Below are 40991 nucleotides of genomic sequence, written 5' to 3' on the forward strand. Positions count from 1 at the left end.
GGAAAGAGATATCTTTGAATATATTGAACTTTGGTATAATAAAAAGAGAAGGCACTCAACACTCAATTATCTGACAATTAAAGAATTTAATAACTTAAAAATTAATTATAAATATGCTGCTTAACTTATACTGCACTTTTTGTTTGCATGTCCAGATCTTCATATTAAAATCACTAAATTAAAAAAAAATAGCCTATGGAAACTAATAGGGATTAACATTTTACTTATTATAACTATCACTTTTATTGGCTCTATCTGGTATTATTATCAACCTGAATTAGTAACTACTAAGATTGGTATTATATTAACTATTTTAGCAATGATTGTCTTTTTAATATCTTATAACAGACAGTTGCCTTTACTTTCTAAGAATAAGACAGAGCCAAATAGTAAGGAATATCTAAAGCAACTTATAAAATTAAAAGAAATACAAATATTTCAACAAACAACAATGTTAAGTGTCTATTTCATAATTCTTTCTTTAGGAATTGGATTATATATTTTTGAGTCTGTTTCAAAAATGACAATTACTTGGGGAGTAATTACCTATGTAATTACAATACTTTGGTTTGCTATAAATTGGTTTTATTTAAGACCTAAAGCAATTAAAAAACAGAACGCTAAACTTAATAAGCTTTTAGTTAAATTTAAGAAATTAAATAATCAAATGATTAGCGAAGTCGAATAGACGGCTCCTTCTATAAATAGGAACGGAGTACCGCCACCACAGTATAAACGGGGCTTTCCCCGATCAAGGTTGGATCAGGCTGTGTAGCGGTTCACAATCGCTCTTTACACTAGTTGAAACTATTCCAGACTTTATGAACGGGCTACAAATTTTATAGGAATTCGATTACCCAATTCGCTAAATCAATGCTCCCATTGTAATCTCCAGAAGGACTGCGATCAGTCCCTCCCAACTTTTAAGACCTATTTGGTATTCTGCCACTCGTTTTTTATTAGTACTATAACTTTGGCTAACGTCTCTATTATACCAACTCTTGGTTATCCTATACATTAGGTGGCTCGTTCAATAAAATGTGTTCCAGATATTTTTTTGGTTTTAACAACAACTTGCCTTTTCGTCACTTCATCGTTTATTCTTTAGTTTAAATCTCTGGATTTAAAAAAAAAGCTCCGCAATTACTTGCGAAGCTATTAATCAACCAACTCAAAACATTAATATATCTATTTATTATTAATTTAAAAGGTTACTGACTGCAGTAGCGCGCTGGGACACATGTGCGTTCAATTCATTTATTGCTACCTGAAAATCTGAACTAGAATTTAGAAATGAATAGCCTTCAATTTCTGAAGTAGCATAAGGCTCAACTAATACAGAATAGGTTGCATATTGCCCTTGAATAGTACCGACATTAAAAGCACCGTCCACAACGTCTTGAACATAGGCATCATATTTCGCTTTGTAAACAGCATCCGCATATAAATAGGATATTAAAGGCCATTGTGTTGCGTTTACATCGGAAAAATCAAGCGCTGGAGAACCTTCCATATTACCCTCCTGAAGGGCTTCATTATTATCCCAAGGAATCCACGTCAATTTGCTATTTTCAAGGTTGTTATGTAAGAAATAATTATGAGACATTCTTCCATAGGTATCCCAATTTTGAATAACCGTATTTGCGCTAAATATTTTAAAAATACATCAGTATCTAAAACAGATTCTAAGTTAGCTCGCCAAGTGATTGCATCGGTTGTTCTTGATCCATCATGTAAAATATCCAATAGCCCTTCAACATCTGAAAAATCTGCTTCATCTTCGTTGGTTTTCTTTACATATTCATTTTCAGCATAACTACCTGCTGCAAAAGTTGCCGCATCACCATCTGGTTTGTATAAATTCCCATTATCATTCGCAAACTGCTCGTCAATAACAGTATCGTCAACCTCTTCAACTAAAGTGTATAGCCCAAAATAAATTGGTCCATCACCGTGGTCTACAGACAAAGTATAAAAGGCCGTATGAGAAACTGCTAATCCAGCATTCTTGAATACATCAGCTGCAACTTTTTCGCGCAACATAGATTTGTCATTATAATTATTTTTTAGGCTCAATTTTTTAAAACCATAAAAACGTTGATTATCGATTTGTGGGTAATCATCTTCAAATTCGTCAAAATCAAGTTTTAACGATAACTTTAAAATCCCTTCTTGCCAGCTCGATTGTAGGCTTGAGTTACCCTTGAAACGAACACCCACTCTGTACCATTCTTTATCTTGATAAAAAACTTCTGCCGGGACAAAAATCGGATTTTTCAGTAGTAATAGAACCTCCTAGAGTGCCTCCTCCCGGAGGACCACCTTGTCCTGTTGCTCCAAAAGCGCCATAAAGATTTGTCATATTATCTAACATACTTTGCCAGCGCGCTTCGGTAATAACTATATCTAACCTTTTTACGGCATTATCCTCAAATACTTCATCGAAATCGGGGTCTCCCGCTTTGCTATGTGTTTGTGTCGTCCAATCAGTAGCTTCAAAATCGGAATCATCTACAGCGTCTTCTTCAATAATTGAAGTAACTTCGTTGTCGTCACTACACGAAGTGACTATGAGTATTGAAGCATTAAATAATAATGCTAGAAATAATGCCTTAGCATATTGTCTGTTTATTTTCATCTGTTTTTAGTTTTATATTCGTCGTTTCTATTTTTATCTTTTAGAGCCTCTTTTTGGCGTTGGTGCTTTTTTAAATTCTTTTTTCGAAATAAAACCATCTTCATCCGTATCAACCTTGTCTAAGTTTTCCTTTAAAGGCCCTTTTACTTCTGTTTTTGCAAGCTTCCCATCTTCATTTTTATCCATTTGCTTTAATAATTGAGCAAATGTAGGAACCTGTTTTCGGTCATTGTTTCTTTGACCTTGTGCGCTAGACTCAGTGGCGAAACCAAGGCAAAATAGTATTGCTACTACTCCTGTTTTTAAATTTATAATCTTCATGATTTTTGTTTTTATGTTATACTTATAAGACCACAAAGTTGGTAAAAAGTTATACACACATATTGGGTTTTCAGCGAATCACCAATTCTTTTAAGCGAAAAATTGGTTTTGGTATGCGCCCCGAGATTATCGTACACCGGACAGCTCGCGCGCTAAAAAGGTCTGCCAGATATTTTATTTACGCTCCGCCGTCCAACACCTATAAGGTTTCTGCTTGTTGAAGCTAAAAAGAGCAAAACGGAATGCCAAATTATTGGCAAAGAGTTACAAACAAAAAAGTCCGCATAAAATTATGCGGACTTTTTTGTTTGTAACGTCTTAAAGACAATGGTTTTATAAAATTTTCAAAACCCCTTAAGTCTGTTTTTCACACTATCGATTAGCGACAACACACTAGTGAATCTCGCAAGAACCGCCTCCTTTTTTAATTCCTAATTTCTGTAAAATAGTTTCTAATAAGCACCATTTTGTAAAGGCAGATTGAATTAAATTTACACCAATAAATACAGTAAACCACATCCAATTTGCATTTACATAAACCGTTAATACAACACTTAATAATACCATTACACCTACAATAACTCTAAAATATGTATTCAACATAACTTACTTTTTTTATTTATAATTTTTTTTCTCTATCATGTAATATACTAAGGGCACAACCAACAAGGTTAATACGGTAGAAACAATAGTTCCTCCCATTAATGAAATTGCTAATCCTTGAAAAATAGGATCAAACAATATTACAAATGCCCCGATAACAACCGTTCCGGCAGTTAATAATATTGGGGTGGTTCTTACTGCTCCAGCTTCAATAGCGGCTTGTTTTAATGGTACACCTTCAGCTGTTCTTAAATTGATAAAATCAATCAACAATACAGAGTTCCTCACCATTATTCCGGCGAGCGCAATCATTCCAATAAACGACGTTGCCGTAAAAAAGGCTCCCATAATCCAGTGTCCTAAAATAATCCCTATTAATGATAATGGTATGGCAACCATCATAACAATTGGTGCTTTAAAATTCTGAAACCACGCGACTATTAAAATATAAATCAAGATTATCGCCCCTAAGAAAGCAATACCCAAATCTCTAAAGACTTCAAGAGTAATTTGCCATTCTCCATCCCATTTTACGGTATAATTATCTTCAAAATCTGGCTGCCCTAAATACATTTCATTAAGAGTATACCCTTTTGGCAATGGTATTTCCTGCAATTTATCTTCCATTCCTAAAATAGCATACGCCGGACTTTCTAACTCTCCAGCCATATCGGCTAACACATATACCACCCGCTTTTGGTTTTTGCGATAAATGCTTTTTGCGGCAATGGTTTGCTTAATATCTACCAAATCCGCTATAGGCACCATCGTGCCCGTTTCCGATTTTATTTTTAATTGTGAAATATCCGAAACAGTCGATTTTTCTTGCTCATCCAATGCTAAAACTAATCCCACTTGATTTGAAGCATCTTCATCGTATAAGCTGGTAATCGCTCTATTAGACAATGCCATATTCATCGTGTACGCAATTTGCTGCGGCGCTACACCATACAACATCGCTTTCTCTTTATTTATATTAAATTGATACTCGACTTGGTCATCTTCTACCATCCAATCTATATCTACCACATCGTCGGTATTATGTAAAATAGTTTGAATACTATTCGCAATCTTTATTTGCTCATTGTAATCAGGCCCATAAACCTCAGCAACAATGGTAGATAATACTGGAGGCCCTGGTGGCACCTCCACCAATTTTACATTAGCATTGTATTTTGATGCAATTTTCTGAATCTCTGGGCGTAGTAGTTTTGCTATATCGTGACTTTGCGCCGTACGGTCCTTTTTATTAATTAAATTAACCTGAATATCTGCCATATTACTGCCCCCACGTAAATCGTAATGGCGCACCAACCCGTTAAACGTAATAGGTGCCGAAGTCCCCACATAGTTTTGATAATTTACTACTTCTGGTCGTGTCGATAAGTACTGAGCAATCTCTTTTGTAACCACTGCTGTACGCTCTAACGTTGTACCTTCAGGCATATCGATAATCACCTGAAATTCATTCTTATTATCAAAAGGCAACATTTTTACTGCCACCGAATTGGTGAAAAATAAAATCATTGTACTTAATAATACTAAGACTGTTCCCCCTAAAAACAACCAGCGCTTTCTTTTACTCTCTAAAAGAGGTCTTTCTATTTTGTTATAAATCTTATAAATAAAGGTCTCTTCTAACGGTTTTTCTCCTTTTTCTTTGCTTCCTTTTTTATCTTTCTGTTTTAAGAAAATATAACCTAAATAAGGGGTAATTGTTAGTGCTACAAACAGCGATAAAATCATCGCAATCGATGCTCCTATTGGCATTGGCGCCATATAAGGCCCCATTAACCCAGACACAAAAGCCATTGGTAATACAGAAGCAATTACAGTAAAAGTGGCTAAAATAGTGGGATTTCCCACCTCATTAATCGCATAAAGAGCGGCCTCTTTAAATGGCAAGCGCTTCATTTTAAAGTGCCTATGCATATTTTCGGCTATAATAATCGAGTCATCCACGACAATACCGGTTACAAACACTAACGCAAAAAGCGTGATTCGGTTTAAAGTATAATCAAGCATATAGTAACTTAACAGCGTTAAAGCAAACGTAATTGGTACCGATAAAAACACGACCAATCCGCCACGCCACCCCATTGCTAGCATTACTACTAGAGTCACCGCAAAGATAGACCCTACTAAGTGTAATAATAGTTCCGAAACTTTTTGCGATGCCGTTTCTCCATAATTTCGGGTAATTTCTACGTGTACATCGTCTGGTATTAAAGTGGTACGCAAATGCTCTACTTTGTCAATGATCACCTCGGCAATTTTCATTGCATCGGCACCTTTGCGTTTCGCGACAGAAAGAGTCACCGCAGGATATTCAGATTTATAATCTAAAGATTTTTCACTCCCCTTTCCAAACCCTAAACTCACATAGTCTTGTGGCACCTCTGGCCCGTCAAAAACCGTAGCCACTTGCTTTAAATAAATGGGTTGATTTTGTTGCACACCAACCACCAGGTTTTCAACATCGCTAGCAGATTCTAAAAACTGACCTGTAGTCACTAAAAACTCTGTGTCACTTTTATCAAAACTACCAGAACTTAATTGGCTATTATTAGCCTTAATCATTTTAGAAACCGATAAGAAATCCAATCCGCTTGACGCCAGTTTATCTTTATCTAAAACCACACGTAATTGACGATCTCGACCTCCAATTTTATGCGTAATCGCCACATCGTTAACCTTTTTAATTTCAGACTCTAGCTCTTGCGCCATTTGGCTTAATTGGTAGTCGCCGTAATTTTCACTCCACAACGTTAAACCCAACATTGGTACATCGTCAATAGCACGCGTTTTAACCAACGGAAACGTAACACCTTCCGGCATTTGGTCCATATGTTTATTAATTTCGTTGTATAATTTTACAAACGAACGTTCAATATCTTCGCCCACATAAAACTGAACGATTACCATTCCTTGCTCTTTCATAGACGTAGAATACACATATTCCACCCCTTTAATATTCGAAATTAATTGCTCTAAGGGCTTAACAACGCGCGATTCTACCTCGGTAGGGCTGGCCCCAGGATACCCCACAAAAATATCGGCCATTGGCACGATTATTTGCGGCTCTTCTTCTCGCGGAATTAAAAACGAACTGTACACCCCAACCACCATAAACACAATCATTAACAGCACTGTAAGCTTAGATTGCATAAAAACTTTGGCAATTTTTCCTGCGATTCCTTCTTTCATATTATTATAATATTTTTGGCGTTTTAACAGGCTATCCGTTACACTCTTTTTTTGCCATTTATGTCAGCAAAAAAAGGAGTTTCACTTCTATCCTTAACGCAACTTTTTAGTTATTGAATTGAAATTTTAACGCCGTTGTAAAGTTTTCCTTCAGCAGAAACAATATAGGCTTCATCTGCATTTAAACCAGATAAAACTTCAACCTGATCGCCATACGTTCTGCCTAAACGCAACCAACGTAGCAACGCCGTATTAGTTTGGCTTACTGTATAAATGCCAGATAATTGTCCCTTCGTTATAATAACTTCGGTTGGAATTAAAACTAATTCTAATTCTGCTTTTCTTTCCACAGGAAACTGAACCGTTGAAAACATTCCAGATAAAATATTAGCCTCGGTTTTATCTAAATCTATTTTTACCAAATATTGTCCTCCGGTGTTTTTAGAAGAAGTACTTACCTCAGCTACATTTCCTATTAAGGTTTTGCCAATTGCTTTTACTAATACAGCAACAGCGGTTCCTTTTACAATTTCAGAAATTTCGGTTTCAGGCACCATTGCCATCACTTCAAAGTTTCCCGGGGTTTCTATACTTAGTAAAGACACTCCTGGATTTGCCATATTTCCAGTCTCCACGTTTTTACTAGTTACAGTACCACCAAAAGGTGCCGTAATATTACTGTACGCTAACTGTGCGTTGATTTCGTTTTTCATTTGGTTTGCCGATTCTAAACGTGCTTTTGCCATTTCAAAATTAGCCGTCATATCCTCCATTTCTTTTTGCGACGCACTATTGTCTGCATACAAATTTTTAAAACGGTTATACTCCTTTTGCGCCGTATTATACCCAACAGTAGCTTGGGTTATCCCCGCGTTTACTTGAGCTCTTTTAGCTTGTAAATCGGCATTACTTATAGAAACTAATAACTGTCCTTTACGTACTGTATCTCCCACATTAACGTGTACTTCTTTAACATACCCCATCATTCTAGTACTTAACTCCGCTCTATTCGAAGCTTGAATTTTTCCGCTAACACTTAAAAACGGATCGTTACCGTTTGCTTTTACTTGATTTACTTTCACTGCAATTGCTGGCGAATTATCGACAACCGCTTTTTGGTCTTCGTTACCACAGCTAGTAATAAATAACGATGCAGCGGTTAGGGTAAATAGGTATATGTAGTTTTTCATTTTAATTAGTTTTGATTTATAGCCAAGAGCTCAAATAACCACCTGATTATATAGCTTTTAAGGCTCTATTCGCTTCTTTTCTTTGTACTTTTATTTTATCGTTTATTCACTCTAAAGCACCTACTCTTTAGTTAAAAATTGTAAATAGGCTTGCGTATAATTATATTCAAAAATTGTTTGGTAATATTCTAATTGCTTTTGTGCGAATTGTGTTTCGGCTAGCAGTAAATCGGAAGTTTTTTCTAAACCTTCTTTAAATCTGTTAGTACGAATTCTTAAGGATTCTTCAGACTGCTCTAAAGCTAAAGTGGTTAGTTTTAATTTATTTTCAGCATCTAAAAAAGCACGTTTTGCTTTGTTTAAATCTAGATTACTTTGCGAAACATAGTGCTGGTATTCTAATTTAGATTTTTCAAACTGTGCTTTACTTTTTTCAACTTTTCCAAAACGTTTTGCTCCTTGAAAAATATCCCACGTTAGTTGTGCTCCAAACAAATAACCATTGGCATCACCTTGAAATACTTTGTCATCATATAACTCGTAACTTCCAAACGCGTTGAGCCGTGGTAAAAACGCCAATTTATCGGCTTTATTCATAGATTCATAAGCATTTGATGCTAATTGCATCGCTTTAATATCTGAGCGGTTTTCAGAAATTATTTTATTTTCTACTGTAAGCTTTGTAACCGCCAAACTATCTATTGGTGTGTACATAACATACGCATCGTCATTCATTAAAAAAGACAAATAATTCGACGCATTTTGCACATTACTTTTAGCATTGTATAATTGATTTTGAACTTCGGTAACGCGCACCTCAACAGTTAATACATCGGCACGTTGCAAATACCCTTGTTTAAAACTGTTATTTGCTAATTTTAAATTGGCATTGGCAGCATCGCGCGCTTTTGCTAAAACATCTACTGCTTTATAAGCGAGTTGTAACTGCATATAGGCTTTCTCGACTTCGAACACCAAATACTCTTGTGTGCGCGTTGTTTTTAAAGACATAGCTTCCATTTTAGACTTGGCGGCTTTACGGTGGTAAATACCGTCTAAATTGATAAGCGGTTGCACAATTTCAAATTTAGTCGTGTAGTTTTCAATTTGTGACGGATTGTTTAACTGCGCCGGATTGAAATCGCTTGAGGTTAAAATCTCCTGATTGAGTTTAGAGCCAAAAGCCATTAAAGGATTTGTAGTGGCCATTGCGGTATGACTTGCGGTAATATTTGGTAAAAACACAGCATTTGTTTGTCGGTACTCTGCTCTAGCGACATTAAATTCCTGTTCAGAAATCTTAATACTATTGTTATTTTCTGACACTTTAGACAAGACTTCTGTTTTTGTTATGGGCACTAGCTCCTGCGCTTGAGAAGAAAATGTTAGCGCAGCCATTAAAAGTGATATATAAAAATGTTTTTTCATTAAGTGGTTGTTTATGTCTATTACAAAGATAGAATTGTTAAAAACAGTAATCAGTAACATAAGTTACCAACTAAGGTAGCCTTTTATAACAAAGTATAGTCCGTTTTTTGGTGATACATAATGTTCTTTTCCAAAACATTACTAGCTCACTTAAAAAAACAACATTTTAAGCAGCTCTTAATTGAATTGATTGATCCAAATCAATTGGTATGCGGACTGTGAGTGTAAACAAAAGGCATTAAAATAATGACCTTGTTATCATCGACGCAAACTAAGGTCTTTTTGAACTGTTTAAATTTCATGAAAAACACTGAGTACCTTTAAAGAAAGGTGTATTTTAAATAACTCTTAAACTAATTACAGTGTTCATTCCTTCCATTTATAATAGTGTTATACACCCCTGACTTAAAAACTGAGGTCTGTTAGTATTGCCATTGTTTTCTATACTTAAACAAATTTTCTTAAATGATTGCGAGAACCACATTCTAAACTTTCAAAGACAGCGGTTAACGACGTGTTTTCTGTAGTATTTATATACTCTTGTAAATATATAATGTCTGAATTTTCTATGGTTGCACCTATGTTAAAGCATTGGTTTCACTTACTGCTCCGTCAAAATCAAATTGATCATAAAATCTTATAAATCCTGAGTTGCAAACTCACCAAAAGACAAAATAGTATACTCAATGTTATACTGAATTAATAAATTTTCAACGGCATTGATATGCGTTTATTCACTATTTTTAATATTATAAAATTGATTTAAAGGCCACAAATCATTTAAATAGGTATAGATATCTCTTGCTAATTTTTATAAATCCTTTCCCCTAATTTCTTTCGAATCGTTTACGAGTAATCTTTCAAATTTTGAATATCTTGTCAAACTAAAATTAAAGTCTTATGATTATTACTGCAGCTTACACCGATCTCTATCAAATCACAATGGCTCAAGTGTATTTTGAAACAAAACCCAATGGACGCGCAGTATTCGATTATTATTATCGACATAACCCCTACTCTAGTGGCTACTCCATTTTTGCAGGACTTGAAGATGTATTAGATATTCTTGAAAATTTAAAATTTTCATCTACCGACCTAGACTATTTAGAGCAACAGGGATTTGAAAAGAACTTTATTAATTACTTAAAGGATTTTCGATTTCGCGGAAACATACGTTCAAGTAATGAAGGCGATGTGGTATTTCCAAACCGTCCTATTTTACAGGTAGAAGCCAACATTATTGAAGCACAGATTATAGAGACCCTTTTGCTGAATATGCTCAATTTTCAGACACTGATTGCCACAAAGGCTAGCAGAATACGACATAGTGCTAAAGATGGTGTTTTATTAGATATGGGCTTGCGTCGCGCGCATGCCACTGGAGGCCATTATGCGTCTAGAGCTGCTGCTATTGGCGGTTTTAACGCTACAAGTAATGTAAAGGCAGCCGAAGATTATAATATTCCATCTTCAGGCACTATGGCACACTCATTTATACAAAGTTATGAAAACGAATTACAAGCATTTCGTGATTTCGCAAAGGTGCGACCAGAAAATTGTGTGCTCTTATTAGACACCTATAATACGCTGCAAAGCGGACTACCAAATGCCATTACGGTAGCCAAAGAAATGGAACGTAGAGGAGAGCAGTTGTTAGGAGTGCGTTTAGATAGTGGCGATTTAGCATATTTATCTAAAAAAACGCGCGCAATACTAAACGACGCCAATTTGGATTATGTAAAAATTGCCGCTTCGAACCAATTAGACGAGTTTGTAATAAAAAGTCTAAAAGAACAAGGGGCTCCCATTGATATCTTTGGCGTTGGTACAAATCTTGTCACAGGAAAACCAGATGCCGCATTGGGCGGCGTCTATAAATTAGTAGAATATAACGATACACCGAGAATCAAGCTATCTGAAGACCTCATTAAGGTCTCCTTGCCCTATAAAAAGCAAGTGTACAGAATGCTAGACAGCGACGGGAATTTTTATGGTGCAGATGCAGTAGCCCTGTTTACTGAAGACAATATAACGCAAATGGAACATCCTTTTGATGCTACAAAAATTTTAGACCTCAGCTCTTTTAAATATGAGTCTTTGCTTAAAATGGTGATGGAGAATGGCGAAAGAGCAGTACCACCGCGCTCCGTTACCGAAATTGCTGAATATTCCAAATCGAGATTAGAGAAACTTCCTGAAGAGTACAAACGGTTTCAAAATCCGCATATCTACAAAATAGGTCTCAGCAGTCAACTAAAACAAGAACGCGATAAATTAGTTCGAAAACATAAAATTTAAGATCGAAGTAATTAAACCTTCAAGACCAAAACAGTTTCACAAATTATTTCAAAATAAAAAAGGCTCTCTATGAAAACACTACTAATAATTGATGTGCAAAACGACTTTATGCCAAGCGGATCTCTATCGGTTCCTTTTGGAGACACGATTGTGCCTGTAATTAATAGCATACAAACTAAATTTGATTTGATAATCGCTTCGCAAGATTGGCATCCAGCAAATCATATAAGTTTTGCCGCAAATCACAAAGGAAAATCCGACTTTGATAAAATAGAATTACAGGGAAAGACTCAAACCTTATGGCCAGAGCATTGCGTGCAAGGAACAGTGGGTGCTGAATTTCATCCTGATTTAGATTCTAATAAATTTGAAGCTATTTTTAGAAAAGGCACAGATAAAGAGATGGATAGCTACAGTGCATTTTATGACAACGGACATTTAAAATCCACAGGTTTATCAGGTTATTTAAAGGAAAAGGGAACGACAAAACTTTATTTATGCGGTTTAGCCGCAGATATTTGTGTTTACTTCTCGGCTTTTGATGCGTCTAAAGAAGGCTTTACCTGTTTTTTTATTGAGGATGCCTCTAAAGCAATAGATGAGAAAGCATTTATAGAAATTAAGGATAAGATGACCACAATGGGAATCAAAATGGTAACCTCAAAATCTATTTAGAACTCATTTTAAAATTCATTTAGTGTTATTCCAGATTAAAATAAACTGTTAATTAAGAAATTAATCTTATACTAATAAGTATATAACAATAATGAAATAATAAGTGCAGACAAATATTTTAAACGGCTTTTCTGGTGCCACCGTGACCTCCCGCAACAATAAACATTATTTTTATACTTAAATAAATGAATTTAAAAAACTGAATGATGGGATTTGTCATTTTAAATCTCTGATATCCTGATATTCTTTCTGTCATAATATATTTTGTTCAGAAATCAACTTTATATAGATTGATTTCTATTTATGAATTAGCTTTTAATAGCTCCTTATTTTTTTTAAATATTAACTTCTTTAGGATTGGCTCCTATTCAGGAATCAACCACCAAAATGGGCGCATTTTAGCTTTGTAGATAAACGCATAATGTAACGCTAACTTTAACCAGTGTCCTGCAAGACCTATATCTCCGAAGGTTTTGCCTAAGTGTCTACCTTGAGTTTTTGGGTATTTCTCGTAATCTGGCACAATTGGAAACGTAGTAATACTAACGCCACTTCCCTTCATTATACCGAAACCTGCAGAAGCAATACAAGCCGCTCCCATATTTCCCATAGAGCCTTTATTATGTAAAGATTCTTTTCCGTTTTTAATAGAATCTATAATGTTTTCTGCAACCAATTTTGCCGTTATACCAGAAGGCATTCCTGTTCTTGGTGGAGCGGGTGTTATATCTGTTCCATTTTTACTGATTCTTGGTTTTGAAATGGAATGAGGTGGTGCAAAAGCAATTCCAGGAGCAAAAATATTTTTATAATTGGGATTTTGATATGTTTCTGGCCAATCTTTTACAGACCATTCTTCGTAAGGTTTTTGAGTATAATCTGCATCAACAATCATAAAACCTTTAAATAATTTTTCGGTAATATCATTCTCATTTTTATCATAAGCCTTAAAACCGTGACCCGAAAAAGAAGGAATAAGCATTGCAAAATCGTAAGATTCCGTTTTATATTCTCCATCAAGATTCTCGTAATGGGCTATACCCTCTTCAATTTTATTAACTGCTGCTCCTGTTATCCATTTAATACCTCTATCTTCAAATATCATTTCTACGAGCTCATTCGATTTCATTGTCATACTTCCATAACTTAAAAGCATACCATCCATCCCAAAATCGCCTAATTTATATTCGTTTGCAATCCAAGTAATCTCAGCCATATCACGAACATTATGGCGATGTAATTCGTGTTCAACATTTAGAATATACTCGAACGCGGCACCTTGACAGGTAGATTTTGCGTGCCCCGTACCAATTAATATTTTGGCTTTTTTACCTTTTTTCATATCTTGAATTAAGGCGTTTAAAGCTTCCCAAGCGTGGTCTGCGTGTGTATAGGTGCAAACAGAATACGCCTTGTTTTTTCCTGGAATTAAACCTTCCGTTCCTTCAAAATTTAGCTTTGGTCCCGTTGCATTAATTAAATAATCGTAAGTCACTTTTTCTTGTTGCCCTTTCTTATCTCCCACTACAAATTCCGATAACACATACGGTTTGTGTTCGTGTTTATCTCCTTCAGGAAAAAACGAAATTGCTTTTGCTTGTTTAAAGCCAATACCCTTCTTTTTGTACAAAGGTGCTAAAGGAAATAGAATTTTTTCAGATTTCATTCTACCAATTCCTACCCAAATATTAGAGGGTATCCACTGGTAATTACTGTTGGGAGAAACCACGACAACTTTATGGTTTTTAGATAATTTTCTTCTTAAATGTGAAGCGGCAACGTGACCAGAAATTCCGGCTCCCAAAATAACGATTTTAGACATAGTAGTTTATTTTAACTAAATATACTTATAATTAGTGTAATACACAGCTACTTTTGTTACACAAGTACTTAATTCCGTTTATATAGAACTCCAACAACCAAAATATTAAGTATAAAAGCGGCAGAGTGATGGACTAAAACGGCATAACAACGCTAAAAGTATTAATTGTAATTAGTAAACATTCTTTTATATGAATTACTTATCGAAAGTAACATTCCAAAGACCTCTAACTTCATTTACTCCATAACCAATAGCCTTATCATTGGGGTATAGCTCTCTTATTTTTTTTAGTATTGGCGTTTTTATATCATCAGTGGGTTTTCCGTGGCATTGTAAACACATAACGTTTGTAGTAATAGGATAAAACACTTGTATCGAATTTTCAAGCTCGGCAACAATGGGCACCGGTTCTTTATGATTCTTTATATCGTTTTTAAACGCATTTATATACTCTAATTCCTTGCCTCGAGTTCTGTTTTTTTCATTTCTTGGTTTATCAGAGACGCGTTTAATACTCGCATTATATACTACAGACATACTATCGGTTAATGGATAGGCTTGTTCATTGCAAAATGCTAGAGCTTCAATAGTTCCTTTGCGTTGGATAGTTCCCATTAAATTCTTTCCCAAAACCGCTTTGGTCGCTAAAGCATATTTTAAACCTCGTTCTCCATAAGGTAACGTATCAAAATTCTCTTTTAATTTGTGTTTTGAAGGCTTTTGGTCGTTTGCCTGCATTCTTTTCCCTTCTCTATTTCTACCGCCTTCATTTCTTGATTTGTTTCCTTTTTTTTCACCTTTAAAATGCTCTTGAAACCATTCTGGCACATCGATATCAAAATCATACATATACTCTGCTATCTGCTTAATAGTTTCCTCAGGGAATACTTGTTTTGGCATCACGCCAAATCGCTTAACGGCACCGAACATTTTAGCCTCCTTTTCGTTAGGATTTTTAATCCAAGCTTGTAGCGCTTTAGTAAAATCTTCTTTTGTAGTTTCAGGCGATAAATAGTGCCTTTTAATAGCAATCATTGGGGGACCAACTCTATCTTTTTGGCTCGCCGACGGACTATGGCATACGTAGCAATTGGTTTCCATTAACTTTTTACCCGGATGATTTTCGGCTTCCATTTGTTTTTCAAAAACAGTAAGTTCTTCTTTTTTAGAATCTTTACAACCTAAAAATAACGCTATAAAGGCTGTAATAATGATATATTTTTTCATATTATTTCTGTTTGTTATTGAAAATAGAGATTTATCAAATAGCGCGAATAATCTATATTAGATTCAAAAAATTGCCAGTCGCACAACTCACAAACGACTTCGCTTTAGAGCTCAAACTATTATTGTTTTCTATAGATGGATAGCCTAGAATTTTAAGCGTCTCTATTATTACTAAAGCATCTTCGTCTTTTAGGTAATTAAAGAATACTTTACTCTAGTCGATTACAATATCAATATACGAAATCGTTTTAATATCAGACAGTTTTATAGTTATTGTATTCGCTCAACCACCACATTTTAAATTTTATACTAGTAGTGATGTTCTCATTTTTTGCTTTATTTAGTAATTTGTTATTCCTCCTTTAAGATCGTACACTTGGGTAAACCCCATCGCTTCAATTTTTACTGAAGCTTGCTTGCTTCTACTTCCGCTCCTACAATATACGTAAACAGGTGAATCTGTATTAAGTTTAATAAACTCTGCAGAAAATTTTCCGGAAAAGAAATCTATATTTTTAGCGCCTTTTATATGTCCTGATTTAAATTCATTAGGAGTTCTAACATCTATTAATTGAATGTTTTTGTTTTCTGTTTGCGCTCTAAAGTCATAAGAAGAAAGTACCTTAATAACGTCGCTTTCAACTGTTTTGGAACCGAATAGTGTTTTAAAAAATGACATAAACTAAATGTGTTTTTATATAATTATTTATAGATTATAAATTTATACTATTCATTACTTCTAGTTCGTAACCTAAGTTACACTTGGAAAACTACAGGCATTAGAGCTTATAAGTTTTAACAATACTTTAAAGTAGATTGGTTCGCTATGTTGCGAACTAATTATATATTTGTTACTACAAAAACAAATGATAACTATGAAAATAAAATTAATAGTAATAGCAGTCATCGCTTTTACGGCATTTAGCTGTAACTCGACAAAACAGTCTCACGAAAATATGTTGACAGAAAAAGAGAGCACAACGCTCACCGAAACCTCGTGGGAGTTGTCTAAACTAGAAGACAAAATTATAGAGCAATCCCAATTAAACGGGGATAAAATTAGCTTTACTCTAAACGGCACAGACAATACCATTACAGGATATTCTGGTTGTAATTTCTTTAAAGGAACCTATACGGTTACAGATAATGGAATCATTTCATTTTCACCGTTAGCGTCAACCCGTAAGGCGTGTCCCGATGCTATTATTAACGCGTCGCATTTATTTAAAGTTTTCAATTTAGCACATAATTTCACACTTTCTGGAGACACTTTAACGCTTGAAACAACAAAAAAAGCCGTTTTAGCCGTTTTTACATCCTCTAAAATAGTACATAACCCCATAACAGAAAAATACTGGAAACTTAAAACACTACAAGGTAAAGCCGTTGTAATGGCAGAAAATCAAGAACGTGAAATCTATTTTACACTTAAAACAGAAGAACACCGTATTCAAGGTTTTGCCGGTTGCAACACATTCTCAGGAAGCTATACTCTAGAAAAGGGAAACAAAATTAGCTTTAAGCACTTAGCAACAACTCTAAAAATGTGTCAAGACGTCGCCGTTAATGAAACCGACGTATTAAGCGTTTTCAATACCGCAAATAACTATACCATTACTGGCGATACTTTAATCTTAAATAGCGGAGATAAAATTTCTTTGGCTGTTTTTGAAGCGATATATTTTTAAAAAATACTAATTTAATAAAAAAACACATTATGGATACTTCAAAATTTTTCGATTTAAAAGGTAAAACCGCAATTGTTACAGGTGCTGCAGCAGGTATTGGTAAAGCAAGCTGCGAGGTACTTTCTGCTTACGGTGCTAATGTTGTCGTTTCAGATTATAATTTAGAAGCTGCTCAACAAACAGCAGATGCCATTAATAAATCTGGCGGTACAGCCATTGCTGTAGATTGCGACGTTACTAAAGACGATGCGCTAGTAAATTTAATAGATAAAACGGTTGCCGAGTTTGGTGGTCTTCACATACTAGTCAACAATGTTGGTGGCGGTCGCGCCGGAAAAGAAAGCCCAAGTGAGATTACCCTAGACCAATTTAAACACGTTTACGACATGAATGTTTTTAGTATGTGGCGTTTGTGCCAGTTGGCTGCGCCACATATGAAAACAGCAGGTTACGGCAGCATTATTAATATGTCGTCTATGGCTTCCATTAACAAAAGTGAAGCCATTAGCGCTTATGCCTCGTCTAAAGCTGCAATTAACCATATGACGCGTAATTTAGCGTTCGATTTCGGACCAGAAATACGTATCAACGCTATTGGCCCCGGTGCTGTTCGTACACACTCTTTAAGTACGGTTTTAACACCAGAAATAGAAAAAGTAATGCTTAAGCACACGCCGTTACAACGATTAGGAGAAGTGGAAGATATTGCAGGAGCGGCATTGTATTTTGCAGCTCCAATTTCAAGCTGGACAAGTGGACAGATTCTGTTTGTTAATGGTGGCGGTGAGCAAACATTAAGCTAAATTTAAAATCTGAGAATAAGAATACAAGCAGGTGCTTTCAAATTACTATTTGATGCACCTGTTTTTTTTTGCCCATTTTATACACTTCGGAAGGATCTCGTAAACCCTTCATATTAAAAACTATTTTCATAATTTTGATGTGTAATTTGTAATGCCTAAAACATTTAAGAATGACTCGTGATAATGAAGAATTAAAAGAACGTATAAAAGAACTAACGTGTCTTTATGAAATATCGTCGATAATATCGAATACCAATTATAAAGAAATAGAAGATACGCTACAGGCCATTGCCATTTGCTTAAAAAAAGGATTTCAATTCCCTGGCCGCATAGAAATTGAAATCGACACATTAAATCTTTACGTAAAAACAGGACCTTTAACGAGTACTAATAAAATTGCGGTTTCTATTAGAATATTTAATGAAGCAAACGGACAGGTTTCTGCCTTTTTAATAGATTCGGATGAGGAGTTTTTAATTGAAGAAAAAGCGCTTTTAGATAACGTTGCCATTAAAATTGGAAATATTCTAGAGCGTATCGCTTTAAAAAAAAATGAAGAAGTATTAAATAGTCGAATTGAACGTGCCGACCGTTTAAATATTTTGGGAGAACTTACCGCAGGCATTGCCCACGAGTTGAATACACCGTTGGCTAATATTTTAGGATTTGCTGAATTATTGGAAGAAAAAATGACGGATGCTAACGCCAAAGTCGATCTACAAAAAATAATAAATAATGCTATTTTCTCTCGAGAAGTGGTTAAGAACTTAATGTTTTTTGCCTGCGAAATGCCTCAAGAAATGAAAAAAGTAAACATTGTCCCTATAATAAACAATGCTATTAATTTGCTTCAGCCGTCTTTTAAGAAAAAAAATTTGCGGTATATCGCAAAAATTGAACAAGAGGAGCTATTATTAAGAGCAGATTCCATTCAGTTAACACAAATTATTTTCAACTTATTAATTAACGCTATTTATTTCACTCCCGAGAAAGGCTTAATTACAATAAAAGCCAGCCAGACAGAGAAGGAAATGAAGATTATCATTAAAGATGAAGGTCACGGATTTACGAAAGATACAATTGGTAAAATCTTTCAACCCTTTTTTACCACAAAACCTACTGGCGAAGGTTCAGGAATGGGACTTAGTGTGGTACACGGTATTGTAAAAAGCCACAAAGGGACTATTGTAGCTAAAAACAATCTTAAAAAAGGAGCAGTCTTTATTATTAAAATTCCGAAATTATAAATTATGGTTTTAAAAAAAGAAAACATACTTATTGTTGATGACGATATCAATATTTTAGAGCTCTTGCAACGCCATTTGCACACTTGGGGTTACCACGTTTACAAAGCTATATCCGTACGCGAGGCCGTTAATATTTTAAAAGATAACACCATTAATTTGTTAATTACCGATCTTAAAATGCCAGAAATTGATGGGTTTGAACTCATCAAATTTGTGTCGGAACATTATCCTAAATTACCAAAATTAATTGTTACCGGGTATCCTTCTGTCCAAGACTCGCTAAGTGCCATAAAATCTGGAGTTGCAGAATATTTAACTAAACCATTTACAAAAAACGAACTCAAATTGGCCGTAGATAAATCGTTAGCCAGTAATCCAACATTCCAAAAAATCAGTCAAAAAGAAGCGCCCAAAGAGAACACATCTTATGGGGAAATAATTGGCGCTTCACAAAAAATAACCGCCGTTATAGAAATTATAAAACGTGTAAAAAACAATAAAGCTACTATTTTTATAAATGGAGAAAGTGGCACAGGTAAAGAGTTGGTAGCACTTGCTATTCATTATCAAGGCAAATTTTCTAGAGCGCCCTTTATTGTTGTTAATTGCGGCGCTATTCCAGAAAACTTATTAGAATCTGAACTTTTTGGTTACGTTAAAGGGGCCTTTACTGGAGCTGATAACGATAGGAATGGTTTTTTTCAGGCTTCAAATGGCGGTACTATTTTTTTAGATGAAATAGGCAACGCTTCACTAGCCGTACAATCGCGATTATTACGCGTTTTGCAAGAGAAAAAAGTAATGAAAGTGGGATCGCAAAAAACGGAAGATATAGATGTTAGAATTATTTCGGCTACCAATAGTGACTTAAAAGAGCTGATTAACAAAAACCTTTTTAGAGAGGATTTGTATTACCGTTTAACGGTCGTTGAAATTAATGTAGCGCCGCTAAGAGAACGCAAAGAGGATATCCCGTTGTTAGTCGATAAATTTCTTTTCAAATATGGTATAGAATACAAAGACCGTTATGTTAAAATAAGTCCTGAAGCTTTAGAAATCCTTCAAAGGCACGATTGGCCAGGAAATATTAGAGAATTAGAAAACATTTTACAACATGCCGTTATTATGTGCGATACTAATATTGAGGTCTCGCATCTTCCCAATCATTTAAAATATAATATAGACTTTTCAACTAGCGCGCTTTTGTCTTTAAAGGAAATGGAAAAACAATACATACAAAAGGTGTTAAACGCGACTAATAATAACAAAACAAAGGCTGCTAAAATCCTTCAAATAGACAGAAAAACCATCAGACAAAAACTTTCAGAATAACGATTTAAATACGGTACATTTTTACGCAACCGGGTATAATTGTACCACATTATAAAAAAGCACCACCCGTTATTCACTACTTAATAACCACACTAACAATAAGTTAAACAAAACTTTACCTATTCACGTGTTTGTGGTATGCCTCTTGCCCATACCTACACAATAAAGCACGAATACCATTATGCAGGTTACCACTATTAACTTATGTCAAAGTTGCCTACACGTTAACGCCTGTGTTCTAACAACATTAAAAGAACTTGTTTTTTCTTGTAGTGAATTTGATGAAATGAATGAGGAAGTGGCTTATGATATTAAAAATACGGTAGCGTAGCATTTAAAATGAGTGTAGCCCCAAAAATGGCATCTTAACATTTTGTAATTAAAAGCGTTAAAAGCATAAGATTATAAAACATCTATATTTAAATGGCTTATCTTAGATTATTGATAAAAATAGTACTGAAAAAATAATATAAATTTAAAACAATGACAATAGCAACAACTGCGAAAGGAGACAAAAAACCCGCTGCAAAAAAAGGCATGATGGAGAACGTTTTGGAACAGTTTAATACAGCTGCAGACAAAATTAACCTTCACCCAAGCATTCGTAAGATTTTAAGTATTACGAATAACGAAATTATTGTTCACTTTCCTGTAAAAATGGACAACGGTGATGTTGAAATTTTTACTGGATACAGAGTGCAACACAATAACGCTTTAGGACCTTATAAAGGAGGTTTACGCTACCACCCTACGGTAGATATTGATGCTGCTAGAGCTCTAGCAATGTGGATGACTTGGAAAACTTCTCTAGCTGGCTTACCTTACGGTGGTGGTAAAGGTGGTATTCAATTAGATCCTTCATTATATTCTAAAAACGAATTAGAGCGTATTACAAGACGTTTTACTTTTGCTTTAGCAGATAACATAGGACCAGAACACGATATTCCTGCTCCAGATATTAACACTAACGCCCAAACTATGGCTTGGATGGCAGATACTTATATGAGTACAAGACCACCAGCTGAACGTTCTGCAAACCAACACGTCGTTACTGGAAAACCAGCAGGAAGTGGTGGATTAGAAGGTAGAGATCGCGCAACAGGTTACGGTGTGTATTTAACCATTAAATTCTGGGCAGAAAACAAAAATATAGATCTTAATGGTAAAAAATTCATCGTTCAAGGTTTTGGTAATGTGGGTTACTGGGCCTCTCATTTCTTAGAAATTGAAGGAGCTAAACTAGTCGCTGTTCAAGATGCTTTTGGAAGTATTCAAAACCAAGAAGGTATTAAAGTAGCGGATTTATTTAACTATAGCAAAGCAAACGACGGTAGTATAGTAGATTTCCCTAACACAGAAGTTCTAGATGGTAAAGAATTCTTTAGTGTAGAGTGCGATATTTGTATTCCTGCTGCCTTAGGAAACCAAATTACAGAAAAAAACGCACATTCTATTAAAGCGATGTTAATTGCTGAAGGTGCAAATGGACCAACTAACGTAGAAGGAGAAAAAATTCTTTTAGATCGTGGTATCACTATCATTCCAGATATTTTATGTAATTCGGGAGGTGTCGTAGGTAGTTATTTCGAATGGCTTCAAAACCGTAATGGTGAATTATGGATGCTTGACGAGGTTATGGCTAAACTTGATAAGAAACTAAAAGAATCTTATAATAAAGTACACGCTTACTCTGAAAGTAAATCTATGGATATGAGAACTGCTGCTTACTGTATAGCAATAGAACGTATTGAGAAAGCATATATTCAAAGAGGAATTTTTCCATGATAGTTAATTATATAGCACCCTAATTATGAAGTATGAAAATTTAATTTTAGAAAAAAAAGAGTATGTGTATTTAAAACGTATTCTTAATGTGTCTGGATATTCGGAAAGTTCGGAAATTCAGAAATCGATAATTAAATTAAACGAGGAGTTGAAAGACGCCCGTGTTTTAAACGAAGACGAAATGCCATTAGACGTTATTAGGTTTAATAGCAAAGTATCGGTAATTTCAGATCAAGGGTGGGAAAAAACAATTCAGATTGTTATTCCTAGTGAACGCGATTTTAAACAAAATAAAATTTCCATTCTTACTCCAATGGGCGCTGCTTTATTTGGGTATGCTACGGGCGATCCTGTAATTTGGGATTTCCCTACTGGAAAGCAACATTTTACAATTACAGCAGTCGAACAAGTAGAAAGTAGCAACGGCATTGATGTATTGTTATAAAAAATAGTAAATATGGATACCAATAACACAGAAATATATAATCACGATGATGATTTAGAAGTGACTCACAAAATCAATACGATTGAGTTAGAAAACTGGATTACGCATATAACATATATTGAGAAGGAATTAAATAATCTGATTGGTTTATGTAAACAACAAGTAAACGAAGCCGAAGATAAAGAGTCTATTTTAGAACGTTTTTTAGAAAAGAAAGCTAAAAACGAAGTCCTTAAAATGGCCCTCGAAAAGTACTCTTTATCTCGTGCTAACTTAAAAGAGTGCGAAGATATGGCCTGCGATATGGTGTATATCTCGGAGCACGAAAGTTACCGTTTACGTTATCTTGTCCATTTAGATAGTTACAGAACTATAAAAGATGATTTTTTTAGCAAAGTTCAGGCTAATACAGAGGTGGAAAACAATAAATAACAATCTGTAAAGTACTGATTAAAATTTATTAGTTAACACCACCAAGCGATATTATAATAGTGAAAGAGCTACTTCGAAAGGAGTGGCTTTTTTATTTTTAGGCCTCAAAAAATAAAACGTGACATATTGAATTATTTTTAATAACTTAATAGGGACTAAATACTTACGCCATTTTACTGTAACTCTATTTAAATTATTAACTGTTATGAAAACTCCAAAACGATTAGAACATGCCATAACAAAACTGTATAACGCTTTTCATAGTGGGGAATTGCACCCCGATTGCTGTATCCAGTGCGCTGTAGGAAATATTTGCGACAACACAGATACTTGGAAACTACTCACAGAAAGTCACGGCTCTTTAAAATTGAGTTATTTAGGGACTTTAAATCAGAATTTTGGAAGAAAGGTGTTCGGCTATACGCCTATAGAGCTCCTAAATATTGAAGCGACATTTTTAAAAGGCTGTGGTTACGCGCTACCCCTTACAAAAACATCTTATAAACCAATCAACCCTAAAGATAAAAATCTTCAATTTAACGGACTCTGTTTGGTCGTTGCCTTGCTCTGCAAATTAGATAATATGCCTAATGTTATGGATTTCTCTAAGTTATTTGAAATGGAAAATAACATACCAAAACACGAACTACAATTCTAATTGTCCCTATGTCTAGGAATAACATAATTCGTAAATGTTTTTAAGAGAAATTGTAGCTTGGGTGTAATAAACGCTTTACAGAAAGGCTTTTCGGGATCGTTATAATAGTAATCTTTAAATTTTTCTTTTGAAGGTTTAAAGCCCGCAAAAAACAATGTTTTTGTAATAATTGGTACATTGAATTGAAGCTGCAAAGTGGCCAAAATCAACAAGACTTCTTGATAGTATTCCTCCGAAAACACATAAACCGCCGATCGGTATTTTTCACGCATAGAATGATTGGAAGTGCTTTTATGCGTTAATAAGTGAATTTCGGTAAGTACATTTAAAGGCATTACTTTGGGATTAAAATGAACAATAACGGCTTCAGAAAAAGCAGTCTCCGCTCCTACTGAAGCCACAAAACCTTGTTCTACTTTTGTAACACCTTTCAACGATTGAAACACCGCTTCTGTGCACCAGTGGCAACCGCCACCAAAGGCAATCTTTGTCATTTGTAATAACTACTTTTTATTAGATACTATAGAGTTTATAATCTACTGTAAAAAAAAAGCAGTAATTAAAAATTACTGCTTTTTTAGTTTGTGTGTTATATTATTTCTGCGCTGAGTCCGGCTTGCAATAGTTTAGAGCAGCGCGGCTCTAAATCTTTAAGGTCTCCCGTTTTTACTGTACATTGTCCTTTATAATGTACTAAAAGAGAACATTGTTCTGCTTGTTCTGGCGTATGATCGCAAGCATAAATAAGCGTATCTATAACGTAATCGAAAGTATTTACTTCGTCATTATACAAAACAATCTCATTGTCTTTTTTCTCTTGCTTTTCTACTTTAATCTTCTCTAAAACCTTTTCTTTTGTACTCATAATCAATTATTTGTACTAATGTGTTAATTTTTAAATTGTAACGCAACCCAATTATTACGTTCTAACTTAGACTCAAAAACTAGGCCATTTTTATTACATTCTTTTTCAATACTAGCACTATCAATATCGTAAAAACCACTGAGATATAATGTTCCATTTTCATTCAGACAATTCGCATAAATTTTGATATCGTTTAATAAAATATTTCGATTTATATTCGCAATAATAACATCGTAATGTTTGTTATCTAAAAGGCTTGCATCGCCTTCGTAGATGTTTACGTGTGGCACATTATTACGCTCTATATTCTCTAAACTGTTTACATAACACCAGTTATCTATATCGATAGCGTCAATCTGTTTAGCACCTCTTAAGGCTGCCAAAATGGCTAACACTCCTGTTCCGCAGCCCATATCCAACACCGTTTTATCTTTAACGTCGGCCGTTAAAAGGTGCTGAAGCATCATATGTGTAGTTTCGTGGTGCCCAGTACCAAAGCTCATCTTAGGCTCGATAATAATATCGTATATCGTCTCTGGCTTAGCATGAAATGGTGCACGCACAGAACACAAATCGTCTACCACGATAGGATTAAAATTTTTCTCCCACTCTACATTCCAATTTACTGGTTCTATATCTTCGTGCGTGTACGAAATCTCAAACTCATCCGATTGTAAGACAAAAATATCTTTTAAAATATCCTCGTGCCACTCCTCTTTTTGAATGTAGGCTGTTACCCCTGTTTCGGTTTCTACAAAGCTTTCGAAGCCTGCATAGCCTAATTCGGCAATTAATATTTCGACTGCAGATTCTATAGGTTTTACTGTAAAATAATACCCGATATAAATTGTATTAGACATTTAATTTCCCTTTTATTAGTGAATACTTTCCTTGCATTTGCGAGGAAGATTACTCTTTCCTTATTAATTTTAAAATTACTATCGTAAGCGAGGTGTAAAAACCTCCCCCTTATGTTAACGCTCTAAAAGGCATTAACAATAGCGTAAAAATCTTCGGCTTTTAAAGCGGCGCCTCCAATTAAACCACCATCGACATCTGGCTTAGAAAATATCTCTTTAGCATTGGCCGGCTTTACGCTACCGCCATATAAAATAGACATATCGTTTGCCACGCTGTCGCCGTAGGTATCACGTAACGTTTTACGTATAAATTGGTGCATCTCCTGCGCTTGATCTGGACTCGCAGTTTCGCCAGTACCAATAGCCCAAACGGGTTCGTAAGCCAAAACAATATTCTTAAAAGCGGAAGCTTTTAGGTGAAATAAAGCTTTTTTTATTTGATTAGCGACCACCGTTTCTTGGGTATTCGCTTGTCGGTCGGACAATTCTTCACCAAAACAGAAAATAAAACGCATTTCACTTTCTAGTGCAGTATCTACTTTTTTTGCTAGCATCTCGTCGGTTTCATTAAAATAAGCACGACGTTCGCTATGGCCTAGAATAACGGTATTAACACCAATACTTTTTAACATTTCGGCACTTACTTCTCCAGTATATGCTCCGTTTTTAGCGAAATGCATATTTTGAGCAATAACCTCTATTGGGCTACTTTTTAGGTTTTCGGTGGTGTGCCATAAGTTAGTAAATGTTGGCGCAATCATAACCTCTGCAGTCGAGGTTTGATTTTGTCTTTTTAAATCTGAGATTAAAGCTACTGATTGTGCTAAATCGTTATTCATTTTCCAGTTTCCGGCTACAATATGTTTTCTCATCGTTATGTTATTGAAGTTTTACTTTGGGATCTAACCAAGCGTATATGATATCTACAAAAATATTAATTATTATAAAGAGTAAAGCGATGATTAATACCGCGCCCATTATAACTGGCAAATCTAAGGTATTTAACGCATTTACTATTTCTTTTCCTAAACCATTCCATCCAAAGATATATTCTACAAAAACAGCCCCAGCTAACATTGAGGCAAACCAACCTGAAATAGCAGTAACCACAGGGTTCATTGCATTTTTAATGGCGTGCGATTTAATAATTTGAAACTCGCTTAATCCCTTGGCTCTCGCGGTGCGGATATAATCTTGGTTTAAGACTTCTAGAAGCGAATTTCGCATTAATTGTATAACTACGGCAAGGGGCCTAATTCCTAAAACAATGGCTGGCAAAATTAAGTTTTTCCATTTTATATGCATAGACTCGCCATAATCGTCAAGCTCTAATAAGCTACCGGTCATCTCTAAATTGGTGTATTTATGTAAAACGAAACCAAAAACCCAAGCAAACACAATAGCGCTAAAAAATGACGGTACACTCATACCAATCGTACTCGTAATTTGAATAACTTTATCTAAAAACGTGTTTTTATATAAGGCCGAAATAACACCTAAAAAAATCCCTAGAACTAAAGCTATGATAATAGCCGAAATAGCCAATACAAACGTATTGGGTAAGGTTTCCGCTAATACCTGACTTACTTTTTTACCTTGCTTGGTAAACGATTCTCTTAAATACGGAAATTTTATAACCGTGGTTATATCTCCTAGAGTAAACAGTTGTGCCGCTGTATATTTATCTGGCGACAAATACGTATAGTCATCGGGTGAGTTGGAATGCAACGAAATGGGTGACACATCGTTTAAGTAATAAAAATACTGCGTACTAATAGGTTTATCGAAACCATATTTTCGCTTAACGATAGCCAATTGCTCACTGTCTTCATTTTGACCCAACATCATCTGTGCTGGGTCGCCAGGAAGAACATTAAACAGAAAAAAAATCACGGTCACTACTCCAAATAAAGTAAGGAGTGCATAAAATGTTTTATTTAAAAAATAAGATACCAATTATACGAGTTAATCTTTAAGGGTTACTTGAATAACACTCGTGTAATTCTTTGTGGTTATCTCTTTAATTTGCATAGTATCTTTAATCACATTTACAGCTTCAATAGTTTCAGCATCTATAGCGTCAAGTTCTGCTAATGTTACTTCTTCTCCGTCTAATAAAAACAAAGTATTATCTACGTCTTCAGTTATAAATGGTGATTCTACTATTGGTTTTGGTTCCGGAGCTCTTTTTACTTCTGGTAACTCTAATTGATCGAGATCATTGAAGTGCATTTTCTGAATAACGGTTCCTTTTTTTAATTTTAAAACGCCCGGATTAGAACGAACAATCGTCTTTAACGCCGTTTCATCACAGAAATAAAAATCAAAATTTAAGTTGTAATGCTCCTTAATAGCCTTTTGTTCTTCTGCTCCCGTTGCCGTTAAACCAATAACGTCGTAACCATTAGCAATCGCTTTATCGGTTGCTGTTTTAATAATTTTTAATCCTTCAGCCTCAGCTTTTCTTAAATTATAAGCGACAATTAAGATCACATTGTCTAATTCTAGAATTTCTGCCGTAAAATCTTCACCATCTTTTTCTATAGAGAAATCGTGAATTGGCGGTTCGTAAGCATCTCTAATTGTATTGGTCTCTACGCGTACTAATTCGCCATCTACCTCTGGATAGCCTTCCGTTACGGTATGTTTTTCTTCTTTACCATTTACATTAAATACATACGTGTATTCTATAATCGCTTGTGGTGCATCGTCTGGAACAGACATATTTTGTTGAATATTTGCCCCTAATCTATACGGTCTAAAATCGATTGACGGTAAGTGCATTAACACTTGGTAAGCAAAGCCTAAAGACGCTATAAAACCAACCAACGCAATAAGTGTTGTTGCAAAATTATTAAAGAACGGTTTTATATATTTTTGGCCAGCAAAAACAATAAGTATTAAAACCAATAGAACAGCATCCTTAGTAAAACTCTCCCAAGGTGTCATGGCCATAGCATCGCCAAAACATCCGCAGTCTTTTACTTTATCGAAATATGCAGAATAGAAGGTTAAGAAGGTAAAGAAAACAATCATCAACAACAAACTCCATATTGTAAATTTAGGTTTATACCCAAGGATTAAAAAGAGGCCTAAAAGCACTTCTAAAACGACTACTATAACAGATATCCCCAAAGCATAGGGCATAAAAAACGGTAAATCTAATACCGTTGCCCCAAAATACTCTTCTAATTTAAAAGCAAACCCTATAGGGTCATTTAATTTGATGAATCCTGAAATGATAAAAAATATACCGACAAAAATGCGGCAAAAACCTACTAATATTCTCATAATTTTATTCTTCTTTTAAATGTATTAATGCAAAAATAGCATAGTTAATTATATCTTGATAATTAGCATCTATACCTTCGCTTACTATTGTTTTTCCTGAATTGTCTTCAATTTGCTTTACGCGTAATAATTTCTGCAAAATCAAATCGGTTAACGAGCTTACTCGCATATCGCGCCACGCTTCACCGTAATCGTGATTTTTATTTTGCATTAGCGTTTTGGTTAGCGCTACTTTTTCGTCGTATAAAATGGTCGCTTCTTCGGTTGTTAAATCGGGTTGCTCCACCACGCCTTTCTCCAATTGAATTAACGCCATTACGGAGTAGTTTATTATACCTATAAACTCACTTTGTTCACCTTCATCTACCTTTCTTACGCCGTTTTGCTGAAGTCCTCGAATGCGTTGTGCTTTTATAAAAATTTGATCGGTAAGCGACGGTAATCTTAAAATTCTCCAAGCGCTACCATAATCAGTCATTTTGTTTGTAAACAAGGCGCGACAGGTATTTATTACAGCATCGTATTGTTTTGACGTATTTTGCATAAACTAATTGAATTTTGTGTAAATTTCGCTTAATTTTTTCAAATGTTCAACGTTTATGGTTTAAACTTTTCTTAAGCCTTATAAACACCATATATAATAGCACAAATGACTTTAAATTGTAATGGGAAATTGGTAGATATTTCGTCGCCGAAAGTAATGGGCATTCTTAACGTTACGCCCGATTCTTTTTTTGATGGCGGCGCTTATAACAGCGACTCACATTGCCTTAAACAGGTAGAAAAAATGCTTTCTGAAGGTGCCACTTTTATAGATATCGGTGCCTACAGCTCCAAACCAAATGCGACCACTGTTAGCACAAACGAAGAACTCGAGCGTATTATTCCTGTTATTAAAGTATTGGTTGAAAGCTTTCCGGATATTATTTTATCGGTGGATACCTTTAGAGCTGAAGTTGCCAAACACGCCATTGCAGCGGGAGCGGCTATAATAAACGATATTTCGGCTGGCCATTTAGACGTGAATATGCTAAAAACTATTGCCGACTATAACGTGCCCTATATTATGATGCATATGCGCGGAACACCACAAACAATGCAGCAGCAAACCGAATATGATGATTTACTAAAAGACATACTGCTTTATTTTTCGGAGCGTATTCAAGCTGCTCGTGCTTTAGGGGTTAACGATATTATTTTAGATCCTGGCTTCGGATTTGCTAAAACTACCGCTCAGAATTTCGAATTACTCAATAAATTAGACGATTTTAAAATTACAGACTTACCTTTGCTTGCCGGTATCTCTAGAAAATCTATGATTTACAAAACGCTTAATACAACACCCAAATACGCTTTGAATGGCACAACGGCCTTACATATGATTGCTCTGGAAAGAGGCGCTCATATTTTACGTGCACACGATGTTAAAGAAGCTGTTGAAGCCATTACGTTACACCATCAATTACACACCTAAATGAAACAGTTATTAGTTTGCCTTGCGCTTCTATTTTTCAGCGCTTGCTCCGAAGACAAATCGGTATTACTTCCAGAAATTAACGGGGCGGCGATTACAGAGATCACCGATGTTTCTCCGGCCTATATTTTTTATAATGAAACGCAAAAAGACAGTGTAGAATTAAACCGAAAAAGTCTTATAATATCAACCAATTGGTTGGTAAATATTGACCGCCGTTTAACGCTGAAACAAGCTTTACCTTCTATAATTACATTGCAAGAAAAAAAACGCGGCGCAGGAATGCATAAAAATGAAAGCGCAAAAAACTTTTTTACTTGTAACGATACCTCTATTAAAAATTTAGGATTTATAGATTTTACCGATGTCGTATACTCTAGAAATAACACGCCCGACACAACAGAAGGTCGTTATGCCGTTACTATTTTTAAAGTGGATAGCATTGCTATTCATTCGGTAAATCATAAAATTATCAATCTTAAAAGCGACGATTTATTAGATAGTATACAACAATTAGCATCGAGTTCTTCGACATTGAAACACTTCACTTTAAACTTCAATTCCAAGGTGACATTTCAAGATTACATCACTATAAAATCTAAACTTTCAAATTTAAAGAGTGATAATTTAGCTATTAGCAAAAATGAATTTATCTTTAATTAAATTTAAACCCCACTTAAAACAACAACCGCTTGGAAATTTTCGATACCATTTTAAATTTTAGTTTAGTAGATATTATAGATGTTGTGCTGGTTGCGCTCCTGCTATATTATGTTTACAAATTGGTTCGCGGTACCGTGGCCATAAATATTTTTATTGGTATTGTTATTATTTACATTATCTGGAAAATAACACAAGCGCTTCAAATGCAACTATTAAGTAATATTCTTGGTGGTTTTATTAGTGTAGGTATGTTTGCGCTTATAGTGGTTTTTCAGCAGGAAATTAGAAAATTTTTATTGATGATTGGCTCCACAAATTTTGGAGCAAAACGCAAATTTTTAAGTCAGTTAAAATTCTTTAAAACCGAAGGCATCTCGAATACTGATATCGAAACTATTATAGCGGCGTGTACTAAAATGGCGTCGACAAGAACGGGAGCCTTAATTGTTTTGGAGCGTAATAATAATTTAAATTTTTTAATAAATACGGGAGACGAAATGAATATAACCGTTACCCAACCTATTATAGAAAGTATCTTCTTTAAAAATAGTCCGCTTCATGATGGTGCCATTATTATAGAAAATAATATTGTCAAGGCGACACGTGTTATTTTACCAGTGAATAATGAAAAAACAATACCACAACGTTTTGGTTTACGTCACCGTGCAGCTGTAGGAATTACCGAACGTACCGATGCGATTGCGATTGCTGTAAGTGAAGAAACGGGGCAAATTTCGTGTTTTAAAAATGGTGATTTCTTACCCTTTGATAACATCGCAGATTTAATAGCGATTATAAAAGAGGATTTGGATTAACGATTACTTTACCACTTCCGCCTTTAAAAACTGAACTTCGTATAGATTTCTATAATATCCATTGTCATTTTTAAGCAGTTCGCTATGCGAGCCTTGTTCAACAATATTACCAGAATCCATTACAATTATTTTATCTGCTTTTTGAATCGTTGCCAAACGGTGTGCAATTATAATAGAGGTTCTACCTTTTGTAATCTTATCTGTCGCATTTTGAATTAATTGCTCCGAATAAGAATCTACAGACGACGTGGCTTCATCTAAAATTAAAATACTCGGGTTTGTAACATACGCGCGTAAAAAAGAAATTAACTGGCGCTGTCCAGAAGACAACATTGCCCCTCTTTCTTTTACATTATAATGGTAACCACCAGGTAAACTCATTATAAAATCGTGGATACCAATATCTTTTGCTGCTTGCTGTACTACCGTTTCAGAAACCTCTGGATTATTTAAGGTAATGTTCGCTAATACCGTATCAGCAAACAGAAACACATCTTGTAAAACCACCGCTATTCGCGAGCGTAATGACGCTAAAGTGACGTCTTTAATATTAATAGTATCAACGGTAATAACACCACTATTAATTTCGTAAAAACGATTTAGTAAATTAATAATTGTTGATTTCCCTGCACCCGTCGCACCCACGATAGCAACAGTTTCTCCTGCTTTCACCTCAAAGTTAATTCCCTTTAAAACCAATTCATTATCAATATAACTAAAGGTAACGTCTTTAAAACTGATATCGCCTTTAAAGTTTTCTGCTTCAATAGTACCTTCATCATTAATTTGCGAAGTTGTATCAATTACCTTAAACACGCGCTTTGCAGCGACCATACCCATTTGTAGGGTATTAAATTTATCGGCTATTTGTCGTAATGGTCTAAATAACTTAGGAATCATCATTACAAAGGCAAATAAATCACCCTGCGTTGCTGTGCCTTCTAGAACAATGTTTAATCCGCCATACCACACCACTAAACCAAGAGCTACAGACGATAATAATTCTGGAATCGGGAAGAAAATAGAGTTATACCAAATGGTTTTCAACCAGCCTGCCTTATGGCGCTCGTTAATGGCTTTAAATTTATTATATTCGGTAGTTTCTCGCGTAAATAACTGAAGTATTTTCATTCCAGTAACACGCTCTTGAACAAAAGAATTTAAATTGGACACTTCGGTACGCACTTCTTCAAAAGCTCTTTTCATATACTTCTGAAACAGTCTTGTTGCATACAAAACAATTGGTAAGGTTATAAAAACGATAAGACTTAATTGCCAATTCATAAAAATCATTAGGCCAGAAACCACAATCATAACCAGTAAATCGCGAGCAATCATAAAGAGCCCTTGTCCGAAAATATCGGCAATACGCTCCATATCGGTTACCGCTCTAGTAATTAATGTCCCTACAGAAGAATTATCATAATACTTCATCTTAAATTTCAGCATGTGGTTAAATAACATGACACGCACGTCTTTTACCACACTTTGCCCCAACCATGCGGCATAAAAAATAAATAGAAATTGAAAAACAGTTTCCAAAAGTAACATTGCAATCATTAAAATCACAAAAAACAAAAAGCCTTCTTCTTTTTTTTGCGCTACATTTTCGTCTATAGCATAACTTAAAATAAACGGTGATGCTGCACTTAATAAGGCAATTAAAACCACCGATAAAAGGACACCTATAAATACCTTTCTATATGGTTTTATAAACTGAAACAACCTTTTAAATAAGGAGAGATCGAGTATTTTTTCTTTAGGTTTATTCATTTAAATAAATAGATTCTGGATATATAATTTCGCTTAAATACAGCGCTCGAGCGGGTACCGAAAAACCGGCTTCACTCCTACTTTTAGATTGGATGATTTTATGCATATCGCTAACCTCTAATTTCCCAACCCCTATGTTTATTAAGGAGCCCACTATGGCGCGCACCATATTTCGTAAAAACCGATTGGCCTTAATAGTAAACTGAAGTTCGTCGCCAATAATTTGCCATTCCGCTTGCATAATATCGCAATGATACGTTTTTACATCTGTATTACTTTTAGAAAAACATTGAAAATCTTTATACTCCAATAGAATTTTTGAAGCTTTTTTTAGTTTCTCGATATCCAATTGGGGTTTTAAGAAATACGTTTGCTCGTTAATAAACGCATTTTTGCGAATTGCAATACGATAAATGTAAGCGCGACTTAAGGCATCAAAACGTGTGTGTGCTTCAGCGTTTACCTTAAAAATAGAATGAATGACAATATCCTGTGGTAAATACGAATTTAATTTATGCTGAAGTGTTTCAGTTTCAAAAGACATATGTATTTCAAAATGTGCAAACATTTGTAAAGCGTGCACGCCAGCATCGGTACGTCCTGCTCCCATTGTTGTAATAGTAGTTCTTAATAGTAACGACAAGCCTTTATTTAAAACTTCCTGTACAGTGATTGCGTTGGGTTGAATTTGCCAACCGTGATAAGCTTTACCATTATATGAGAGTTCTATAAAATATCGCAAGTATTGTGCTATTTTTGTAAATAATTAAGACTACAAAGATACTTGTTTTTCTTACTAAAGAAATCCTAAATTTATATTAAAAGACCGCTACTTTTTTAACCTTGAGAATATCGCAGTAATGTTGATATTTAGAATACGATTATGAAAAAAATACTTTTACTTTCTGATACCCATAGCTATATAGACGCTGCTATTTTAAAATACGTAAAACAAGCTGACGAGGTGTGGCACGCCGGTGACATTGGCAACTTAGAGGTTACCGATGAAATAAAAAAACTAAAACCACTACGCGGCGTTTACGGTAATATCGACGATGATAAAGCCCGTTTAGAATTTCCAGAAAACAATCGTTTTATGTGTGAAGGTGTCGCTGTATGGATAACACATATTGGCGGTTACCCTAACAAGTATGACCTGCGTATTCGCGAGGAAATCCAGAAAAATCCACCTAAATTATTTATTTGTGGCCATTCTCATATTTTAAAGGTAATGCCCGATAAAAAGCTTAATCTATTACATATGAATCCGGGAGCTATTGGTAAACACGGGTTTCATAATGTGCGCACAATGTTACGTTTTACGATTTCTGGGGATACAATTGCTAATTTAGAAGTTATAGAATTCCCGAAACATTAATAACCATTACAATTATTTAGGTAAACAGCATAAAAAAGCCCAAGATCTTCACCTTGGGCTCACGCACTAATACTACTAAGATGTTAGGTTTATCGTAATCGATCTACAGATTTTACAAGATCTTCATCCTTCTTGATGGCCTTATTAGCTAATGCTAATAACACGATAGACACAATAGGCAAGAAAATCCCAATACCTTTCTCTGAAACGTTAGTTCCTCCAGATATGCTTAGAGATTGATATACAAGTAATCCTAGTAAAATAAAGTTTAATATGATGTTTAGTCGTCCCACGACGAATTGAGACTTCCTATTATTGTACATAAATATAGATACCAAAGATAATACTGCAGAGGCCATAAACATTGCGAAATAGGTTAAATTATCTATTGCAAAGACTTTAATACCAGCGGTAGTAATCCATAAATACAACGCAAAAATTAACCCGCCAGAAACGGAGGCGGCCAATAATAAGTATAATGTCTGTATGCGTTGAATCATTTATTTAAATGGTAATTATCTGGCACAAAAATATAGTTTCTTTTGTAATTTTTATAAAAAAAAATAAAATAAAGTTGTATAATTGCAGTAATAATTTGCAACAATCACGTTAGCAAGATATTAATTCTTCAATAAATAGTATATTTTCTCTGGGAAATATTTCAACTTAAATATTTAAAAAATATTCAATTCAACAACTCAATGTTTGAAATCTCACAATTAAAAGAAATGAAGCTTCCTGAACTACAGGATATAGCTAAAAAACTAAGTGTACCAAAATTCCGCACACTAAAAAAATTAGATTTAGTATATCAAATATTAGATCTACAAGCAGCGAACCCAAATGCTGTGAAAGAAGTTAAAATAGACGAAAATATAGAGACCGATAAAGAAACTCCTAAAAGAGCTCGCGTACAACGTAAAGCGCCTATAAAGAAAAAAACAAACGTTAAAGAATCTACTATAGAGAGTGCGACTGATACGACAAATGATAAAGAGGATGAAAGCACTTTAGCTTTTAAAGAAGACTCTAAAAAAGAGAGCAGTACAACAGAAGCACCGAAAGAAATTTCAAAACTTGAAACGAAATCGGCTCCTAAAGAGTCTCGTAAACCGGCCCCTAAAAAGCCAGTTCACAATCATCAAAACAAAAAAGAGGATAATAAAAACGATAATAAATCGCAAAATCGTCCTGTTAAGAGAGACAACTCTCAAAATAAAAGTAAAAGCAAAAACAGTCCTGGTGACAACGGTAATAAAGATACCAGAAACCGTTATAGAGAACCCGATTATGAGTTCGATGCTATAATTGAAAGCGAAGGTGTTTTAGATATTATGCAAGATGGTTACGGTTTTTTAAGATCGTCAGATTATAATTATCTATCATCGCCCGACGATATTTATGTATCACAATCACAAATTCGTTTATTCGGATTAAAAACAGGAGATACTGTTTTAGGAAATGTTAGACCTCCAAAAGAAGGTGAAAAGTATTTCCCGTTAATTAAAGTCAATAGAATTAATGGTCAAAGCCCAGATGTGGTTAGAGACCGCGTGTCTTTCGAACATTTAACACCATTATTTCCGGAAGAAAAATTCAATCTTGCCGAAAAGCAAAGTACTATTTCTACGCGTATTATGGACTTGTTCTCTCCTATAGGAAAAGGGCAGCGTGGTATGATTGTATCGCAACCAAAAACGGGTAAAACAATGCTTCTTAAGGATGTAGCGAATGCTATTGCAGCAAACCATCCTGAAGTTTATCAAATGATTTTATTAATTGATGAACGCCCTGAAGAGGTAACCGATATGCAACGTAATGTGCGTGGTGAAGTAATTGCTTCAACTTTTGATAAAGAAGCACACGAGCACGTAAAAATTGCTAATATTGTTTTAGAAAAAGCAAAACGATTGGTAGAATGTGGTCACGATGTGGTGATTCTCTTAGATTCTATTACACGTTTAGCAAGAGCTTATAATGCAGTACAACCCCCTTCTGGAAAAATATTAAGTGGTGGTGTTGATTCTAATGCATTACATAAACCAAAACGTTTTTTCGGTGCCGCTAGAAATATAGAAAATGGAGGCTCGTTAACTATAATAGCAACAGCGCTTACCGAAACAGGCTCTAAAATGGATGAAGTAATCTTTGAAGAATTTAAAGGTACTGGTAATATGGAGCTACAATTAGATCGTAAAATTTCTAACCGTAGAATCTTCCCTGCTATCGATTTAACATCATCAAGCACACGTCGCGATGACATTTTATTAGACGAAAGCACAGTACAACGTATGTGGGTTATGCGTAAATATCTTGCAGATATGAACCCGGTTGAAGCTATGGAATTTATAAACCAACGTTTTAAACAAACTAGAAACAACGAAGAGTTTTTAATCTCAATGAACGGTTAAAACACACTTTATATAATAGTAAAGCCTCGTGTTGCATTTTTTACACGAGGCTTTTTTTTTATTAAAGAGTACCCATACTCTCAAAAGACTCCATATTTAGTTAATAAAATGATAAAATAGCTAACTTGGTACGTCCACATTCTTAAATTAATTCTCCTTTTAGTATCTTGTAAGTATTGAGATGCTTTTCGAAAAAACACATTGAAAAACATAATTAAATCATTAAAATTCTACTTGAATTTTGGTGTTTTGTTTTCTCTTTGAGAGACACATCTGTGCTCAATAACTGTCATAACAATTATTATAAATAAAGTAAAACGTATCCGTTAACGAATGAATAAGTTGTCTCAAATTCTGAGCTCTTTTTTTAAAAAAGACTCTGCAACCGGAATTCTATTAATATGCGCCACAGTGCTTGCGTTAATAGTAGCCAATACCCCTTTAAGTTCTTTTTATCAAATGATGATGCACCTAAAATTCAGTTTAGGTTTCGACAATTTATTCATTTCAAAGTCTTTACATCATTGGGTTAACGATGGTTTAATGGCCTTGTTTTTTCTGCTAGTAGGATTAGAGATCAAAAGTGAATTAAAATTTGGACGTTTGCGCTCGTTTAAATCGGCGGTGTTTCCAGTAGTAGCTGCGATAAGTGGTGCCGTATTTCCAGCATTAATTTTCTTTGCTTTTAATAGTGGTACAAAATATATTGATGGGTGGGCAATTCCTATGGCAACAGACATTGCTTTTGTAATTGGTATTTTAGCAATTTTAGGACCTAGAATCCCATCTTGGGCAAAAGTTTTTATCACCACCATTGCTGTGGTCGATGATTTAATTGCCGTTTTAGTTATTGCTTTCTTTTATACCGATCAGATTTACTGGCCCTCCTTAGGTATTGCCTTAGGGTGTACCGTTGTTCTTTTAATCTTTAATTACAGAAAGGTAAACGGCCTAACGCCCTACTTATTTGTAGGTTTCATATTATGGTGGGCGGTTTTATCTTCTGGTATTCACGCCACTATAGCAGGTGTTATTTTAGCGTTTACAATTCCTTTAAATAGAGAATGGGAACTTGATAAAATTAAAAATTTTGCAAAGCGCGGTTTCAAATTATTTTTAAACGCTAAAGACGTTTCACTAGAAGGAACGTCGTCTCAAGCACACTATTTCTTAGAGAAAACACAGCGCGAAATGGAGTCTCCTTTAAAGCGGTTAGAACGTAAATTGCACGGCCCTGTGTATTTCTTTATAATGCCTTTATTTGCCTTTGTTAACGCCGGAATTCTATTTGATTCTGAAATTTTAAGTGAGGCATTACATATATCGATAACTTGGGGAACAATTTTTGGACTATTAATAGGAAAACCTGTTGGGATATTATTCGGTATATGGATTTTACTCAAATTCTTTTATAAAGAAATGCCGAGTTCGAAGGAAGTTTGGAAATTATTTTTTGGAATGTCTCTATTATGCGGAATAGGATTTACGATGTCTTTATTTATTGTAAATCTTTCTTTTGACGATAATTTAATTAAGGAAGAAGCAAAAATGGGAATCCTAATTGCTTCCTTGGTGAGTGGTGTTTTAGGTTACTACGTTCTTCGTTATGCCACCCGTTTTCCAAATTCCATTACAGTAGATAAAACAGGAATGAAACCATAGTTGTTTTTACATTTAGGAAGAGTGATTTATTCAATTCATCAATTATAGGCTGATTTGAACATCACTCTTTTAATTGATTTAATTTAACTGGAATGGTATGCTCTATTAATAAATGAACCTCCTATCTCACTGAAATTCTTTATGAGATAAGCTATCAATATTAAATACATTTTTCAATAAAAGTAGAGGGTATCCTATTAGAAAGTGCTGTATAAAAGTTTTAATATTGAAAGTACTGATAGAATATCGGGTTTTTTGGAATAATTCTCAAAACTTTTGAAACTATAAAAACGATTGTACTTTGTAGGAAAATTTTTAATGTTATCAGACGCGTTATTATTCAGGACAAAGCTATTACTTCCGGAAGCACTTATTAACTATTTCGAATTGACAAAACATAAGAGAAGGAAAAACGTTCCATTTCTATTTTACTGACCGCAATATATTTCCTGACGGCTAAAGTGAGGCGAAGTTTTACTCTAAAGGCTTTTCACTAAGGGGTCGTTTAAGACTTTTTAAAACTTATAAAGAATGTTTTTCTACAGATTGATGAAAACACAAGTGAAATAGTTACAAGAAATTGGCCATTAGTAACAAAAGAACTAAAATTACCAGCGATTTCGCTGATTTTTTAAAAGAACTCTATACGTAATGATACTAGTGGCACAGCAATTGTATCTAAATTCTACGGTGTAAACCCTAGAAGTATGTAAAGGCATTACAAAGATTATTTGAGCGACTTCAATGCTTGAAGTCAAAAGACACACGCATAACAATGGCTGTTGTTTTTAAAAAAATCGGCTGCTACCTTTCTATAAACGAGACCGCTTTTTTCAACGTTGATTTATATACCATTCTAACCAATAAAGATGCAAAAGGAAATAAAAGAGCGATAATATCTATGGTAAAAGGAACCAAGGCAGATGTAGTTATAAAAACACTCCACAAGATGCCTCTAAAACAAAGAAAGAAGGTTAAAGAAGTAACTTTGGATATGGCGGCTAATATGGGGCTTATCGTAAAAAAATCATTCCCAAACGCCACTTTGGTTATAGACCGTTTCCATATCCAAAAACTAGCGTTAGATGCATTGCAAGAAATCAGAATCAAACACAGATGGGAAGCTCTTGACGGATCATTCTCAAAAGTTGTGTGTGAATTGAAATAAAACTCCGTTTTTTGTAAAAAAAAAGTGGACAATTATCTTGAATTACTCAAACTTATTCTTCCTGAATTTTTAATTAATCATTTCGATCTAATAAAAAATACTAAAATGGTGATGTAATGCATCTTTATTTTGAAGAGCGCAATGTGGTTCCTAAAGAAGAGAAATCCAAAATCCTTATTGCCCACGGTTTTCATAAAGAAGTTACTATTCAAGACTTCCCACTACGAGGTAATACTGTATATCTCCATGTAAAACGGCGTAGGTGGCTAGATAAGAACAGTAAGGAGCTTGTTCAACGCGATTGGAATTTAGTAGCACAGGGAACACGGATGACCAACGAGTTTGCTGCTTTTTTAAAAGAAATTAGTCAATACTAAAGCCTCAGACTGCCATACCATAGTCCATTTTTATAACGTGAATGGTAAAAAACTCAGTAGACAATACAGAGAGCACTTAAGTAATTTTAAAGTTTGGAAACAAAGAAAACACGCTAAACAGTGGCTTATTTTTCCTGAAAACATTGGGCCTTACTTGGGATCAAACGTAAAACTTGGGGAGAAACTTTATCTTTGACAAAAACAGATTAGATCTTGGATATAAAATTAGCACAGTATTTGTTACCGGAAGGCGTTATGGATTATTTTGAAATTGTAGACCATAAATCATCAGAAGGTAATGTTCATTTTTACCTAGAAGAAAAGAACGTGCTGCCCAAGGAGTACCAATCAGAATTAGCGCAATCCAAAGGCTTCTTGCCTGAGATAACCGTTGAAGATTTCCCTTTAAGAGGCAAATCGGTACTGCTCCATATAAAGCGTAGACGATGGACTCT

At 34.8% G+C, this 40991-nt stretch carries 42 protein-coding genes and 1 pseudogene; 21 read left to right on the plus strand and 22 right to left on the minus strand.

The features are described 5' to 3' along the window. Window positions 1-124 (plus strand): IS3 family transposase (locus tag ES677_RS15890; RefSeq protein WP_394349293.1); only part of this gene is annotated, 124 nt, incomplete at its 5' end. Between the two features lie 15 nt (window positions 125-139). Further along, window positions 140-688: a hypothetical protein gene (locus ES677_RS12570; protein ID WP_246124541.1), complete on the plus strand. Its 549-nt coding sequence runs from the start codon at window positions 140-142 to the stop codon at window positions 686-688. A gap of 510 nt (window positions 689-1198) precedes the next feature. Here the strand turns inward: ES677_RS12570 and ES677_RS15895 are convergent. The 8 genes and pseudogenes from ES677_RS15895 to ES677_RS15900 form a co-directional block, all read right to left on the minus strand. Continuing rightward, window positions 1199-2220, minus strand: a pseudogene (locus ES677_RS15895) (CotH kinase family protein). A gap of 13 nt (window positions 2221-2233) precedes the next feature. Beyond that, window positions 2234-2638, minus strand: coding sequence for a hypothetical protein (locus ES677_RS15715; RefSeq protein ID WP_246124546.1), 405 nt, complete (start codon window positions 2636-2638; stop codon window positions 2234-2236). Between the two features lie 33 nt (window positions 2639-2671). After that, window positions 2672-2959: an EF-hand domain-containing protein gene (locus ES677_RS12580; RefSeq protein ID WP_148381429.1), complete on the minus strand. Its 288-nt coding sequence runs from the start codon at window positions 2957-2959 to the stop codon at window positions 2672-2674. Between the two features lie 393 nt (window positions 2960-3352). Further along, window positions 3353-3562, minus strand: a complete 210-nt coding sequence (locus tag ES677_RS12585) for a YgaP family membrane protein (protein ID WP_148381430.1) — start codon at window positions 3560-3562, stop codon at window positions 3353-3355. Between the two features lie 12 nt (window positions 3563-3574). Then, complete coding sequence (locus ES677_RS12590; protein ID WP_148381431.1) at window positions 3575-6769, minus strand: efflux RND transporter permease subunit; 3195 nt, start codon at window positions 6767-6769, stop codon at window positions 3575-3577. Between the two features lie 110 nt (window positions 6770-6879). Continuing rightward, on the minus strand, window positions 6880-7959 hold the full coding sequence (locus ES677_RS12595; RefSeq protein ID WP_148368257.1) for an efflux RND transporter periplasmic adaptor subunit: 1080 nt from the start codon (window positions 7957-7959) through the stop codon (window positions 6880-6882). A gap of 120 nt (window positions 7960-8079) precedes the next feature. Next, a complete protein-coding gene (locus ES677_RS12600) occupies window positions 8080-9387 on the minus strand; it encodes a TolC family protein (RefSeq protein WP_148381432.1) in 1308 nt (435 codons plus the stop codon). A 447-nt stretch (window positions 9388-9834) separates the two neighbouring features. After that, window positions 9835-9969 (minus strand): DUF2202 domain-containing protein, encoded by a 135-nt coding sequence (locus ES677_RS15900; RefSeq protein ID WP_148368305.1) that lies wholly within the window; start codon window positions 9967-9969, stop codon window positions 9835-9837. A 318-nt stretch (window positions 9970-10287) separates the two neighbouring features. Here ES677_RS15900 and ES677_RS12610 point away from each other — a divergent pair, with 318 nt between their 5' ends. Both ES677_RS12610 and pncA read left to right on the plus strand, forming a co-directional pair. Then, window positions 10288-11685 carry a nicotinate phosphoribosyltransferase gene (locus ES677_RS12610; RefSeq protein ID WP_148381433.1) on the plus strand — a complete coding sequence of 466 codons (1398 nt, stop codon included), beginning with the start codon at window positions 10288-10290 and terminating at the stop codon, window positions 11683-11685. Between the two features lie 69 nt (window positions 11686-11754). Further along, on the plus strand, window positions 11755-12360 hold the full coding sequence (pncA, locus tag ES677_RS12615) for a bifunctional nicotinamidase/pyrazinamidase (protein ID WP_148368260.1): 606 nt from the start codon (window positions 11755-11757) through the stop codon (window positions 12358-12360). A gap of 118 nt (window positions 12361-12478) precedes the next feature. On the opposite strand, the gene ES677_RS15335 is transcribed toward pncA, so the two are convergent. From ES677_RS15335 to ES677_RS12635, 4 genes are all read right to left on the minus strand, one after another. Continuing rightward, window positions 12479-12616, minus strand: a complete 138-nt coding sequence (locus tag ES677_RS15335) for a hypothetical protein (RefSeq protein WP_170234401.1) — start codon at window positions 12614-12616, stop codon at window positions 12479-12481. A gap of 108 nt (window positions 12617-12724) precedes the next feature. Further along, window positions 12725-14182 carry an NAD(P)/FAD-dependent oxidoreductase gene (locus ES677_RS12620; protein ID WP_148368261.1) on the minus strand — a complete coding sequence of 486 codons (1458 nt, stop codon included), beginning with the start codon at window positions 14180-14182 and terminating at the stop codon, window positions 12725-12727. Between the two features lie 195 nt (window positions 14183-14377). Beyond that, the gene (locus ES677_RS12625; RefSeq protein WP_148368262.1) at window positions 14378-15409 is read right to left on the minus strand and encodes a c-type heme family protein; all 1032 of its coding nucleotides are present in this window, start codon (window positions 15407-15409) and stop codon (window positions 14378-14380) included. 340 nt (window positions 15410-15749) lie between these two features. Further along, window positions 15750-16088 (minus strand): rhodanese-like domain-containing protein, encoded by a 339-nt coding sequence (locus ES677_RS12635; protein WP_148368263.1) that lies wholly within the window; start codon window positions 16086-16088, stop codon window positions 15750-15752. A gap of 196 nt (window positions 16089-16284) precedes the next feature. Between ES677_RS12635 and ES677_RS12640 the strand changes: the two genes are divergently transcribed. The 8 genes from ES677_RS12640 (at window position 16285) to ES677_RS12675 (ending at window position 23799) form a co-directional block, all read left to right on the plus strand. Further along, window positions 16285-17097 carry an META domain-containing protein gene (locus ES677_RS12640; protein WP_148381434.1) on the plus strand — a complete coding sequence of 271 codons (813 nt, stop codon included), beginning with the start codon at window positions 16285-16287 and terminating at the stop codon, window positions 17095-17097. Window positions 17098-17126: 29 nt separating this feature from the next. Then, a complete protein-coding gene (locus ES677_RS12645) occupies window positions 17127-17900 on the plus strand; it encodes a glucose 1-dehydrogenase (protein ID WP_148381435.1) in 774 nt (257 codons plus the stop codon). A gap of 170 nt (window positions 17901-18070) precedes the next feature. Further along, complete coding sequence (locus ES677_RS12650; protein WP_148381436.1) at window positions 18071-19147, plus strand: sensor histidine kinase; 1077 nt, start codon at window positions 18071-18073, stop codon at window positions 19145-19147. A gap of 3 nt (window positions 19148-19150) precedes the next feature. Further along, complete coding sequence (locus ES677_RS12655; RefSeq protein ID WP_148381437.1) at window positions 19151-20479, plus strand: sigma-54-dependent transcriptional regulator; 1329 nt, start codon at window positions 19151-19153, stop codon at window positions 20477-20479. A gap of 483 nt (window positions 20480-20962) precedes the next feature. Next, window positions 20963-22264, plus strand: coding sequence for a Glu/Leu/Phe/Val family dehydrogenase (locus tag ES677_RS12660; protein ID WP_148381438.1), 1302 nt, complete (start codon window positions 20963-20965; stop codon window positions 22262-22264). A gap of 25 nt (window positions 22265-22289) precedes the next feature. Then, window positions 22290-22709, plus strand: coding sequence for a GreA/GreB family elongation factor (locus ES677_RS12665; protein WP_148368269.1), 420 nt, complete (start codon window positions 22290-22292; stop codon window positions 22707-22709). Window positions 22710-22721: 12 nt separating this feature from the next. Further along, the gene (locus ES677_RS12670) at window positions 22722-23141 is read left to right on the plus strand and encodes a hypothetical protein (RefSeq protein ID WP_148368270.1); all 420 of its coding nucleotides are present in this window, start codon (window positions 22722-22724) and stop codon (window positions 23139-23141) included. Window positions 23142-23346: 205 nt separating this feature from the next. Beyond that, on the plus strand, window positions 23347-23799 hold the full coding sequence (locus ES677_RS12675; RefSeq protein ID WP_148368271.1) for a Na(+)-translocating NADH-quinone reductase subunit F: 453 nt from the start codon (window positions 23347-23349) through the stop codon (window positions 23797-23799). Here the strand turns inward: ES677_RS12675 and ES677_RS12680 are convergent. From ES677_RS12680 to ES677_RS12710, 7 genes are all read right to left on the minus strand, one after another. Then, window positions 23796-24293, minus strand: coding sequence for a peptide-methionine (S)-S-oxide reductase (locus ES677_RS12680; protein WP_148368272.1), 498 nt, complete (start codon window positions 24291-24293; stop codon window positions 23796-23798). The two genes, ES677_RS12675 and ES677_RS12680, sit on opposite strands and share 4 nt — an antisense overlap. Before the next feature lie 95 nt (window positions 24294-24388). After that, complete coding sequence (locus ES677_RS12685; protein ID WP_148368273.1) at window positions 24389-24664, minus strand: ATP-dependent Clp protease adaptor ClpS; 276 nt, start codon at window positions 24662-24664, stop codon at window positions 24389-24391. A 23-nt stretch (window positions 24665-24687) separates the two neighbouring features. After that, window positions 24688-25524 (minus strand): 50S ribosomal protein L11 methyltransferase, encoded by an 837-nt coding sequence (prmA, locus tag ES677_RS12690; RefSeq protein WP_148381439.1) that lies wholly within the window; start codon window positions 25522-25524, stop codon window positions 24688-24690. Between the two features lie 122 nt (window positions 25525-25646). Beyond that, complete coding sequence (gene tpiA, locus ES677_RS12695) at window positions 25647-26396, minus strand: triose-phosphate isomerase (RefSeq protein ID WP_148368275.1); 750 nt, start codon at window positions 26394-26396, stop codon at window positions 25647-25649. A gap of 7 nt (window positions 26397-26403) precedes the next feature. Continuing rightward, complete coding sequence (locus ES677_RS12700) at window positions 26404-27480, minus strand: ABC transporter permease (RefSeq protein ID WP_148368276.1); 1077 nt, start codon at window positions 27478-27480, stop codon at window positions 26404-26406. Between the two features lie 9 nt (window positions 27481-27489). Beyond that, on the minus strand, window positions 27490-28815 hold the full coding sequence (locus ES677_RS12705) for a BT_3928 family protein (RefSeq protein ID WP_148368277.1): 1326 nt from the start codon (window positions 28813-28815) through the stop codon (window positions 27490-27492). Between the two features lie 4 nt (window positions 28816-28819). After that, window positions 28820-29359, minus strand: coding sequence for a DUF1599 domain-containing protein (locus ES677_RS12710; RefSeq protein WP_148368278.1), 540 nt, complete (start codon window positions 29357-29359; stop codon window positions 28820-28822). A gap of 105 nt (window positions 29360-29464) precedes the next feature. Here ES677_RS12710 and folP point away from each other — a divergent pair, with 105 nt between their 5' ends. The 3 genes from folP to cdaA are packed head-to-tail and all read left to right on the plus strand — an operon-like array spanning window position 29465 to window position 31767. Continuing rightward, window positions 29465-30289 carry a dihydropteroate synthase gene (gene folP / locus ES677_RS12715; RefSeq protein WP_148381440.1) on the plus strand — a complete coding sequence of 275 codons (825 nt, stop codon included), beginning with the start codon at window positions 29465-29467 and terminating at the stop codon, window positions 30287-30289. Next, window positions 30290-30952, plus strand: coding sequence for a hypothetical protein (locus ES677_RS12720; protein ID WP_148368280.1), 663 nt, complete (start codon window positions 30290-30292; stop codon window positions 30950-30952). 29 nt (window positions 30953-30981) lie between these two features. Beyond that, window positions 30982-31767 carry a diadenylate cyclase CdaA gene (gene cdaA / locus ES677_RS12725; protein WP_148381441.1) on the plus strand — a complete coding sequence of 262 codons (786 nt, stop codon included), beginning with the start codon at window positions 30982-30984 and terminating at the stop codon, window positions 31765-31767. Window positions 31768-31770: 3 nt separating this feature from the next. Here the strand turns inward: cdaA and ES677_RS12730 are convergent, their stop codons facing one another. Both ES677_RS12730 and truA read right to left on the minus strand, forming a co-directional pair. Next, window positions 31771-33540, minus strand: coding sequence for an ABC transporter ATP-binding protein (locus tag ES677_RS12730; RefSeq protein ID WP_148381442.1), 1770 nt, complete (start codon window positions 33538-33540; stop codon window positions 31771-31773). After that, window positions 33533-34282: a tRNA pseudouridine(38-40) synthase TruA gene (gene truA, locus ES677_RS12735; protein ID WP_148368283.1), complete on the minus strand. Its 750-nt coding sequence runs from the start codon at window positions 34280-34282 to the stop codon at window positions 33533-33535. Before truA ends, ES677_RS12730 begins: the two co-directional genes overlap by 8 nt. 141 nt (window positions 34283-34423) lie before the next feature. On the opposite strand from truA, the gene ES677_RS12740 reads away from it, so the two are divergent. Further along, the gene (locus tag ES677_RS12740) at window positions 34424-34918 is read left to right on the plus strand and encodes a metallophosphoesterase family protein (RefSeq protein WP_148368284.1); all 495 of its coding nucleotides are present in this window, start codon (window positions 34424-34426) and stop codon (window positions 34916-34918) included. 89 nt (window positions 34919-35007) lie between these two features. Here the strand turns inward: ES677_RS12740 and ES677_RS12745 are convergent, their stop codons facing one another. Next, window positions 35008-35418, minus strand: a complete 411-nt coding sequence (locus tag ES677_RS12745) for a DUF4293 domain-containing protein (protein ID WP_148368285.1) — start codon at window positions 35416-35418, stop codon at window positions 35008-35010. Window positions 35419-35619: 201 nt separating this feature from the next. Between ES677_RS12745 and rho the strand changes: the two genes are divergently transcribed. From rho to ES677_RS12775, 5 genes are all read left to right on the plus strand, one after another. Further along, window positions 35620-37329: a transcription termination factor Rho gene (gene rho, locus ES677_RS12750; protein ID WP_148381443.1), complete on the plus strand. Its 1710-nt coding sequence runs from the start codon at window positions 35620-35622 to the stop codon at window positions 37327-37329. Window positions 37330-37662: 333 nt separating this feature from the next. Next, window positions 37663-38991, plus strand: a complete 1329-nt coding sequence (gene nhaA, locus ES677_RS12755) for a Na+/H+ antiporter NhaA (RefSeq protein WP_148368287.1) — start codon at window positions 37663-37665, stop codon at window positions 38989-38991. A gap of 775 nt (window positions 38992-39766) precedes the next feature. After that, on the plus strand, window positions 39767-40159 hold the full coding sequence (locus ES677_RS12760; protein WP_148381444.1) for a transposase: 393 nt from the start codon (window positions 39767-39769) through the stop codon (window positions 40157-40159). Between the two features lie 116 nt (window positions 40160-40275). Continuing rightward, window positions 40276-40536, plus strand: a complete 261-nt coding sequence (locus ES677_RS12765; protein WP_317130615.1) for an ISAon1 family transposase N-terminal region protein — start codon at window positions 40276-40278, stop codon at window positions 40534-40536. A 213-nt stretch (window positions 40537-40749) separates the two neighbouring features. Further along, on the plus strand, window positions 40750-40991 hold a 242-nt coding region (locus tag ES677_RS12775), incomplete at its 3' end, for an ISAon1 family transposase N-terminal region protein (RefSeq protein WP_148381445.1).

It is taken from the genome of Bizionia gelidisalsuginis, assembly GCF_008086185.1.
In the GTDB taxonomy this organism is placed as follows: Bacteria; Bacteroidota; Bacteroidia; order Flavobacteriales; family Flavobacteriaceae; genus Bizionia; species Bizionia saleffrena.

What these genes read in the sequence shown, in the direction of transcription:
- ES677_RS12680 (WP_148368272.1), bottom strand. Translation starts at nt 24,293, where the DNA reads ATGACAAAGATTGCCTTTGGTGGCGGTTGCCACTGGTGCACAGAAGCG.
- ES677_RS12745 (WP_148368285.1), bottom strand. Translation starts at nt 35,418, where the DNA reads ATGATTCAACGCATACAGACATTATACTTATTATTGGCCGCCTCCGTT.
- ES677_RS12720 (WP_148368280.1), top strand. Translation starts at nt 30,290, where the DNA reads ATGAAACAGTTATTAGTTTGCCTTGCGCTTCTATTTTTCAGCGCTTGC.
- ES677_RS12580 (WP_148381429.1), bottom strand. Translation starts at nt 2,959, where the DNA reads ATGAAGATTATAAATTTAAAAACAGGAGTAGTAGCAATACTATTTTGC.
- ES677_RS12620 (WP_148368261.1), bottom strand. Translation starts at nt 14,182, where the DNA reads ATGTCTAAAATCGTTATTTTGGGAGCCGGAATTTCTGGTCACGTTGCC.
- ES677_RS12740 (WP_148368284.1), top strand. Translation starts at nt 34,424, where the DNA reads ATGAAAAAAATACTTTTACTTTCTGATACCCATAGCTATATAGACGCT.
- ES677_RS12650 (WP_148381436.1), top strand. Translation starts at nt 18,071, where the DNA reads ATGACTCGTGATAATGAAGAATTAAAAGAACGTATAAAAGAACTAACG.
- ES677_RS12595 (WP_148368257.1), bottom strand. Translation starts at nt 7,959, where the DNA reads ATGAAAAACTACATATACCTATTTACCCTAACCGCTGCATCGTTATTT.
- ES677_RS12660 (WP_148381438.1), top strand. Translation starts at nt 20,963, where the DNA reads ATGACAATAGCAACAACTGCGAAAGGAGACAAAAAACCCGCTGCAAAA.
- prmA (WP_148381439.1), bottom strand. Translation starts at nt 25,524, where the DNA reads ATGTCTAATACAATTTATATCGGGTATTATTTTACAGTAAAACCTATA.
- ES677_RS12600 (WP_148381432.1), bottom strand. Translation starts at nt 9,387, where the DNA reads ATGAAAAAACATTTTTATATATCACTTTTAATGGCTGCGCTAACATTT.
- ES677_RS12590 (WP_148381431.1), bottom strand. Translation starts at nt 6,769, where the DNA reads ATGAAAGAAGGAATCGCAGGAAAAATTGCCAAAGTTTTTATGCAATCT.
- folP (WP_148381440.1), top strand. Translation starts at nt 29,465, where the DNA reads ATGACTTTAAATTGTAATGGGAAATTGGTAGATATTTCGTCGCCGAAA.
- rho (WP_148381443.1), top strand. Translation starts at nt 35,620, where the DNA reads ATGTTTGAAATCTCACAATTAAAAGAAATGAAGCTTCCTGAACTACAG.
- ES677_RS12760 (WP_148381444.1), top strand. Translation starts at nt 39,767, where the DNA reads ATGGCTGTTGTTTTTAAAAAAATCGGCTGCTACCTTTCTATAAACGAG.
- ES677_RS12635 (WP_148368263.1), bottom strand. Translation starts at nt 16,088, where the DNA reads ATGTCATTTTTTAAAACACTATTCGGTTCCAAAACAGTTGAAAGCGAC.
- ES677_RS15335 (WP_170234401.1), bottom strand. Translation starts at nt 12,616, where the DNA reads ATGACAGAAAGAATATCAGGATATCAGAGATTTAAAATGACAAATCCC.
- ES677_RS12585 (WP_148381430.1), bottom strand. Translation starts at nt 3,562, where the DNA reads ATGTTGAATACATATTTTAGAGTTATTGTAGGTGTAATGGTATTATTA.
- nhaA (WP_148368287.1), top strand. Translation starts at nt 37,663, where the DNA reads ATGAATAAGTTGTCTCAAATTCTGAGCTCTTTTTTTAAAAAAGACTCT.
- ES677_RS12645 (WP_148381435.1), top strand. Translation starts at nt 17,127, where the DNA reads ATGGATACTTCAAAATTTTTCGATTTAAAAGGTAAAACCGCAATTGTT.
- ES677_RS12765 (WP_317130615.1), top strand. Translation starts at nt 40,276, where the DNA reads ATGCATCTTTATTTTGAAGAGCGCAATGTGGTTCCTAAAGAAGAGAAA.
- ES677_RS12710 (WP_148368278.1), bottom strand. Translation starts at nt 29,359, where the DNA reads ATGCAAAATACGTCAAAACAATACGATGCTGTAATAAATACCTGTCGC.
- ES677_RS12730 (WP_148381442.1), bottom strand. Translation starts at nt 33,540, where the DNA reads ATGAATAAACCTAAAGAAAAAATACTCGATCTCTCCTTATTTAAAAGG.
- ES677_RS12655 (WP_148381437.1), top strand. Translation starts at nt 19,151, where the DNA reads ATGGTTTTAAAAAAAGAAAACATACTTATTGTTGATGACGATATCAAT.
- tpiA (WP_148368275.1), bottom strand. Translation starts at nt 26,396, where the DNA reads ATGAGAAAACATATTGTAGCCGGAAACTGGAAAATGAATAACGATTTA.
- pncA (WP_148368260.1), top strand. Translation starts at nt 11,755, where the DNA reads ATGAAAACACTACTAATAATTGATGTGCAAAACGACTTTATGCCAAGC.
- ES677_RS12640 (WP_148381434.1), top strand. Translation starts at nt 16,285, where the DNA reads ATGAAAATAAAATTAATAGTAATAGCAGTCATCGCTTTTACGGCATTT.
- ES677_RS12705 (WP_148368277.1), bottom strand. Translation starts at nt 28,815, where the DNA reads ATGAGAATATTAGTAGGTTTTTGCCGCATTTTTGTCGGTATATTTTTT.
- ES677_RS12675 (WP_148368271.1), top strand. Translation starts at nt 23,347, where the DNA reads ATGAAAACTCCAAAACGATTAGAACATGCCATAACAAAACTGTATAAC.
- ES677_RS12625 (WP_148368262.1), bottom strand. Translation starts at nt 15,409, where the DNA reads ATGAAAAAATATATCATTATTACAGCCTTTATAGCGTTATTTTTAGGT.
- ES677_RS12670 (WP_148368270.1), top strand. Translation starts at nt 22,722, where the DNA reads ATGGATACCAATAACACAGAAATATATAATCACGATGATGATTTAGAA.
- ES677_RS12685 (WP_148368273.1), bottom strand. Translation starts at nt 24,664, where the DNA reads ATGAGTACAAAAGAAAAGGTTTTAGAGAAGATTAAAGTAGAAAAGCAA.
- ES677_RS15715 (WP_246124546.1), bottom strand. Translation starts at nt 2,638, where the DNA reads ATGAAAATAAACAGACAATATGCTAAGGCATTATTTCTAGCATTATTA.
- ES677_RS12610 (WP_148381433.1), top strand. Translation starts at nt 10,288, where the DNA reads ATGATTATTACTGCAGCTTACACCGATCTCTATCAAATCACAATGGCT.
- ES677_RS12665 (WP_148368269.1), top strand. Translation starts at nt 22,290, where the DNA reads ATGAAGTATGAAAATTTAATTTTAGAAAAAAAAGAGTATGTGTATTTA.